This window comes from Desulfoprunum sp., assembly GCF_053613775.1.
Genome location: NZ_JBSHXH010000009.1, coordinates 57,672 through 114,933, shown reverse-complemented (window position 1 = coordinate 114,933; position 57,262 = coordinate 57,672). Strand labels below are relative to the sequence as shown.

Genomic DNA, 57,262 nt, shown 5'->3' with positions numbered 1-57,262 from the left:
TTCCGGTGACAAGGATCTGCTGCAGCTTGTCGATGAGCGGGTGACCATGTGGGACCCGATGAAGGACAAGGTGATGGATTCCGCCGAGGTGGAGAAAAAATACAATGTTGCCCCGGCACAGCTCCTCGACTGCTTCGCCCTGATCGGCGACAGTGCCGACAATATACCCGGCGTCCCCGGCATCGGCCCGAAGACTGCCGAAAAATTGATCAATCAATTTGGTACGCTGGAAAAGATCTACGACGGGATCGGTTCGCTGAACCAACCGAAGCTGGTCGATAAGCTGGTACATGGGCGGGAGTCGGCATTTCTCGCCCGCAACCTCATCCGCCTCAAATCCGATGTCGCCGTGCCTGAACAGCTCACCGCCTATACCTTCGCTGATCCCGACGCGGAACAGATCCGGGATCTGTATTCGGAACTGGAATTCACCAGCCTGCTGAAGGAGATCCAGTCATTCTCGGCGGTGCCGCGTCAAGGATTCATCTGCGTCCGCGACGGCAACGACCTGAAGCAGCTGGTTGAGGCCTTGAGGTCCGCAACCATCCTCTGTGTCGACAGCGAAACCACCTCCCTCGATGCCCGAACCGCCAGACTGGTGGGGATCTCCCTGTGCGTCGATCTCGATCGGAGCTGGTACATCCCGGTCGGACATCGGGATGCCGATGGCAGGCTGTGCAGTGGCCAGCTGGAACTGGCGACGGTCGTCCAGGCCTTGCGACCGTTTCTCGAGTCTCCCACGCTGCCCAAACTCGGGCACAACCTGAAATACGATTATACCGTCCTGCTCCAGAATGGCGGCCTGGCCTTGAATGGCCCTCTGTACGACTCCCTTATCGCCGCCTATCTGATCGAGGAAACCGGACGGTCGTTCAAACTCGACGATCTTATGCGTGAACGGGGAATCCGGATGACCTCGTTCGAGAGGGTGACCGGTGGCGATAAGCGGCCGGATTGCTTTGCCTATGTCGACATCCAGGCCGCCTGTGACTACAGCTGTGAGGATGTCTATGCCGCCCTGCTGCTGTGGCGCCAGTATGAACCGCTCCTGCAGGAGATGGGAATGGGGCGACTTTTCTACGAAGTCGAGATGCCCCTGGTGCCGATCCTTGCAAAGATGGAAATAATCGGCATCACAATCAATCCCGATGTTCTGGCGAGACTCTCGGCCGAATTCTCGGCCAAGCTGGTGGTCCTCGAGCAGGAGATCTATGCCATGGCCGGCCGGGAATTCAACATCAACTCGCCGCGGCAGCTGGGCCAGATCCTCTTTGACGAGCTGCACCTCCCGTATGGACGGAAGACCAAGACCGGTTACTCGACCGATGTCAAGGTCCTCGAAAAACTGGCGTTCCGCCACGATCTCCCGGCCCGTATCCTCGATTACCGCACCTTGGCCAAACTCCAGTCGACGTATGTCGAACGATTGGCACTGCTGCAGGACCCGGAGACCGGGCGGGTTCATACCTCCTTCAATCAGGCGGTCACCGCCACCGGGCGGCTGTCGAGCAGCAATCCCAACCTGCAGAACATTCCGATCCGGTCCGAGGAGGGCAACCGTATCCGCCAGGCCTTTGTGCCGGCGCAAGGCATGGTGTTTCTTTCGGCCGACTATTCGCAGATCGATCTCCGGGTTCTGGCCCATTATTCGCAGGACAAGGCGCTGATCGGGGCCTTCCGGGCCGGTGAGGACATTCACGCCCGCACCGCCGCCGAGATTTTCGGGGTGTCGCCGTTGCTGATAACGGCGGAAATGCGTCGGGTGGCGAAGAGCATCAATTTCGGTATCGTCTACGGCATGAGCAGTTTCGGTCTGTCGGAACAACTCAACATCGGTCGCAAGGAGGCCCAGACCTTTATCGATAGATATTTTCGTCTTTATGAGGGGGTCAGGCGATTCATGGGCGATGTGGTGGCCCAGGCCCGCAAGGACGGGTATGTCACCACCCTGTTGGGGCGGCGCCGCAACCTGCCGGATATTGGCAGCAGCAATCGGGTGAAGCGGGAATTTGCGGAAAGGACCGCTATCAACACCCCGATCCAGGGAACGGCGGCGGATATCATCAAACTGGCAATGGTGGCCGTCGACCAGGTCCTCAGCAAGAATGGACTCCCGGCGCGATTGCTGCTGCAGGTCCACGACGAGTTGGTGTTCGAACTGCCGCCGGCAGATCTGGATGCATGCACCGGACCGATCAAGGCGGCGATGGAAGAGGCACTGGAGATGGATGTGCCGCTGGTGGTGAACTGCGCGGTTGGACAGGATCTGGCCAAGTGACGCTGACTGGGGTGAGCCTGGTTGGTGGTGAAATTAACAAAAAAAAAATCAGGATGCAAAGTGGTGGTATGGCAGTGGTGAAGAACAGCGGTCGAGCCCGGAAATTGACGGAGGAGATCGAGATTTACGTGCGGTATGCGGTAGCGGAGGAGAGCTACGGAGAGGCGATGAAGGTGGTTGCCAGGTACAACGATGATGTCCCGGCGCTCCTTCTCCTGCGTGAGTTCTACCGTTCATTGCCCGAGGTGCGTGAGGAACCGGTGGAGAAGATGGTCGAGGTGGCCTCCCGTCAGGGCGTGAAGCTGTTGGCCGTCATCACCCACGGGTTTGAGTATCTCTATGCGATGGATGGCGATCGGGTGGTATATATCAGCGAAAACGGGCCGGACCTTGACGAGGAGTATCTGGCCTTTTTCGGTTACCCGGCGCAGGAGGATTTTCACAAGGCCTGCAATTCCTTGAGAGAGCTGATGGAGTACAGCTCGGCCGCACCGTCGGCGAAGGAGAAATGTCCGATCTGTTTCACCCTGGAAGGGGAGTACCACCAGTTCGGCTGTCCGGTGGAGGTCTGCCCCTGGTGTATGGGGCAGCTCAATCGCTGCAACTGTCGTTTTGACCAGTTGGGGGTGGAACAGATCCTGGACGACGAGCAACTGGCGAGATTCCAGCGCCTGCTGATCGCCAAGGGGCGCATCCGTTACAGCCGGGACCAGGCTCCAGCCTACCCGGGCATGAGCGAAGGGCTTGACCGAGGGATATCCTGATTCCCCAGACAACCGTTAAGCCGAACAAGAAGGAAAGGGGAAGAGGCGATCGGTTCTCCTTTTCCCCCGGTGCAGCGATTACTGCCGTTGTCCGGTGATACTCTTCAGGTACTGATACAGATCGGTGTCCGAAGAGAGGACGAGAGAGGTGTTTTTGCCGACAATATCCCGATAGCTTTCCAGTGTTTTCTGGAAGGCATAGAATTCGGGGTCCTGGGTATAGGCCTGGCCGTAGATCCTGGTCGCTTCGGCATCAGCCTTGCCGCGGATGGTGGTTGCCTCCCGGTTGGCCTCCGATATGATCTGCTTCAATTCCTTGTCTACCCGGCCGAGAATTTCGGCTTTCTGGCCTTCCCCCATCGAGCGTTTTTCCGCGGCGATACGTTTCCGCTCCGAGATCATACGGTTGAAGACCGTGAGCTGAACCGAGTCGATATAGTTGACCCGCTTGATCATGACATCGATCAGGGTAATGCCGTACTGTGGTGTGAGCTTTGCGGCCTGGTCGCGGACGGTGATGGCAATCTTGTCGCGTCCCTGCTTCGGCTTGGTGCCGATAACGTCCGTGGTCGGCGACATCGATTCCGGAGACCAGTCGGAACTACGGATAATCTCGATGAGGTCGTTCTTGTTCACCATGTCGCGCACCGTGCCGCCGATGATATCATCGAGCAGGGACTGGGCCTTGGTTTCCGTCTTCACCGCCTGCATGAACTTCAAGGCATCGGTGATCCGCCAGCGGGCGGTGACGTCGAGGAAGACGTAGGTTTTATCGTTGGTCGGGATCTGGTTGGGTTCACCATCCCAGATCAGTATTTTCTTCTCAAAGAAATTGGCGATCTGGATGAAAGGGATCTTGAAGTGGAGTCCGGCCTTGGTCACCGGCTTGCCCACCGGGGCGCCGAACTGGGTGACCACGACCTGCTTTCCTTCTTCGAGGACGTACACGCCGTCGTAGACGAGGATGATCGCGAACAGAACGATACCGGCAAGGGCTAAACGTAGTATATGTTTCATTCTGGGTTCCTTCTAATTGAGCGGCTTTTTCGCTTCCGGGGCGGCTGACCCTTTCGCGCCGGAGAGATTCAGGAGGGGGAGTGGCGATTGCTGATCCTTGTCGATGATATAGACGGAGTCGACATTGGGCAGGATCTCCTGCATGGCCTCGAGATATAACCGCTGCCTGGTGACATCGGGGGCGTTCTTGTATTCCTTGAGGATATCGGTGAATCTCTCGGTCTCGCCTTTGGCGTTGTTGACCCTGGCTGCGGCGTAGCCGTGTGCTTCCTGGATGATCTTCTTGGCGTCGCCGCTGGCCTTCGGGATGACCCGATTGTAAGTCTCCTGCGCCTCGTTGACCAGCCGTTTCATGTCCTGGTCGGCCTCGTTAACCTCATTGAACGCCGGTTTAACCGGGTCGGGAGGGTTGATGTCCTGGAACTGGACGGTTACTACGCCGACCCCGGCTTCCAGCTTGTCGAGCAGGGCCTGCAGTTCCTTCTTCACCTCCGCCGCGAGCAGTTCACGATAGCTGAGGACATAGTCGAAGTCCATATTGCCGACGATTCGCCGGGTCACGCTTTCCGAGGCGTCGCGGATCGCCTGCTGCACATTTCGAACCTGGAAGAGGAAGGTATAAGGATCGCTGACCTTGTACTGGACAATCCAGGCGACGTTGATGACATTTTTGTCGGCGGTGAGCATGAGCGATTCCACCTCATACCCGGTCCTTTCGAACGATGTCTGGCCTCCCGTCCGGGTGCGGAACCCGAATTCCTCCTTCCGGATGCTTTCCGTATCGACCTTGTACAGGGTATCGACATAGGGGACCTTGAAATGCAGGCCTGGGGCAGCGCTTCGCAGGTACTGGCCCAGTCGCAACACAACCCCGATCTCTCCCGGGGCGATTTTGAAGACCGAGAGATAGATGCCCTGCAGCACAATCAGCACCAGAATCACGGTGAAGATTTTACCTATGTTGGCGAACGGGTTGATGGGACCACTGGCGGGAGAGTTGCCGTTGCCGCCTTCCGGCGCCGGCTTTTTCGAGTCGGAGAAGAATTGCTGCAGTTTTTTGATGAGTTGTGCGACCAGTTCCTCGGGGGTCTGTGGTCTGTTTCTTCTCCCCCAGGGTGGTTGTTGATCTTGATTGGACATAAATGATTTCTCCCGATCTGAATTCGCGGCCGATGGTAAACTGGGACCGGCAAGGACCTCGTCATCGACGGCACCTTTGCTCCGGTTATTGTTCTTTGTTGGAATTGCTGGGGATCTTTAAAAGCGTTTAGAACATAAGTATTCCTCATCCGGATTGCAAATCAAATCGACATCAATAGCTTATGCTTGCATCGTCGAAAGAATTGGGATCGCAATGGCAATTGCCGGAAAACGGCTGTAGAATCGGAGGATTCGAAACGATGGTGGACCGGCCTGCACCCAACCCTGTCAAAGACCGAAGGATTGTCGATCATGGATATATTCGCGCTGTTGGTACTCATCCTGCTGAATGGGCTGTTTTCGATGTCGGAGATTGCCGTTATATCCTGTCGCAAGTTTCGCCTGCAGAAGCTGTCCAACACGGGAAATCGTCGGGCCCAGGCGGCGCTGAGCTTGAAGACTGAACCCGTCCCCTTTTTGTCCACGGTTCAGGTGGGGATCACGATGGTCGGCATTCTCAGTGGTACCATCGGCGAAACGGCGCTGGTCGATCCACTCTCGTCATGGCTCACCGGATTCCCCTCGGTACAGCCGTACGCCAGAGGCATGGCAATCTCGGTCGTCATCGTCACCTTGACCTTTTTTTCCGTCGTGGTTGGAGAACTCGTCCCCAAACAGCTGGGTCTCATGGCACCGGAGAAGATAGCCATGATCATTGCCCTGCCGATGAAGGTACTGGCCTATGTGGCCCAGCCTTTGATCTGGCTCCTCGCGGCATCGTCAAACCTGGTGCTGCGCCTTCTCAGGCAGGATAGAGGCCAGGAACCGCCGGTCACCAATGCCGAGATCCGGCTGTTGATGAAACAAGGTGCGGATGCAGGGGTTTTCCATGAGAGCGAGAAGATATTGGTGGCCAATGTCCTCCGCCTCGATGAGCAAAGTGTGAGGGCGGTGATGACGCCTCGCCAGGAGATATACCTGGTCGACCTCGACAACCCTGAAGCGGAAATACTGCAACAAATTGCCGACTGCCCCTTTGCTCAGGTGGTCGTCTGCCGCGGAGGCCTGGATCGGATTCTCGGTATCCTGCGGATCCGCGACCTTCTCAAGGCAGCACTGGGGCATGAGCGACTGGCGGTCGAACGCTGGCTGCAGCCGCCGTTGTATCTGTGGGAAGGGGTGACGACAACGCAGCTGATCGAAAATATGAGGAGGGCCAACTCGGAGTGTGCCCTGGTCGTTGATGAATACGGCGAGGTACAGGGCCTGGCGACGTTATCCGACGTCTTGGCCTCCATCGTCGGCGATCTGGCCTCATCCGATAATCCCGCTGAAATGGATTTTGTGGAACGGGAGGACGGATCATGGCTGGTCGATGGCAGTGTGCCGGTCGAACGTCTCAAACAGCAATTGCGGATTGATGATACTTTCCCGGGGGAGAAAAAGAATGCCTATATCACGACCGGCGGCCTGATCATCTACCTTCTCGGCAAAATCCCTTCGGAAGGCGATCTGGTGGAACATGGAGGTTGTCGTTTCGAAGTCGTCGATATGGATCACAATCGGGTGGACAAGGTCCTGGTCTCCCAAATAACCGGGTAGATCCTCCCTTCGGGTCGGCCACGGCGGCACGGATCTTTCGACAGTGGGGAGACGGGGTCTGTATCCGGAAAGACGGGGAGGTCTGGAGACCGCCCCGAATGCCGTTATCCCGCAAGTCGGCGTTCGGGGCGGGTAGTCGAAGAAGGGGGGTTATGCCAGGGCGTCGACGGGTACGACTGAACCGTATTTCTCTTTCAGTGCGCTCAACTCGTCTTTTTGCCGGGCGTATATTTCAAACAGTTTGGCCGGGATCTCCGCCTCCTTGCTGTAGGCATCGCGCTGCAGGTCGATCCTGGCGATTATCTTGTCGATATAAAGGGAGAATTGCATATTATACAGTTCTTTCGGGTATTCTTTGCCGATGTCTGCGAACAGCGGTTTCAGATCATCGTAGCGTGGCAGAAAGCCGATAGGGGTGGCAATGGCGGTGACATCCCCGTGGGCGAACTTCTCGAGCCATCCCAGCCAGACCTTGACGTCCTTTTTCTCCCCGAGCAGTCCCTTGCCCGGTCCTTGTCGATTTTCGTGGGTCAGGAAATAGTTCAGCCCCGCCATGATGGGCCTGCCGGCATCACTGAATTTCGAAGAATTGAAGAATTGGAACTGGGCGGCCATATAGTCGGCCAGGGCGCCGGGGATAAACGGGGCATTGGCCCAGGGCTGACGGCGGACGCCGGTGGCCCCGACCTCGGTCGCCGTGGCCTTGGAGACGATCGAGGCGCCGATGACGACGCCTTCGTCGGCGTTCCTGGCAACCCATACCGGCGGCATGGTGTCCGAGTCCCTGCCGGAATAGGTGATGACCTTGACGGGTGCTCCCTGCGGGTCTTCGGCAGCCTGGGTGGCGTGGTTGGCGATGGCCGAGGCCAGCAGCGTGCACCGGGAATTCTTGTGCGACAGGGGGACCACATTGCCTTCGTGATCCACTTTGCCTTCATACCACTCGCCCATGAAGTTGGAGCCACTCGCCGGAACCTCTTCCCCGTGGCCTACCCAGTGGGGGACACCGTTTTCATCGACCAGCACATTCGACCAGATGACCTCGGTCCCTTCTCCCCGCAGACAGTCCATCAGGTAGGGGTCGCCTTCCCGATTGACGTCCTCGACGATGCCGAAGATACCCTTTTCCGGGTTGATCGCCCGCAACGTACCGTCATCGGCGATCCAGAACTGGGCCAGGTCGTCACCGACGAAATCGGTTCCGACCATGGCGGTCGTGGTCTTGCCGCAGCCCGAGGGAGCGGCCCCGGCGAAGAAGGTCTTGCGGCCGCCGGGACCGGTCAGGCCGGTGATGAACATATGCTCGGACAGTTGTTCTTCCACTTTGTAATAGGTGACGTAGTCGACGGTGAAGCGATGATTGCCCTTCTTCAGGAGCAGGGTATTGCCGGCATAGGTGCAGAAGGTGGCAAAGGTCGTCATCCAGCTGCGGTCCATGAAGATCCTGGCATTGGGCACGTCCTCGGATCGGTTGGTTCCTTCCGAGTGGAGGTTGGTGTAGAACAGGCCGGCCCGGATGGCCTCGGCATCAAATTCGGCATAACAGTTGCGGTACAGCAGCTCGGCCGAGTGCAGGACATAGGCGGATGAAGATATCTCAATCGCCGGCTGGGCTGCCGCGGCCCCTACCGGCCCCCGGCTGTAGAACCCGATCATCATCACCTTGCCGTTCATGATGTTCCGCATGTATTGCTGGACGTAGGCAAGGGCCTCGGCCCGGAGGATCGTTTTGGCGAGGGAACTCATCTTCTCGCCTTCGTTGATGATATAATAAGTCTGATTGACCAGGCGGGCCTGATCCTCGGGGAGATCGAAATGGATGGTGTGTCCTTTTTTGGCAAGTGGCCGCTCTTCCCCTTTATCCAAGGCATGCTTGCGAATCCACAGGACATCCGTTTCACTGCCGGTGTTGATGAAGACCTTGTCGGGACCGCAGATCGAGATCGCGTTGGCAATCTTGACAAGGGCGTCCTCATTGGTGATTCTGGCCAGTTTGTCTTTGTTCGCCTGGTCAAGTCGTGCATCGAGTAAATTCCTGGCTGCATCAATTGACTTTATGGCCCCGACAGCGGTCAGGATGTCGACACCTTTTTTAAGTTCGAGCATGCTTAACTCCTTGAGAGATTAGAAAATATCTTACGCGAGATCTATCGATGGCAGTCGAGAGAAGAGGCGGTTTGCAGACTGCAGCCATAATAGGTTTTTTTATTTTGCCAGTCAAGGCATAGATAAGGTCTGTTAACCACTGCTGTTTGGCCTTTGCCGGCCTTGAGGCAGAAGACGGGAGTGGACCTCGGATCAATTCAGACGGCAGGGGGTACAATTGTCCCTTGGGTTACGATTGGCAGGGTAGCGGTGTTTGTTGACTTGACAACGGATTAAGAGTATTTTTCATCTCTTGCCGTTGATCCTGGACCGACCAGTTTCTCCATGCCGACGGGTTGTAATATCAGACTGAATTTCCGCTGGGTATGCTGCGTCCTTGACAACCCCTCGCGGTCGGTTTCCGGGGTACCGCATTCGGGTTCGCGCTACAAATTCATTTTGTATTGCTGCAGGTAGAGACCAAAGGTGTTGACGTGAAGGGTGGCGATACCCGGTTTGCCGGGCATCCACATTTCGAGGATAATCAGAAGCGGGGAAAGGGCGGTGTTTTTTCGTCGTGGAACAGCAGAAAATGAAAAAGCCCGCAAACCTTTTTCGGCTGCGGGCTTCATGGACTTCAGGGAACGTCGATGGAACTTAAATTGGTGCCGAAGAGAAGACTCGAACTTCCACGAGGATACCCCCACTAGACCCTGAACCTAGCGCGTCTACCAATTCCGCCACTTCGGCAACGGGGTTGAATATGCTTCCTGGGCCTCCGTTTGTCAAGATTTTCTTGTGACAGGTTAAAAAAAAGAACACCCACATCGAATATTATGCACATATATAGACAGATAGAGGATATTGTCGAACCTTTTGCCGATGTTTGCGTCACCATTGGTAATTTTGACGGTGTCCACCTCGGACACCAGATGCTGTTTGCCGAGGTGGCAAATAAGGCCTACAGAAGAAAAGGTACGAGTCTTGCCATCACCTTCGAACCGCACCCGCTTCGGATCCTGCGTCCTGGCGGTATTAAACTGATCTCCAACTGTGAACAGAAAATCGAACTCATTCAGATGGCCGGCATCGATGCCCTGCTCATCATTCCATTCAACCTCGAGTTTGCTGCGACTTCGGCGGAACATTTCGTCGACGATATTCTCCTCCGGCGGATTGGCATGAAGGAATTGGTTGTGGGGTATGATTACGCCTTCGGCAAGGGTCGGGTCGGAAATATCACATTTCTCCGGGAGAAGGGAAGGCTGAAGGGTTTTCCGGTGACGGTAGTTGAAGCCTACTATCTTGACGGTGTTCTGGTAAGTTCGACGAAGATCCGGCAACTGGTTGCCGAGGGGCGGGTGGAGGAAGCCTGGATACTTCTCGGACGGCCATACCAGATCCGGGGAGAAGTTCAGGTTGGAAAGCAGCGGGGGGGGAAGGAGGTCGGTTTTCCCACGGCCAACCTGCAGGTCGACCCCGAGGATCTGGTGCCGAGGCACGGTGTCTATGTCGCTCAGGTCATCTGCGAGGGAAAGTGCTATGGAGGGGTGCTGAATATCGGCCACAATCCGACCTTCGGTGGCCAGGACCTGGTCGCGGAAACTCATATCTTCGATTTTGATCAGGACATCTACGGTAAGCCAATCAAGATCAATCTATTGAAATTCCTTCGTGGTGAGCACAAATTTTCCAGCGTGGCCGAGCTCGCGTCGCAGATTGGCAGGGATGTCATTTGTGCGAAAACGGTGCTGGCTGATCAGCAGAAGGAACTCATGATCTCCTGCTCGGAGAATAGCCATTCCTGAAGATGGCCCGGCCCTGGCGAGTCGGGTCCAACGGCTATTTTCCCCTTGCAAGTGGGATGAAGCTGTCTATAGTGTACCCGCCTGAAGATGAGGTGATCACTCCACACCTGCCGGCGACTGCTGAATATTTGTGTTACATTAAAACTGCCCTTCATTTCGGTTCGATCTCCCTGATTGCTGCTCGTTTTGTTGTGGCGGATGGTCTAATGATGAGAATATAAACCTTGAGGATAGAGCATGACGGAACAGTTGCGGGAAGATTTGCCAAAGGTTATTGCTGAGTTTGAGAAGAAGTGCCGGGAGAATCCCAATTCGGTCACGGCCTTCCACCATCTCGGTCTGGTTTACATGAAAGCCGGCAGAACGGAACAGGCAATTTCCGCCCTGGAGAAGGCGATCGAGATTGACCCCTTGAATGGGGACGCGATGATCAATCTCGGCGCTATTTACTTCGGACTGGGGAAACTCGACAAGGCACTGGCGCTCAACGAAAAGGCGATCGCAGTTCACCCCGAAGGGGCGCAGGCCTATGCCAATCTAGGGTTGATCAGGCAGCAGCGCAATGAATTGGACCAGGCGCTCGAGGCCTATGAAAAGGCTCTCCAGTATAATCCTCAACTGGCCACCGTGTGGATGAACCTTACTTCTCTTCTGACAATGAAGGGGGAAGACGAGAGGGCCCTCGCCGCCGCACGCAGGGGTTTGGAATTGGAACCCGACTCTCCCCTTGCTCACAACAACCTTGCCGTTGCCCTGTATTTCAGCGGGGAATATGCGACTGCAATGAAACATCTGGAAAAGGCAAAAGAGCTTGGCTATTCCGTTGATCCGAACTTTGCTGCCCGGCTGCGTGAAAAAATGAACTGATCCTGATTGCACAGGATTGGAAAGCGGGAACGTATGGCAAAGGAAAAGTTGAAGAAAAGGCCGTGGTGCCCCTTCTGCGGACAGACGGTCGGACGTCCAACGGAGGCCCCCACCCGCAAGTTGACGGAGTTTCCGGTGGGGACCTGCCAGTGCGGTGCGGTGTATACCTGTGACGCTACCGGACATAATGTAGGGGCGGCGATGGTCGAGGCCCTGGTCTACGCCTGCGGTGACAATTGGGATCTGGCCTGGGAATTGATGCCGGAGGATGACTATCTGACCGGCCGCATCGAAAATTACGACGAGAGCCTGCATCAGGTCGTCGAGATGAAGAATATAGACGGCCGTTATGTACGCGGAGTGTTGTATTTTGTCCGGCTGCACACCGAGATGTCGGAATTGGCCCAACGGCTGAAGGAAAAAAAAGATCACCAGGTTGTCGAGTCTGCACCCATCGGCAAGGGGCGGGTCCCGATAATGGAGGCCGCGCCTGCAAGGGATCGGGTCCGCCGAAAGGCAACGAAACAGGCGGTCAAGGAAATGGTTGATCGGGCTGATATTGATGGCCTGGTAGCGTCATGTTTTGACGACAAGAAAACCCTGCGCCTGATGCAGCGGCTGCTCTATGACCCTGACGAGGAGGAACGATGGCATACCGCCTGGGTGATTGGTCAGGTCAGCGCTCGGGTAGCGAGCCGCGAACCCGGTCAGGTCTCCGAGCTCCTGCACCGCCTTTTCGAGGCCTGTTCCGACTCTGCCGCTACGCCGTGGGGGATGGTCGAGGCCATCGGGTACGTCATTGCCGAGCGGCCGGATATCTTCGGGGCCTTCACCCGGTACCTGCTCCGCTATATCGGCGAGCAATCAACCCAGATGCAGGTTATATGGGCGATGGGCGAGATCGCCCGCACACGGCCGGATCTCATTCGGGATACGCCTTTTTTTAATCTCTTCCATTTCCTGCAGCATCCGGAGCCCCAGGTGCGTGGGCTCATTGCCCGGCTTTTGGGGCGGGTCAAGGCCACGGAGGCCGCTTTGCAGTTGATGGTCCTGCGCGACGATAACGCCGCATTGATCGTCAGGGAAAACGGGAAGGCAAGTACAACGACGGTAGCCGCTGAGGCAGTGAAGGCAATCAGCGCGATCCATGGAGAGAAAACAGCATGACGACAACATTACAAAATATCGATTCCATCGGCCCGCTGGCAGACGGAAACAACACCGAACCTGCCGACCCGGTGCGGGCTGACTATGACGAGGGACGGCGATTTCTCCAGAACGGAGAATACCCTCAGGCGGCCGTCTCGCTGCATAATGCCTTGGTTGGTTTTGACGAAAGAGGGGACGAGGCGGGGATCGCAAATGCCTCAAACCAACTGGGGCATGTCTGCCTGGCGCGGAAGGAGTTCAAGCAGGCGCTGGAGCATTATCAGCGAGCCTGGGGAATTTGCGAGAAGTTGCAGGACCAGATGAGCATGATTGCTCTGCAGAAGAAGTTGATCGAAGTCTTTCGAGGACAAAATAATTACCCGAAGGCTATCGAGACCTGTCTCAACCTGCTCGACAGCTATCATCACAACAATGATCCGCGGGGGACGGTGGAGATACTTGAGGAGATGGCCCTGATCTATCTCGATTCCGGCAACAAGGGAAAAGCGGCCGACGCCTACCGCACCGTGGCCTCGATCCACCGGAATTTTCGACATCACGGCATAGCCGAAAGCTATGAGAAAAAGGCGGAAGATATTGAACGGGCCGCCTGATCAAGACTGGATGTAGAGCGATGTTTACCGGAATAATTGGAGGGACAGGCAGGCTTTTGGGGAAAAGGACAATTGGTGGAGGAGTCGCCTTTGACCTCGAGGCGGGGTTTGCACTCGATGATCCTCAGGAAGGTGAATCCATTGCCATCAATGGAGTGTGCCTGACCGCCTACAACATATCCGGACGTCGTTTCAGCGCCGACGTCTCCCCCGAGACCCTGTCCCGTACCCGATTGGGAGAGTTGAGCAGCGGTGATCTCGTCAATATGGAGAGGGCGCTTCGGCTTTCCGATAGATTGGGTGGACATCTGGTCTCCGGGCATGTCGACTGTGTCGCCGTGGTCAGCAGTCGAAAGCCTCTCGGTGATTATACGATCTTCACCTTTTCATTGCCCAAAGAGCAGAGCCGTTATATTGTCGAGAAGGGGTCAATCGCGATCGATGGGATCAGCCTGACGGTCAATTCCTGTTCTGCAGGACAATTTTCCGTGTCCATCATCCCGCATACCATAAAAATGACGACATTATGTTCGCTGAAGGTTGGGCAACGTGTCAACATTGAAGTGGATATTATCGGCAAGTATGTCGAGAGACTCCTCGGGCCGCAAATCCAACCGTCCGCCGTCGACGGCGGACGGCAAGGCATAGATGCCGCTTTCCTGGCGGAGCATGGGTTTTTCAGGTGAGCCGAAGGTGGGGAATTCAAACTTTTTCTGATGTGTGACTAATATGGCCGTGAGTTCGATTGAGGAAGTGATTCAAGATATAAAGGCCGGGAAGATGATCATCCTGGTTGACGATGAAGACCGTGAAAATGAGGGTGACCTCTGTATGGCGGCCGAGGCCGTAACCGACGAGGCGATCAATTTCATGGCGACGTATGGCCGGGGATTGATTTGCCTGACCCTCAGTCCGGACCTTGTCGACAAGTTGCAGCTGCCGATGATGGTGAGCGATAACAAATCGCCTTACGGTACCGGCTTCACCATCAGTATCGAGGCCAGAACGGGGGTGTCGACCGGAATATCCGCTGCCGACAGAGCCCGCACAGTCCAGGTGGCGGTGGCAAAAGACGCCAAGCCGGGCGACCTGGTGAGCCCCGGGCATATCTTTCCACTGCGGGCCAAGCAGGGTGGGGTACTGGTGCGGACCGGGCAAACGGAGGGTTCCGTCGATCTCGCCCGACTCGCCGGCATGACCACGGCTGGCGTTATCTGTGAAATAATGAACGATGACGGGACGATGTCACGGATGCCCGATCTTGAGAAATTCGCAGCCAAGCATGGTCTGAAGATCGCGACGATAGCCGATCTCGTCGCCTATCGATTGCGGCAGGATGTGCTTGTCCACCGGGCGGCGGAGGCACGGTTGCCGACCGAGCATGCCGGGGATTTCACTGCGATCGTCTATACCAACGATGTCGACCAGCACCACCACATCGCCCTGGTCAAAGGGGATATCTCGAAGGCCGACCGAGTCCTGGTGCGGGTTCATTCCGAGTGTTTGACCGGTGACGTGTTCGGGTCTTCGCGCTGTGACTGCGGGGTCCAGTTGAGTGCGGCGATGAGGATGATCGACCAGGAGGGATGCGGAGTTCTCGTCTACATGCGACAGGAAGGGAGAGGGATCGGACTCATCAATAAGCTGAAGGCCTATTATCTGCAGGACAGCCAGGGGATGGATACCGTCGAGGCCAACCTCAAACTGGGATTCAAGGCCGATTTGCGGGACTATGGCATCGGGGCCCAGATCCTCAGGGACCTCGGGGTGAAAAAGATGGCGTTATTGACCAACAACCCCAAAAAGATAATCGGCCTGGAGGGTTATGGCATCGAGGTGGTTGCTCGATATCCAATCGAAATACTGTCAAATCCCGAAAACAAGGAATATTTGCAGTGCAAGCGTGATAGAATGGGCCACCTGTTTGAGGTACTTGAATAGTTTTGAGGTACTGCTGTGGGCGATGAGCGCTGTTTGAAAATTTCTGGTGAGAATAATGGCAAATTTTATTGAAGGGAATTTGAAGGCGGATGGCAGGAAATTCGGGATCGTGGTTGCCCGTTTCAATTCCTTTATATCTGAAAAGCTTCTCGAGGGGGCTCTTGATACCCTCCAACGTTCCGGGGCCCAAGCCTCGGACATTGATGTCGTGCGGGTCCCGGGCGCATTTGAGATTCCCCTGATCGCCAAAAAACTGGCCGGATCGCAGAAGTACGACGCGATCATCTGTCTGGGGGTAGTCATTCGCGGGGCGACGCCTCATTTCGATGTGGTCGTCAACGAGGTTTCCAAGGGGTCCGCCCAGGTTGGTCTCGAGACAGGGGTGCCGGTCCTCTTCGGGGTATTGACTACCGAAACGATAGAACAGGCGATCGAACGCAGCGGCACCAAGGCTGGAAACAAGGGGGCGGATGTCGCGGTTGCAGCGATCGAGATGGCCAACCTGATTTCCAACCTTCTGTAATCACTCCGCTCTATTTGAGATCGGATCTTCTCTTCCATCGGCATCAATTGGTCTTGCTCGGCGTTGGATTTTCGATGCCATGCCAGTTTTGATGCCTCGCCTTCGTCGTTCATTATTTATGGGAATTCGCCGACAATCTCGTGAGGCCGCACTCCAGTATCTCTTTCAGGAGGACTTTTCCGAACCGGCTGAACTGGAACGGGAAGACTTGGCTGATCGATTCGCGCTTTTTTGTGGACTTTTTAATGTCAGCAAAAAGGGTCGTTCGTATGCCCTGGAATTATTGCGATTATCCTTCGCCAACCGTGAAAGGATCGATGATCTGATAAAGCAGGCTGCTGTCAATTGGAGATTGTCGAGGATTGCCGTAGCCGAGAGGAACATTCTCAGGCTGGCTGTATGCGAGATGCTCTATATCGAAGATGTGCCGGATGAAGTTGCTATCAACGAAGCCGTCGAGATAGCAAAACGTTTTGGTGGCGATGACTCCCCCTCATTTGTCAACGGTGTTCTTGATGCAGTGAGAAAAATCCTCCGCGGGTGAAGTTTCGCATGCCACCCCGACTTGCATTTTCTGCATACTCCCGTTATATCAATTAGATAATCGATCAGGAGTCAAGGAACGTTATTCGGAGTACGGCGCTGTTTATGGTATCACCTTCAGAAAAACCACAGCCTGGATTCAAACAGGAAACGCTTGCCCTGCTCGGCGTTTTTGGTTCACTTTTCCTGCTCCTCAGTATTCTCTCCCGCACTCTCAACAATGAGGAGAACTGGTGTGGAGAGATTGGTGCAACAATCTCCCGGACCCTTCTCGGACTCACTGGTTGGGGAGCCTATTACATCGTCATTCTGCTGTTCCTTTTCGCTCTCCATCTTTTCAGGCCAAAAATCACCGTAACACGCCTGCTTGAGGTCATGTTCGGGCTAGCGCTAGCCTTGACCGCCTTTTGTGGTTTGCTGTCGTCGCTTGCATTAAAAAATCTCCTGCTCATCGAATCCGGAGGTCTGCTTGGGACCTGGATATTCCTATTTTTTCAATCGATGATTGGTGGACCGGGGACAATCCTTTTTCTCGCTCTCGTCCTTCTCCTCTCGATGATGCTCGCCACCCGGTTTTCGCCATATTGTTTTCTTACGGAATTATGGCAGGTTATGGTTAATGTGCCCCGTCGACCGGTGGTGAGGGATGAAACCGACAGCGACGTCCAGCCGATGATATCACGCAACCGTCGAAGCAAGGGTGGCGCTGTCGAACACCCGCCACAGGATTCAGGTGCTGTGCCATTGGTCAAGGAAGTACCCAAGCCTCTGGAAGTTAAGATCGCAGAAGAAAAAAATACGCACCGATCACAGACCCGCGGGGAATGGCAACTTCCTCCACTGACACTGCTGGATGCTAATCCGCAGATTCAGGAAAAGGTGGGGAAAGATACCTATTATATGATATCTCAGCAGCTTGAAGAACAACTGGGCAATTTCGGGGTATCCGGCAAGGTCATTGGTATATCTCCAGGTCCGGTGGTAACGACTTACGAATATTCCCCCGCCCCAGGGGTAAAAATTAACAAAATAGTTGGCTTAGCAGATGATCTCGCCTTGGGTCTGCGGGCAAAATCGGTTCGGGTGGTTGGGTCGGTACCGGGAAAAGCCGCATTAGGTATTGAAATTCCGAATGAAAAGAGACAGATTGTCTATATTCGAGACCTGATAGGGGCGGAGGCGTATCGACACAACTCCGGCAAACTGAGTATTGCTCTCGGGCTCGACGTCGTTGGAAATCTAGTCATGGACAACCTGGCAAAGATGCCACATCTGCTGATTGCCGGGGCAACCGGTGCCGGTAAGAGTGTCGGCATCAATACGATCATCGCCTCCATTCTCTTTAATGCAACTCCGGCGGAGGTGCGCTTCCTGATGATAGATCCAAAGAGGATTGAGTTGTCAGGATATGAAGGCATTCCTCATCTGTTGCATCCGGTGGTGGTTGATCCGCGGTTGGCGTCAAGGGCGTTGAACTGGGCAGTGAGGGAGATGGAACGGCGGTATCGTCTGCTTGAAGAAGCCAAAGTCAAGAATTTTGATTCGTATAACAAGCAGGCTACTGAAAAGATACCTTATATCGTCGTTATCGTTGATGAGCTCGCTGATTTGATGATGGTCGCGTCAAAAGACGTCGAAACGGCGATTGCCCGCCTCGCTCAAATGGCGCGAGCGGCAGGCATACATTTGATCCTTGCCACTCAGCGACCCTCAGTTGACGTTTTGACGGGATTGATCAAGGCCAATTTTCCAACCAGGATCTCGTTCAAGGTGTCGTCGAAGATCGATTCGCGCACTATCCTCGACGCATCGGGGGCTGAACACCTTCTCGGTGCGGGAGATATGCTTTTTCTCGCCCCGGGAACCTCCAGCGCCAAAAGAATTCACGGCGCGTACATATCGGAAGCTGAAACGACAAAAGTGGTCGAATTTTTGAAGAATCAGGGTGGATTTGTCTATGACGAGTCGATACTCGATGAAATTGAAGCAGAAGATGGGGGCAGGGGTGACGATGATCCTCCGGAACATGATGAGCGTTACGACGAAGCCGTTGCGATTGTAACTGAATCCGGTCAAGCGTCAATTTCAATGCTGCAGAGAAGGCTACGGGTTGGATACAATCGAGCTGCACGGATGATTGAGGCCATGGAACAGGAGGGAGTCATCGGGCCGGCGGATGGTTCCAAGGCGCGGGAAGTATTGGTGCGAAACGATTACACATAGTGTGTTAGCTGCGGTGTTTGTTGAAATTATCTTGACAATTACAGGGCAACAATATATAAAAAAGTTCTTGGAAAATGAGTAATCATTCATTTATACCACATGACTTTTCTGGTTGAAATTACTTCACGGTGTCAATTGGTGGTTGGGCAGATTATCTGGCTGATTACCAGGTTGTAGTTTTGCAGTGACTCGGATTGAGTACAGGTAAAGTGGGTCCTGCATGTGCAGGATCACAACAGTGAAAACAAACTGAGGAGGTAGTTTAATGCCAAGTTATGTAGATCCTTCCAAATGTGATGGCTGCAAAGGTGGAGACAAGACCGCATGCATGTACATCTGTCCCAATGACCTCATGGTCCTTGAGAAAGCAGAGATGAGGGCTTACAACCAAGAGCCTGATGCATGTTGGGAGTGTTACTCCTGTGTCAAGATCTGTCCGCAGGGTGCAATTTTTGTTCGTGGTTATGACGACTTTGTCCCGATGGGTGGCCAGGTGCATCCGATGCGTAGTGCCGATTCCATCATGTGGACAGTCAAATTCCGTAATGGGAACATCAAACGTTTCAAATTCCCTGTTCGTACCACCGCTGAGGGTGCCGCCAATGCTTATGTAGGACAGATGGGCGGCAGTCTGGATGATGAATGTCTGCTTCTCGAGGGTAACCTTCCTACCCCTAAATAATATCGGTTAGGATAGAGTTCGAAATTCCAACATAATCTTTAGTATATAGGAGATGTAGATATGGCATTGCCAAATAAACCCAAAGGTGAAATTCCTGCCGTAGTGGATCCGCAGATCGTTGAGCATGATGTGGATATTCTGATCGTCGGTGGCGGTATGGCTGCTTGTGGTGCTGCTTTCGAGGTTAAGAAGTGGGCGCCGGCCGACATGAAGATCGTTCTGGTAGACAAGGCTGCTCTCGAGCGTTCTGGTGCTGTTGCCCAGGGCCTCTCTGCAATCAATACCTATATTGGCAGCAACCCGATTGAAAGTTATGTCAAGATGGTCCGGAACGACTTGATGGGCGTTATTCGTGAAGACCTCGTATATGACTGCGGCCGCCACGTAGACGAGTCTGTTAAGTTGTTCGAAGAGTGGGGTCTTCCAATCTGGAAGAAGGACGCCAATGGTGAGACTCTTGACGGCGCCAAGCCGGCACCGACCCTGCGTGAGGGTGGCGAGCCGGTTCGAACCGGTAAATGGCAGATCATGATCAACGGTGAGTCCTATAAATGCATCGTTGCAGAGCCCGCCAAGACCGCTCTGGGCGCTGACAATATTCTCGAGCGTATCTTTATCGTCAAGCTGCTTCTTGACAAAAACAAACCAAACCAGATTGCCGGTGCGGTTGGTTTCTCTACCCGTGAAAACGCCGTACACATCTTCCGTTGCAAGGCTTGCTGCATAGCTTGCGGCGGTGCAGTAAACATCTTCCGTCCCCGGTCTACCGGTGAAGGCAAGGGCCGTGCATGGTACCCGGTATGGAACGCAGGTTCCACCTATACCCTGGCCGCTCAGGTCGGCGCTACACTGACCATGATGGAAAACCGTTTCACCCCGTCTCGTTTCAAAGATGGCTATGGCCCGGTTGGCGCATGGTTCCTGCTGTTCAAGGCCAAGGTACAGAATGGCCTGGGCGAGTTCTATGCCAATAGCGACTCCGTCAAGGACGAACTGGCCAAGTTCATGCCGTACGGTCAGTCTCCCGTTACCCCGACCTGTCTGCGTAACCACCTGATGCTCAACGAGCTGAAGGCTGGACGTGGCCCGATCTACATGGCTACCGATGTCGCCCTCAATGCCTTCCTTGAGGATCGTCGTGCCAAGGGTATGGACGAGAAAGCAGTTCAGAAGTACTGGAAGCACCTCGAGTCTGAGGCATGGGAAGACTTCCTTGACATGTCTTGTGGCCAGGCCGGTCTGTGGGCCGGTATGAACATCGAGCCTGAGAAGATCGGATCTGAGATCATGCCGACCGAGCCCTACATGCTTGGATCTCACTCCGGTTGCTGCGGTATCTGGACCTCCGGACCGGAAGAATCATGGGTACCGGACATTCAGAATCCGTCCCGTGCACACAAGTTTAAATGGGGTTACAACCGCATGACCACTGTTGACGGTCTCTTCACCGCTGGTGATGGCGTCGGCGCATCCGGTCATAAGTTCAGCTCCGGTTCTCATGCAGAGGGCCGTATCGCTGCCAAGCAGATGGTAAAATTCGTTCGTGACAACGCCAGCTTCAAACCTGAACTGAAACAGACCGCCAAAGAACTGGCTGATGAGATCTATGCACCGGTACGGCGCTATGTGGAATTCGTCGGTGCCTCTACTGCTGCCGATGTTAATCCCAATTACTGCAAGCCTTCTGGCTTGATGATGCGTCTGATGAAGGCCACCGATGAGTATGGTGGTGGTGTCGCTACCTACTATATGACCTCAGGGAAGCTGCTTAACATCTGCCTTGATCTGCTCAAGCTGCTCCGCGAGGATTCTGAGAAGATGGCTGCCGGTGATCTCCATGAGTTGCTCCGCTGCTGGGAGAATTACCACCGCATCTGGTGTGTTGAGTCCCATATCCGTCATATCGAGTTCCGTAAGGAATCACGTTACCCAGGATTCTATTACAGGTCGGATTTCCCCACCTGTGATGACGAGAACTGGAAGTGTTTCGTCAACTCCACCTTCAATCCGGATACCCAGGAATGGAAGGTCGAGAAGGTTCAAAATGTGAACATTATCGCAACCGATCCGTGGCTGTAATTAACAGCTCATTGATGTAGTCGTTTGAAGTAAAAATCTCCAGGAGTCATTGATTCCTGGAGATTTTTATTATGTAGCCTTTTATTTTATATCGGTTGGAGAAATATCTAGGTTCTCAATCCGATATAGGATAAAAGGTTGTTTGTGTGATGAAATTCCAGGCCAACAGTTGATATGTTTTTCTCACTGCTCGATGGTTGGGTGATGTTAGAGGCATGTCGATAGTACATATTTTAAGTGAAATCAATGGAGGACAGTATGACTGACGAGCAAGGCACCTCCGGTGCAATTTTGGTCGTAGGCGGAGGTATCAGTGGGCTGACTGCAGCCCTGGAAGCCGCTGAGGTCGGGAATGACGTGGTATTGATAGAAAAGGGAGCAAGTTTTGGCGGACGTGTTGCCCAGTTGAACAAATATTTTCCGAAACTTTGTCCTCCAAGTTGTGGGCTGGAGATTAATTTCAAGAGGATAAAGGCCAACAGGCGAATTAGAACCTACACCATGACTACGGTGAAGTCGGTTGCCGGTGGTCCTGGAAATTACGAAGTTACTCTAGAAATTGCGCCACGCTATGTGAACAGCAACTGTACTGCCTGTGGCGATTGCGCTGCTGCCTGCCCGGATGAAATCCCAAATGCGTTCAACTTTGGAATGGATATGTGCAAAGCTGCGTATCTACCGCACGAGATGGCCTTTCCAAGACGTTATGTTATCGAGAAAGCATCATTATCCACGGTTGGCGCAGATGCGGTGAAGAGCGCATGCAAATATGATGCTGTCGATCTCGATATGAAGACTGAATCGATCAAAATCCAGGTATCTTCAATTATCTGGGCTACTGGTTGGGCGCCTTACGATGCCAAAAAGATAGATAATCTGAAATTCGGAACATCTGACGCTATTATCACCAATATGATGATGGAACGGATGGCCTCTGCCAATGGACCCACCAAAGGTGTTATCAATCGTCCCGGTGATGGGAAGGCGATAGATTCCATCGCCTTTGTCCAGTGCGCTGGGTCGCGTGATGAGAATCATCTGGAATACTGTTCACATATCTGTTGTATGGCGACCTTCAAACAGATGTCCTATGTCAGAGAGCAATATCCTGATGCAAAGATCTATGTATTCTATATCGACCTTCGTACCCCGGGGAAATACGAAAAGTTCCGTGAAGAAAGAATGAGCGACGCGAATGCCCTTTTCATCAAGGGGAAAGTGGCCCAGATCAATTCCGAGTCAGACGGCGGCGTCACTGTGGTCGCCGAGAACGCAGTTACCGGAGCAAAAATATCGCAAAAGGTGGACATGGTCGTTCTGGCAACAGGCATGCAGCCAGAACTCGCGGTTCAGGGTGCTCCGATTGCAATGAATCTCGATAGCAGTGGTTTTGTCATTTCTGATCTGGATAAGGCCATTATTGCAGCTGGTTGTGCCAAAAAAGCTGCTGATGTCGTGACAACTACTCAATCATCCACCGCAGCCGCTCTCAAGGCCATTCAGGTTTCCAGGAGGTAAAATAAATGTCAAAAAAATATTGTGCATATTTGTGTTCAGGTTGCGGGATAGGAGATGCTCTTGATCTCGATGAACTCAATGGAGTTGTTACGAAAGAGATGTCGATGGAATGCAAGGTCCATTCTTGCATGTGCAGCGCCGATGGGCGTGGCCTTATCCAGAAAGATATCGAAGAAGGTTTGAATACTATCGTCATCGGGGCTTGCTCTCCGCGGGTAATGACCAAAGAGTTTGATTTTGGAGAAGACAAGATCGTTGTCAGAGCAAATCTTCGAGAACAAGTCATATGGTCGGAAGTCAAACCGGTAGAAGGGCAGGAACCTCACAAGGAAGCTGCAGCCTTTCTACAGGAAACTGCTGCTGATTACATGCGCATGGCCTGTACCCGGGCAAAGAAGACTGAACTTCCAGTGCCGTACCAGCTTGAGGCCGTAAACAAAACGATCATGGTTATGGGCGGAGGTATCGCCGGATTGACGGCCGCTTCCGAGGCCTCGGCCGCAGGATATCAAGTCTTACTCGTTGAAAAAGAAGATAAACTTGGCGGGAAGGCAGCTGGTTGGAGAAAATCATTCCCAACGAAGGCCCCGTGGACTGACCTTGAGGATAATCCTGTAGATGCGCTTATTAAAAAGGTGACCTCAGACGGCAATATTTCCATTAAAACAGGGGTTGAGGTCGCTCGGATTGGAGGAGCGCCAGGAAACTTTGCAGTTTCATTCAAACCAACGGGGACAAAAAGTGAGTGGGATGCGCCAGCAAAAGTTGGGGTCGATGAGCAGGACCTCATTGATAAGGGCCAGAAAGAGGATCCCAACGCAGGTTTGCAGAAATATACCGAAGTAAACCCTGAAGCTACGATTGTGGGATCGGTTGTGCTCGCAACTGGCTGGAAACCAGCTGATGTTTCCAAGTATGAGCATCTTGGCTATGGCGCCGTGAAAAATGTGGTAACCAATGTCGAATTCGAAGAGTTGGCCAAAGCTGGTAAGGTTCCAGCCAATGTTGCATTCATCCAGAGTCCGGGGGGAGCAGAGGATGACAAAGATTTTCCGTACTGTAATTCCGTGACTTCGATGGTTGCTCTCAAGCAGGCACAGTATGTCTGCTCCGACAATCAGGATGGGAAAGCGTATATTCTTTATCAGCATATGCGGACGCCCGGACATATGGAGCTTTTCTACAAGAGTGCACAACAGAACAATGGCATTTTCATGACCAAAGCCAGTGTCACCAAGGTCGAGGAAAAAGCAGGAAAATTGTCGGTTGTAGCAGAAAATACCCTTCTTGGCGAAAATCTCGTTCTGGATGTTGATATGGTTGTCCTTGCAGCCGGCATGGAACCGTCAACACTTTATGAAAGTACTATCAATTTAGCTTACCGCCAGGGCCCGGCATTCTCTGACCTTGAGTTGTTTGATGGATATGCGGATTCGCATTTCATCTGTTTTCCTTATGAAACACGTCGTACAGGTATATACACCTGTGGTGGTGTGCGGAAGGCAGAAACTATAGAAGAAACCATTGATGACGCGACCGGAGCTGCATTGAAAGCAATACAGTGCCTTGAGTCAACTGATCGAGGTGTTTCTGTTCACCCACGTTCGGGTGATGCAACGTATCCTGAATTTTTCATGCAACGTTGTACACAGTGTAAACGGTGCACTGAAGAGTGCCCGTTCGGTGCACTGGATGATGACGCGAAAGGCACACCGCTACCGAATCCAACCCGGTGCAGGCGTTGCGGTACCTGTATGGGTGCATGTCCTGAAAGGATCATCGGGTTTAAGGATTACAATATCGATCTGATCGGTTCCATGGTAAAGGCAATAGAGGTTCCGGAGGATGACGAGGATCGACTGAGAATTATCGTTTTTGCTTGTGAAAATGATGCATATCCTGCGCTTGACATGTCTGGTATGAAGCGTAACGGAATAAATCACATGGTCCGGATAATCCCTGTTCGCTGCCTCGGCTCTGTCAATATGGCTTGGATCCGTGATGCCCTGTCAGCCGGTATGGATGGTGCCATGCTCCTTGGTTGTACATATGGCGACAACTATCAGTGTCATTTCGTCAAAGGTTCTGAAATTGCAAACAAACGTATGGAAAATATCGGGGACACATTATCGAGTTTGGGTCTTGAATCCGAAAGGTGTGCAGCAGAACAGGTTGCCATCACCGATTATGACAAGATCCCAATGATACTCAATGATTTTGTCGATCAAATTGTTGAGATGGGTCCGAACCCATTCAAGGGTTTCTAATAACGTCCACGTTGCATGCCAGTTTGCCATTAAGGAAAATTCGCATGCAGCTTGGTTTTGTTTTCGTGATTATTAATTCTGGGTTTGATGAATCTCAGGAGGAAAAGAATGAATGTTCAACCCGATCTTGAATTTATAAAATATTTACAGAGCGCGGGAGGAGACACTGTCAAAAAGTGCTATCAATGCGCAACATGTTCAGTTGTCTGTCCACTTTCAAAAGATGACAAACCTTTTCCGCGGAAGGAGATGATCTGGTCGCAATGGGGGCTCAAGGATAATCTCGTAGCTGATCCAGATATTTTCCTTTGCCATCAATGTGGGGATTGTTCCGCGTATTGTCCTCGAGGGGCAAAACCAGGCGATGTTCTCGGTGCTATCCGTGCCTATGCGTATACCTTTTATGGATGGCCGAGCGGGTTGGCAAAACTTGCGACCAGTGCCAAGAATTTGCCATTGCTGATTGGTATTCCTGCGGCCATTATTTTTGTAATGTGGATGCTTTCCGGAGCCATGCATATCCCGACCAAAGAACATTTTGCCAGCCATGGCTATCAACAGTTTTTTGGTACCTGGGATTTCAAATGGTATGCAAAGAATATCTTTTTTATCGTCTTGTTTATGGTTCCAGCTGCTGGCTTAGCAGTCTTCTCGGCATTCATGGGTGTAACCAAGCTGTGGAGGACAATGGCTGCCAATGCTGGGGTTAATCCAAATTTTCGCCCGTCAGTCGGTCAATTTTTGTCCAATTTTCTTTGGCCATCAATTGTTGAAATAATTAAGCATAGTCGCTTTCGTGAATGTAAGGTCAATATCGATAGAGTGAGGGGACATCTTCCCATCATGTTGGCTTTTATCGGTCTCTTCATCACCACGTGCTGGTCGTTATTGAAAAATGATGTGCTAGGGTTGTTCTGGCCATCGCTGCACGGTCCATTGCCGATTTATGATCCGATTAAAATTATGGCCAATGTGTCAGCAATAGCCCTCATCTTCGGTGCGTACGTGCTCTGGACCAATCGCTCCAGGTCTGAAAGTGAAGGGACCAGCACTGGAACCTTTTATGATTGGTTTCTCATCTGGGAGATCATGGCAGTTGGAGTAACAGGATTCAGTGCAGAGATCCTTCGTTGGTTGGGCTTGCCAACTATTGGATATGTTGTATATTTTTTGCATTTAGTATCTGTCATGATGCTTTTTCTCTATATGCCCTATACCAAATTTGCCCATATAGTGTACAGGACAACAGCACTTGCATTTGAGAGATATCGAGAGAGTTCGTTTGCAATGCAAAAATAGTTACTTAAACGTTCTCTAAGGTCCAGTGGAAAAGCCGAAGCAATAAATTGTTTCGGCTTTTCTTTGTCTTTATGATATCAATGATTATCATTCGTCGACAATGATTCTCGTCGCTATGGAAATCAAAATCGTTGGAAATGGTTTTAAAACGTCTTGAAAAATACGAACGGTCTGGGTATAATGCTCTGTTTCATGAGCTGGCGTAGCTCAATTGGCAGAGCAGCTGATTTGTAATCAGCAGGTTGCGGGTTCAATTCCCATCGCCAGCTCCAAAAATAAGACTTTACAAAAGAGATCTGAAGAGATAATGAGAAGCTGCCTTTTTCGGGCAGATCTTTTGGAGGGGTTCCCGAGTGGTTAAAGGGAACAGACTGTAAATCTGTCGGCAGCGCCTTCGGAGGTTCGAATCCTCCCCCCTCCACCATTACTCTCTCATGATGTGCAAATACTGGGCGGGAATAGCTCAATGGTAGAGCATCAGCCTTCCAAGCTGAGGGTTGCGGGTTCGAGTCTCGTTTCCCGCTCCATTTTTTGCTCTCTTTGTTCAGGCGCCCACGTAGCTCAGATGGTAGAGCGCATCCTTGGTAAGGATGAGGTCACCGGTTCGATTCCGGTCGTGGGCTCCATTTAGAGAAAGTAGAAAAATAATAAAATATTTTAAGGGCCTGAGGAGACAAGGAACATGTCAAAGGAAAAATTTCAAAGGACAAAACCGCATGTCAATGTTGGAACGGTAGGTCATATTGATCATGGCAAGACTACTTTGACTGCAGCTATCACCCGGGTGTTGTCGACAAAAGGAATGGCGAAGTTCACGGACTTCAGCGAGATAGATAAGGCGCCGGAGGAGAAGGAGCGTGGTATCACGATCGCCACCGCCCATGTCGAGTACGAGACAACCAAGAGGCACTATGCCCATGTGGACTGTCCCGGCCACGCCGACTATATCAAGAACATGATCACCGGTGCGGCGCAGATGGACGGCGCGATTCTGGTGGTTGCGGCCACCGACGGGGCCATGCCCCAGACCCGTGAGCACATCCTCCTTGCTCGGCAGGTTGGTGTTCCGGCGATCGTGGTGTTCCTGAACAAGTGCGATATGGTCGATGACGAGGAACTGATCGAGCTGGTCGAGATGGAGCTACGAGAACTGCTCGATAAGTATGAATTTCCCGGCGACGAAGTCCCGTTTGTCAAGGGTTCGGCGTTGAAGGCGCTGGAGAATCCGGAAGACGAGGCATCGGCGAAGTGCATCTGGGAGTTGATGGAGGCGATTGACACCTATATTCCTGAGCCAGAGCGTGACATCGCCAAGCCGTTCCTGATGCCGATCGAAGACGTGTTTTCGATCTCCGGCCGGGGGACGGTTGCCACCGGAAGGATTGAGCGTGGTGTGATCAAGGTCGGCGAAGAGGTTGAGATCGTCGGTATCAAGCCGACGGTGAAGACGACGGTAACCGGAGTCGAGATGTTCCGCAAACTGCTCGATGAGGGTCAGGCCGGAGATAACATCGGGGCGTTGCTGCGAGGGGTGAAGCGGGATGAGATCGAGCGGGGTCAGGTACTGGCCGCGCCGAAGTCAATCACCCCGCACACGAAGTTCAAGGCTGAGTGCTATATTCTCGGCAAGGATGAGGGTGGGCGTCATACGCCGTTTTTCAATGGCTACCGGCCGCAGTTCTATTTTCGGACGACGGATGTTACCGGTGTCGTGACCTTGCCTGAGGGAGTGGAGATGGTCATGCCCGGCGACAATATATCGGTTGAGGCCGAGTTGATCACCCCGATTGCGATGGATGCCGGTTTGCGATTTGCAATCCGCGAGGGTGGCCGTACGGTCGGTGCTGGCGTTATCAGTGAAATAGTAGCCTAGTTTCTCAAGTTCAAGCTAACCACCCTGCTCTTTTGATAGAGCAGGGTGATTTTTATTTAGGAAAAAATATGCGAGACATAATCACGCTAGCATGTGGAACCTGCAAACGCAGGAATTACACCACGACCAAAAACAAGAAGAATACCCCGAATAAACTTGAATTTAAGAAGTATTGCCCATTTTGCCGGGCTCATTTACCGCACAAAGAGACAAAATAATGTGATAGGCCAGTAGCTCGAATGGTAGAGCACCGGACTCCAAATCCGGGGGTTGGGGGTTCGAGTCCCTCCTGGCCTGCCAGTTGTAAAAATCATATTATTCCCAAAGCTTGGTGAATATGATCATATCATTAAGCGAGTTCGAGTTCTCGAAATAACAGAGCGTAGGATGTATGACAAATAAGGCCAAAGATAAAAAGCCAGTTTCCGATAGTGCCGAGTCGGTTTCTCCATATTCACCAACACAGATAAAAAAATTTATTCTGGAAGTGAAAGTTGAATTTGGAAAGATTGTTTGGCCTGACAAAAAAATGACATTAGGGTTGACTGGAATTGTTGTCGTTATGGCTATGGTCTTATCGTTTTATCTAGGGTCTATAGATCTCGTTATCGGTAAAATTGTCAGTAGTTTACTCAGATAATACCAGTAAATTAAGTTAATAGAGATAACTCCAGGGAACGTAACCGATCTAACGCCAGCCTATAAAGCTTTTCTGAAATCATAATGGAAAAAAAATGGTACATACTTCAGGTTCATTCTGGATTTGAAGAAAAGGTTAAGGCAACCCTTGAGGAGAGAATTCGAAAGGAAGGTCTCGAGGAGTTTTTCGGTGGTTTCCTTATACCTACTGAACAAGTTGTTGAAATGATAAAAGGATCCAGGAAAACCTCATCGAGGAGGTTCTTCCCCGGATACATGCTTGTGAGTATGGTGCTCAATGACAGGACCTGGCATACCGTTCATGAAAACATGCCAAGGGTCGTTGGTTTTGTGGGTGATGATGTCAATCCGGTGCCGTTGTCAGATGAAGATGCTGCAAAAATAATCGGACGGATACAGGATGGATCTGAAAGACCGAGACCGAAAGTCATATTTGATATAGGTGAAGTTGTGCGGGTCATCGATGGTCCGTTTGCGAATTTTCAAGGAGTTGTTGACGAGGTTTTTCCGGAAAAAGGCCGTGTACGTGTCATGGTATCGATTTTTGGGCGTGAGACCCCGGTCGAATTGGAATTCGTTCAAGTATCAAATACATGAAATAGGGTAGTAGGGAGGCCGAATGATAGAATATAATTCTTTTTGTTCAAACCTTCCGAATTTCACTACGATGTCGAAATGTGAGAGGTTGAAATAAAATGGCTAAAAAAATTACTGCATACGTCAAATTACAGATTCCAGCGGGGAAGGCAAACCCCTCTCCTCCTGTTGGGCCTGCCTTGGGACAGCAAGGTGTGAATATTATGGAATTCTGTAAAGCATTCAATGCTAAAACACAGTCCATGGGGGATACCATTGTCCCTGTTGTGATTACGGTGTATCAGGATCGTTCGTTCACTTTTATTACCAAAACACCGCCGGCTTCAGTACTGTTGAAGAAAGCTGCTGGTCTGCAGAAGGGATCAAGCAATCCGAAAGTTGATCGTGTCGCTGAATTAAGCAGAGACAAAATACGGGAAATCGCCGAAACGAAAATGCCTGATCTGAACGCCTATGATGTTGCGAGTGCTATGAAAATTATTGAAGGTACCGCACGAAGTGTAGGTATTACAATTGTTGATTAATAAATTCAATTAACACTGCTGAACGGAGCTTTTCCTCTGCTTCGTCAAAAGTAGGAGGCGATAGATATGCCGAAACATGGAAAAAACCATAGAAACAAACTTGCTACTATAGATCGTACCATCCTCCACACCCTGGAGGAAGGAATTAAAATGGCATTGGCATCAAGCTATGCCAAATTCGACGAAACATTTGACATTGCAATGAAACTGGGAGTTGATCCCAGGCACGCTGACCAGATGATTCGTTCATCGGTAGTTCTGCCACATGGTACCGGTAAAGTTACCAGGGTTCTTGTATTTGCGAAAGGACCTAAAGAGACGGAAGCGATTGAAGCTGGTGCTGATTTTGTTGGGGCAGATGATCTTGTTGCAAAAATCCAAGGGGGCTGGCTTGATTTTGACAAAACAGTAGCCACTCCGGATATGATGGGTACTGTAGGAAAGATAGGTCGTATTCTCGGACCACGGAACCTGATGCCAAATGCCAAGCTTGGTACTGTTACCTTTGATGTCGCTAATGTCGTGAAAGATATCAAGAGTGGAAAAGTAGACTTCAAGGTTGATAAAGCTGGAATCATTCATGCCGGTCTTGGGAAGGTGTCATTCGGGGATAAGAAATTATACGATAATATATTGACACTTATAGAAAAGATCGTTCAGCTCAAGCCGTCGACAAGCAAAGGGATTTATCTTCGTTCCGTCACTCTATCGACGACAATGGGTCCTGGGGTCAAGATTGATCCCCTGAATGTCAGAAGTTTAGTTAAATAAGGTATTAGAGGAATATTTTCCTCAACTTATATTTTGGATAACGTCGAAGACAGCGGGAACAATCGTTTAATCGCATGAAATTCATGCGTCCTGCCGAGACTAAGGTGAAATGAATCATCAATCCCATTGTGAATAATTCGTTCCAATGGGTATTAAGCCTCTCTTGAACGTTGTAACTGCTTCTTTGAACCCTTTTAAAATTTAACCAATCAGGGAGGAGTACATTGAATCGTGATGAAAAAACAGCAATAGTCGCGGAATTGAACGATTCCTTCAGCCGTGCCAAATTTGCGGTTGTTGCAGACTATTGTGGTTTGAAAGTTTCGGAATTGCAACAGATTCGTATCGATCTGAGAAACTGCGACTCTGAAATCCGCGTGGCCAAGAATACTCTTTTAAAGAAAGCAGTTCAAAACACCGATAGTGTTTCGCTCAGTGACGATTTTTCAGGAACAACTGCTGTCGTGATTGCCTACGGTGATCCAATATTGCCTGCCAAAGTAGTGGCAAAATTTGCAGATGAACATGAAAAATTTAAAATCAGATCTGCTTCTTTTGATGGCAGTAAAATTGGTGTTGAGGAGTTGATCGCTTTATCGAAATTGCCATCGAAAGATGTGTTGCTAGGACAACTGCTTTCAGTGATGAATGCTGTACCTACGGGTCTTGTTCGTGTGCTTTCGGGCGTACCACGGACATTTCTCTACGGGCTGCAGGCGATAAAGGATCAGAAAGAGCAGGCTGCCAACTAATCGATCATGCTCGTGACTGCATGAGAATGATAGAGAATCTTTACAATTCAAGCGAGGTATAATCAAATGGCTGTTACAAAAGAAGATGTGATTGATTTTATAGCAAACATGACCGTTCTCGAGCTCTCTGTTCTGATCAAGGAGCTGGAAGAAAAATTCGGCGTTTCTGCCGCTGCTCCGGTTGCGGTTGCTGCTGCCGGTCCTGTTGTGGCCGAGGCTGCAGCAGAAGAAAAGACAGAATTTGATGTTATTTTAACATCTGTCGGTGACCAGAAGATCAAAGTAATTAAAGAAGTACGGGCTATTACCGGCCTCGGATTGAAAGAGGCGAAAGACCTGGTTGAAGGTGCTCCGCAGACAGTGAAAGAAGGTGTTTCCAAGGATGAAGCTGCGGCAATCAAGAAACAGATCGAAGAGGCTGGTGGAGCTATCGAGATCAAGTAATATATTCATTCATTGTCATCCTTTGTGGATGACAATTATTGGTAACTGACACGCTACGGGTTAATTCCCGTAGCGTGTCGCGTTTAGGAAAGCAATAAAGGTAGTTCGTAAATAGTATTATTAAATCAAATAATTGAACTGTGACTCTCTCGTGTTGGTCACTTCAATCTACCATTGAGAAAGGAACTACTATGCTTAACATAAACTGTACTCTTTCAGTGCGGGAACAGCCATTGGTTTTTCCTTTCAAGGTCGTATTTCTTCTGCATTGCACTTTCTGCCCCCTCTGATCTCCACGCTTAAGCTAGTTTAAGATCCGACTGAAAACATTTAGTTTTAAGATCTTACGGCAACCTCGAGGAAAACTATGGAACGAGTTAGAAAAAATTTTGCGACAGCGGATTGCATTATTGAACCACCACATTTGATTTCAATGCAGCGGATTTCTTATGAGAAATTCCTGCAAATGGATCGTGAGCCAGATGAACGTGAAGATTATGGTTTGCAGGCAATTCTCAAGTCTATATTTCCTATAAGAGATTTTAATGGGCAATGCTCGCTCGAGTTTGTGCGATATAAATTTGGAGAACCGAAGTATACCGTAGAAGAATGTCAGCAGCGAGGAATGAGTTATGAAATTCCGCTGAAAATAGTAGTTCGCCTGATTACCTACGATGTAGACGAGGAAACTGGTGTTCAATCCATACGTGATATCAAAGAGCAAGAGGTTTTCCTCGGCTCCTTGCCGTTGATGACAGGGGATGGAGTTTTCGTCATCAATGGAACAGAACGAGTTATTGTATCGCAACTCCAGCGGTCGCCAGGCCTGTTTTATACCCACGATAACGGCAAGAGTCACGCGAGCGGCAAGCTTCTATATTCCGCAAGGATCATTCCCGTCAGAGGTTCTTGGATCGATTTGGAGTTCGATATCAAGGATATATTGCATGTACGAATTGACAGGCGACGGAAATTCCCCGCAACTACGCTGCTCAAGGCGATAGGATATACTTCGGAAGAGTTATTGCAGGAATTCTATCCAATCAACACCATCAAACGGGATGGGGAAAATTTTTTCTGCAGTTTCGATGAGGAAACCGCAATCAACCAGAGGCTTGAATTTGATCTTGTAAATCCCCTGGATGGTGAAATTTTATCAAAAAAAGGTCGGAAAATTACTTCAAATCTCTGCAAGAAAATCAAATCAGCCGGAATTGAATACCTGAAGATCTCGAAGGAGGCTGTCGTCACGAGAATCCTCGCAAAAGGGATTTTTGATCCGACAACAGGTGAAGCTATTGCGCTATGCAATACCGAAATTACCGATACCCTGCTCGATACCTTGAAGGATGCCGGGATCTCTGAATTTTTGATCTTGATGATCGATGGAGTTAAGTATTCGGACTCCTTCAGCAAGACCTTGGCTTCCGATAAGGTCGCCGGGACTGAAGAGGCTCTGTTGGAGATTTACAGGCGTCTTCGTCCGTCCAGTCCGCCAACCGTTGAAGTTGCCCAATCCTTCTTTGATAATCTGTTTTTCAATCAGGATCTCTATGACCTGTCTGAGGTCGGTCGCTACAAGATTAATGCGAAACTTGGCCTTGATATTGACATATCCAACAGGGCCTTGACACGCGAAGATATACTCTATTCAATCCGCCATCTGGTGCGGTTGAAGGATACACAGGGCGGGGTAGATGATATCGATCATCTCGGTAACCGGAGGGTGCGTACGGTTGGTGAGCTTGTGGAAAACCAGTACCGCATGGGTCTGGTCAGGATGGAACGGGCAATCAAGGAAAGGATGACTCTGCAGGATGTTGAAACCCTCATGCCGCATGATCTCGTCAATCCGAAGCCCATATCCGCTGCAATCAAGGAGTTCTTTGGCACCAGTCAATTATCCCAGTTCATGGATCAGACCAATCCATTGTCCGAGGTCACTCACAAGAGGCGTCTCAGTGCTCTTGGACCTGGAGGCTTATCCAGGGAGCGGGCAGGGTTTGAGGTTCGGGATGTTCATCCGACTCATTACGGCAGAATCTGTCCTGTTGAGACACCTGAGGGACCGAACATTGGTTTGATCGTCTCACTTGCGACCTATGCCAGGATTAATCCCTATGGTTTTATCGAAACTCCTTACAGAAAGGTGGAAGAGAGGATTGTTCTTGACGAGGTCAAGTATCTGAGTGCGTTGCAAGAACAGAAGCATGTCATCGCTCCTGCTCTGGTCGAGATGGATGACCAAAGAAGAATCACTCTGGACAATCTCATCGTTCGCGAGGACGGAGAGGTCGTTACCTCAACGGCTGACAAGATTACGTACATGGACATTGCTCCGAATCAACTTGTCAGTGTTGCAGCGTCTCTTATTCCATTTCTTGAAAACGATGATGCAAACCGTGCTCTCATGGGATCAAACATGCAGAGACAGGCTGTCCCTTTGATGGTGACGAAGGCTCCACTCGTCGGTACAGGGATGGAACGATACGTTGCCAGAGATTCAGGCGCCTGCCTGCTCAGTGCTGGTGATGGTATTGTCGAAGAGGCTGATTCGAACAGGATTGTTGTTCGCTATGATAAACCCGGCGTTGATGGGTACGATACCGGAGTTGCGGTATATCGTTTAGGGAAATACAAAAAATCAAATCAGAACACCTGTTTCAACCAGACGCCGTTGATTGTTCCTGGAACTCGGGTTACCCAAGGAACGGTACTCGCGGATGGTCCATCCTGTGACCAGGGCGAACTCGCACTCGGCAAGAATGTGACAATCGCCTTCATGCCATGGCGCGGGTTCAACTTCGAGGATTCGATTCTCGTCAACGAGCGTCTGCTGAAGGAAGATACCTTCACTTCGGTCCATATCGAGGTGTTTGAGACGATGGCTCGTGACACCAAACTCGGCAAGGAAGAGATAACCAGAGATATTCCCAATGTCAGTGAGGAAACACTTCGAAACCTCGATGACTCCGGTATTGTCAGAATTGGTGCCGAGGTGAAGGCCGGTGATACCCTTGTCGGCAAGGTTACTCCAAAAGGTGAGACCGTTCTGTCTCCCGAGGAAAAACTTTTAAGGGCGATCTTTGGTGAAAAAGCCCAGGATGTGAAGGATTCCTCCCTGCGGGTTCCGCCCGGGGTATCCGGCATTGTTATCGATGCCAAGGTATTTTCCCGCAAAGGAGTGGATAAGGACGAGCGATCACTGATGATCGAGGATCTCGAAATTGAGAAACTCAATCAGGATAAAATCGATGAAATACGGAGCCTGAAACGAGGTGTCTGCAGAGAGATAGGCAATATTATTGAAGGCCGGACCGCTAAAGCCGATATTATTGGAATTAACGGACAAGTTGTCGTCAAGCTGGGCAAAAAGATCACGGCGGACATGGCATTGGAGATAGGGTTTCATAACCTGCGAGACATCGATTTTTCGGAAAAGTCGAAGTATGAAGACCTGATTGACGCAGCCTTTGCCCGGTATGAAAAGCAGGCCCGTTTGATATCCGAACGATATGAAGGGATTATCGATCGGATGCGGAAAGGGGACGATTTGCCTCCAGGTGTTGTAAAGATGGTGAAGGTCTATGTGGCCACGAAGAGAAAGCTGTCTGTAGGCGACAAAATGGCCGGACGGCATGGCAACAAGGGTGTTGTCTCTCGTCTGTTGCCGGAAGAAGATATGCCTTTCTTTGCCGATGGTACCTCGGTCGACATCGTGCTCAACCCATTGGGCGTTCCTTCGCGTATGAACGTCGGCCAGGTGCTTGAGGTTCACCTTGGCTTTGCGGCCAAAAAACTAGGTGAACAGCTGGCTAAGTTGGCCAACGAACATGCAGCCGATGCGATCAAGAAAAAACTGGCCCTGATCTACAGCCCTGGAGAGTACGAGGCGATCGTATCCGGCAAGGATGATGAAGCGTTGATCGCCTGGACCAGAGAGCACCAGAATGGCCTGTTTGTAGCGACCCCGGTCTTTGATGGAGCGGAGGAAGGACAGATCCGCCGACTGCTGGTTGAGGCAGGGGTTGATGAAGTCGGACAGAGCCAGCTCTATGATGGCCTGACGGGGGAACCGTTTGCCAACAAGGTAACCGTTGGCGTCATGTATATGCTGAAACTCCATCATCTTGTCGACAACAAGATACACGCCCGCTCTACTGGACCATACTCATTGGTGACCCAGCAGCCATTGGGGGGTAAGGCTCAATTCGGTGGGCAACGGTTGGGTGAGATGGAGGTCTGGGCGATGGAAGCCTATGGGGCTGCCTATACCTTGAAGGAATTTCTCACAGCTAAATCAGATGATGTCGAGGGCCGGACCACCATGTACGAGCGCATAGTCAAGGGTAATAATTTCCTGACAACTGGCCTGCCAGAATCATTCCATGTTCTTGTCAAAGAATTGCAGGGATTGTGTCTCAATATGGAACTGATTGAGTAATAGAAGCCCGGTTGTGAGATCGTCGACCGAGACTTGAGCCAATTTCAATAATATTGCCCATATAGGGGACAATCTCTTCAAGATCCGACAGCAGCTTCTGCTGTCGGATGAATCCTTTGTAAAGGGAGAGGTGATAGCGTGGAAGAGCTTTTTAATTTTTTTCAGAAACCGAAAGCCCCCGCACAATTCAGGAAGGTGAAGATCTCGCTTGCTTCACCAGAAAAGATCATGGATTGGTCGCATGGTGAGGTCAAGAAACCGGAGACCATCAATTACCGCACATTCAAACCTGAGCGGGATGGGCTTTTCTGTGCCAAGATTTTCGGACCGGTCAAGGATTTCGAATGCAACTGCGGCAAATATAAGCGCATGAAGCATCGCGGTGTGGTCTGTGAAAAATGTGGTGTCGAAGTCATCCAATCGAAGGTCAGAAGGGAGAGGCTCGGCCATATCAAACTCGCCGCCCCGGTCGCCCACATCTGGTTTCTCAAGAGCCTGCCGAGCAAGATCGGTGCGGTTCTCGACATGACACTCAAGCAGCTTGAAAAGATTCTTTATTTTGAGCAGTATGCCGTGGTCGAATCCGAGGTCGAAAGCCTGCCGCAAGGGAAACTGCTCAGCGAGGATCAGTATCGGCAGATGCGTGAGGAATTTCCCGGAAAATTTCGTGTTGGTATTGGCGCCGAAGCAATCCGCGACCTGCTGGCCAGCAAGGATCTCGTGGCGCTGTCGAAGGAATTGCGGGAGGAGATGGCGACCACTAATTCTCAGACCAAGCGGCAGAAGCTCGGGAAGCGGTTGTTTGTCATCGAGTCGTTCTGCGAGTCCGGCAATAAACCGGAGTGGATGGTGCTGGAGGTTATTCCCGTCCTGCCACCTGACCTCCGTCCTCTCGTCCCTCTGGAAGGAGGCAGGTTCGCCACTTCCGATCTCAACGACCTTTATCGACGGGTGATCAATCGCAACAATCGGCTCAAGCGGCTTCTGGAACTCGATGCCCCGGATATCATCATCCGCAACGAGAAACGGATGCTGCAGGAGGCCGTCGATGTCCTGTTCGACAATGGCCGCCGCGGCAGGGTTATCACCGGAGCGAACAAGCGGCCGTTGAAATCCCTTTCCGATATGCTGAAAGGCAAGCAGGGACGGTTCAGGCAGAATCTGCTCGGCAAGCGCGTCGACTATTCGGGACGGTCAGTCATTGTCGTCGGCCCGCATCTGCGGTTGCATCAGTGCGGCATTCCCAAAAAAATGGCACTTGAGCTGTTCAAGCCCTTTATTTACAACAAACTTGAGCGCAAAGGGTTTGTCACGACCATCAAGAGTGCGCGGAAGATGGTCGAGAAGGGTGTCAAGGAGGTGTGGGATGTCCTGGATGAAGTGGTCACCGAATACCCGGTTATCCTGAACCGTGCCCCAACTCTCCACCGCCTCGGCATGCAGGCCTTTGAGGCTGTCCTGATCGAGGGCAAGGCCATCCAACTGCACCCGTTGGTCTGCATGGCCTTCAATGCCGACTTCGATGGCGACCAGATGGCCGTCCACGTGCCCCTTTCGGTTGAGGCCCAGGTCGAGGCCAGGGTCCTGATGATGTCGACCAACAACATCCTGTCGCCGGCGAATGGCGAACCGGTCATCATCCCCTCGCAGGATATCGTGCTCGGCCTCTATTACATGACTCGTGAGAGGATCAACGTCGCCGGCGAGGGCAAGGTCTTCTCCAGCCCGGTCGAGGCGATGATCGCCTACGACTACGATCAGGTGCACCTTCAGGCCAAGATCAGGGTGCGGATGAGCGGCGAGATGATCGATACCACGATGGGGAGGATCATTCTCGGGCAACTCCTGCCGACCAGCGTTCCGTTCAAGGAAGTCAATCGGGTCCTGAGCAAGAAGGCCCTGGCGCAGCTCATTGATTTCACGTATCGCAATGCCGGGACCAAAGACACCGTCATTGTCGCCGACCGTCTCAAGGATATCGGCTATGAGTATGCGACGAAGGCGGGGATATCGATCTGTATCAATGACATGAAGATTCCGCTGAGCAAGGAAGACTTCATCGAGAAGGCCGAAAAGGACGTGCTTGATGTCGAGCAGCAGTACACCGACGGTCTGATCACTTCCGGAGAAAAATATAACAAGGTCGTTGATATCTGGTCGAAGGTCACTGAAGATGTCGCCAACGAGATGATGAACGAAATCAAGGTGGAATACTTCCGCGACAAGGACAACAAACTCGTGGAGTCGCCCAGTTTCAACTCGATCTTCATCATGGCCGACTCGGGTGCCCGTGGTTCGCGCGATCAGATCCGTCAGCTTGCAGGCATGCGCGGTCTGATGGCCAAGCCTTCCGGGGCCATTATCGAGACTCCGATCAAGGCGAACTTTCGTGAAGGTCTTGGGGTTCTGGAATATTTCATCTCCACCCACGGTGCCCGCAAGGGTCTTGCCGACACGGCACTCAAGACCGCCAACTCCGGCTACCTGACCAGGCGTCTTGTCGATGTGGCCCAGGAATCGACAATTGTCGAACGTGACTGCCAGACCCTGGATGGTATCGTTGCGGAACCGCTGCTTGATGGTGGAGAGATCATTGTACCGCTCGGTGATCGTATCCTCGGGCGGGTTGCCTTGGAAGATGTCTGCGACCCCTATAGCGACGAGGTTCTGGTCGAGGCCGGAAACGAAATCACCGAAGAGAAGGTGCGTCTGATCGAGGAGGCTGGTATTGATCGGGTCATGATCAGGTCAGTGCTCTCCTGCAGGTCGCGGAGGGGTGTCTGTGCCGCCTGCTACGGTCGCGATCTCGGCCGTGGCCATATGGTCAATATCGGTGAGGCCATCGGTGTCATTGCCGCGCAGTCGATTGGTGAACCCGGCACTCAGCTGACCATGCGTACGTTCCATATTGGCGGTACGGCTCGCCGTTCAGTTGAGCAGGCCGAGTTGAAGACCCAGCGTGGTGGCAAGGTCGGCTTCAAGAATCTCCACTTCGTTGAGAACGCTGATGGTGTTAAGATCGTCATGAACCGCAACGCCGAGATTTCGATCATGGATGAACTCGGACGCGAGCGTGAGCGGTTCAAAGTCAACTACGGTGCCCAGATAACTGTGGAAGAAGGGGCGGAGGTCGCTGCCGGAACCATACTGGCCGATTGGGATGCCTATACGATTCCGATCGTTGCCGAGGTGGGTGGAACGATCAAGTATGGTGACATTTTCGAGGGCATCACCATGCAGGAAAAGGTGGATGTCGTCACCGGAAAATCGTCGATGGTCATCATCCATTCAGCCGGTAGTTCCCAGCTCAACCCCCGTATTTCAGTAAAGGGTGATAAGGGAAAGACCCTCAAACTTCCTGATTCCGAGGCCTATGCGCGTTACAGTCTTCCTGTCGGATCGATCATATCGGTCAACGAGGGTGACGTGATCATGCCGGGAACGGTCGTCGGAAAAATTCCGCGTGAGACTTCCAAGACCAAGGATATCACCGGTGGACTGCCACGTGTCGCCGAATTGTTTGAGGTCCGCAAGCCAAAAGAGCCGGCCATTATCTCGGAGATTGACGGGCGGGTCAGTTTCGGCAAGGAATTGAAAGGGAAGAGAAGGGTTCTTATTACACCTGAGTATGGTGAGCCCCAGGAATATCTCGTACCCAAAGCCAAGCATATCATTGTGCATGAGGGTGACTACGTGCAGGCCGGCGAACCGTTGATGGAAGGTACCGTTGTCCCTAACGACATCCTCAGGGTCCTCGGGGTCAAGGAGCTTGCCAAGTTTCTGGTAAATGAGATCCAGGAAGTCTACCGGTTGCAGGGTGTCAAGATCAACGACAAGCATATCGAGGTCATCGTTCGTCAGATGCTGCGAAGGGTTCAGATCACATCGGCTGGTGATTCCAGATTCATGATCGGAGAGCAGGTGGAATGGTGGAAATTCGAGGACGAACGTGATCGACTGATCGCCGCGGGGCAGGCACCACCGGTTGCTGAACCGATGCTGTTGGGTGTGACGAAGGCCTCTCTTTCTACCGAGAGTTTCATTTCTGCAGCCTCCTTCCAGGAAACGACGAAGGTACTGACCAACGCGGCGATGGCTGGAAAGATCGACGAACTCGTTGGACTGAAAGAAAATGTTATCATGGGACGACTTATCTCTGCAGGAACTGGCCTAAGGGGTAATGGGATCGAGCAATAATTCCTCTTGGGGCGTTAGTTTTTCGTCTTGACACTTAACAGGAGTTAGAGTAATTATTTCTGCTTTCGTGCTGCAATTTGTCTATTGATCTGCATCCCGATAGTCGGACTAAGAGGAAAAAGGTAGAAAAACAGGAGCTGTAATAGCAATGCCGACAATTAATCAACTTGTAAGGCTGGGGAGGGAGAAGATTGTCAAAAAGACAAACACCCCTGCCTTGAAAGGATCTCCTCAAAAAAGAGGGGTCTGTGTACGTGTGTATACCACAACCCCTAAAAAACCGAACTCGGCTCTTCGTAAGGTTGCGAGAGTGAGGCTCACCAATGGTATAGAGGTCACATCCTATATCCCCGGTATCGGGCATAACCTTCAGGAGCATTCGGTGGTCCTGATACGTGGAGGCAGGGTCAAGGACCTTCCTGGTGTGCGCTATCATATAATTCGTGGCACTCTGGATACACTCGGTGTGACTGCACGACGACAGGGTCGTTCGAAATATGGAGCAAAACGGCCTTCTTGATGGCTGGTTGCTGAAAAAGAGAGGTAGGAATGTCGCGTAGAAAGACAGCAGAGAGACGGCCAATTGACGCAGATGAGCGTTTTGGCAGTGTGTTGGTTAGCAAATTCACCAACGGCCTGATGGAACGAGGGAAGAAAAGCATTGCCCAGCGCATTTTTTATGATGCTATGGACATTGTCACCTCCAAGGTGCAGGAGGCCGATGCGCTGACGGTATTCGAAGAGGCGATGGAAAAGGTCCGTCCCAAGGTCGAGGTGAAGTCTCGACGTGTTGGCGGTGCCACATACCAGGTCCCGATGGAGGTACGACAGACTCGTCGGAATGCGCTGGCAATACGATGGATTATCAATTACTCAAAATCGCGCTCCGGGAAATCGATGTCTGAAAAACTGGCGGCTGAGATTGTTGATGCCTACAACAACCGCGGGGCGTCTGTGAAAAAACGTGATGATACGCATCGTATGGCTGAGGCGAACAAGGCCTTTGCCCATTATCGGTGGTAGGACTATAGCGTCAGTCCAAGAGGGTCGGCGTCAACGGCGCTAGATGCTATTCTGAGGAACGTCGATGGCGACCCATAGAGAACAACTGGCGAACATGCGCAATATCGGCATAATGGCCCATATTGACGCGGGAAAGACAACGACGACTGAGCGTATACTGTATTATACCGGTAAGTCGTACAAGATTGGTGAGGTCCATGAAGGTACAGCCGTCATGGACTGGATGGAGCAGGAACAGGAGAGAGGGATCACCATAACCTCGGCAGCGACCACCTGTTTTTGGAAAGATACAAAAATCAACATCATTGACACCCCCGGGCACGTCGATTTCACCGTCGAAGTGGAACGATGTCTACGAGTGCTGGACGGGGTAATAGCTGTTTTCTGTGCTGTTGGAGGGGTTGAGCCGCAGTCGGAAACGGTATGGAGGCAGGCGGACAGGTATAGGATCCCGCGGATAGCCTTCATCAACAAGATGGATCGGGTCGGTGCCGACTTCCATCGGTGTGTGACAATGATAGCGGACAGGCTCGGGGCTTGTCCCCTTCCCCTGCAGCTACCAGTGGGGAAGGAAGCCGAATTCGAGGGGGTCGTCGACCTCATTGAGGAGAAGATGCTGCTTTTTACCGAGCAGTCTCTCGGGCAGGAAATCTTAGAGAACGAAATTCCTGCGACATACATAGAAGAATTCACGGCCGCACGTATGGCACTCATCGAGAAGTTGGCCGACTTCGATGAGAGTGTCATGGAAAAATTTGTTGAAGATACACCGGTATCGAAATCAGAAATGTACGCTGCCTTGAGAAAGGCGACGCTGGCACTGCAGGTGGTGCCCGTCCTGTGCGGAAGCGCCTTTAAAAACAAAGGCGTCCAACCGTTGCTTGACGGGATCATACATTATTTGCCGTCGCCATTGGACGCTCCTCCGGTAGTTGGACTCGATCAGAATGGTAACCCTGTTAGCAGAGAAACGGATGCGGCCGGCAAATTTTGCGGCCTCGTATTCAAGCTGATGAGCGATGCTTTTGTAGAGAATCTGGCTTTTATACGGCTGTATTCGGGGTGCATCGCTGTTGGTGATAAAGTCTTCAATTCTCGTAAAGGGAAACAGGAAAAAATTGCCAAGATCTTGAAACTTCATGCCAACAAGCGAGAGGAAGTAGCACAGTTGGAGGCTGGTGATATCGGTGCCATCGTCGGACTGAAGTTTACGACCACCGGCGATACCTTGTGCGAAAAAGGTGATTTTGTCGTGCTGGAAAGCATGGATTTTCCTGAGCCTGTTATCGGTGTTGCAATCGAGCCGAAGAGCAAGGCCGAAGAAAAGAAACTTGAAGAGACGCTGAAAAAAATCGCCCTGGAAGACCCGTCATTCACCATAACCGTGAATGGTGATACCGGTCAGACGATCATCTCCGGTATGGGTGAGCTGCATCTGGAAATAATTGTTGATCGATTGGTAAACGACTTCAAAGTCTCAGCAAATATTGGCAAGCCGCAGGTAGCTTACAAGGAAAGTCTGACCTCCAAGGGAAGGGCCGAAGGGAAATTCGATCAGCTGACTGGTGCGAAAGGGCAGTACGGGCACGTTGAAATCGAGATCGAGCCATTGGGGCGAGGACAAGGATTCGAGTTTGTAATCGTGGTTGATGATCATCAGATACCATCCGTTTTCCTTGCCGCGATACGGAAGAGCGTGATTGACAGCCTTGATGCCGGTCCATTGTTGGGATATCCGCTGACCGACGTGAAAGTCAGTCTGATAGGTGGGTCGTACCACGAAGACGAGTCTACTGACATGGCGTTCGGCATTTCTACTTCGATGGCGATGCGGCGGGCTGCGATTGAAGCGAAACCGGTATTGCTTGAACCGGTTATGGATTTAGAAGTTGTAACTCCTGAAGAGTATTTGGGAGATGTAATTTCTGATCTGAACAGTAAACGAGCTAAGATCATCGGGGTAGAAACTGCAAGCCATTACCACACATTGAAGGCACATGTGCCGTTGTCGGAGATGTTTGGGTACTCGACGGCCTTGCGCTCAGCAACGCAGGGACGTGCCAATTTCACGATGCAATTTCTGGAATATGACGTTGTGCCTGCCGCAAGAGCAGAAGCGATAATTAAGAAAATCAGAGGGATATAGAATAAAAATATCGAGGGAAAATATGTCAAAGGAAAAATTTCAAAGGACAAAACCGCATGTCAATGTTGGAACGGTAGGTCATATTGATCATGGCAAGACTACTTTGACTGCAGCTATCACCCGGGTGTTGTCGACAAAAGGAATGGCGAAGTTCACGGACTTCAGCGAGATAGATAAGGCGCCGGAGGAGAAGGAGCGTGGCATAACGATCGCCACCGCCCATGTCGAGTACGAGACAACCAAGAGGCACTATGCCCATGTGGACTGTCCCGGCCACGCCGACTATATCAAGAACATGATCACCGGTGCGGCGCAGATGGACGGCGCGATTCTGGTGGTTGCGGCCACCGACGGGGCCATGCCCCAGACCCGTGAGCACATCCTCCTTGCTCGGCAGGTTGGTGTTCCGGCGATCGTGGTGTTCCTGAACAAGTGCGATATGGTCGATGACGAGGAACTGATCGAGCTGGTCGAGATGGAGCTACGAGAACTGCTCGATAAGTATGAATTTCCCGGCGACGAAGTCCCGTTTGTCAAGGGTTCGGCGTTGAAGGCGCTGGAGAATCCGGAAGACGAGGCATCGGCGAAGTGCATCTGGGAGTTGATGGAGGCGATTGACACCTATATTCCTGAGCCAGAGCGTGACATCGCCAAGCCGTTCCTGATGCCGATCGAAGACGTGTTTTCGATCTCCGGCCGGGGGACGGTTGCCACCGGAAGGATTGAGCGTGGTGTGATCAAGGTCGGCGAAGAGGTTGAGATCGTCGGTATCAAGCCGACGGTGAAGACGACGGTAACCGGAGTCGAGATGTTCCGCAAACTGCTCGATGAGGGTCAGGCCGGAGATAACATCGGGGCGTTGCTGCGAGGGGTGAAGCGGGATGAGATCGAGCGGGGTCAGGTACTGGCCGCGCCGAAGTCAATCACCCCGCACACGAAGTTCAAGGCTGAGTGCTATATTCTCGGCAAGGATGAGGGTGGGCGTCATACGCCGTTTTTCAATGGCTACCGGCCGCAGTTCTATTTTCGGACGACGGATGTTACCGGTGTCGTGACCTTGCCTGAGGGAGTGGAGATGGTCATGCCCGGCGACAATATATCGGTTGAGGCCGAGTTGATCACCCCGATTGCGATGGATGCCGGTTTGCGATTTGCAATCCGCGAGGGTGGCCGTACGGTCGGTGCTGGCGTTATCAGTGAAATATTAGCGTAAATAGGGTGGATGATGATACCTACAGAAAAAATTCGGATACGCTTGAAGGCGTATGACCATAAACTTCTTGATCAGTCTACCTCAGAGATAGTTGAAACCGCGCGACGGACTGGATCAGCGGTTGCAGGGCCGATTCCCTTGCCGACTTCTATAAATAAATTCTGTGTGTTACGTTCTCCTCATGTTGATAAGAAATCACGGGAACAGTTTGAGATGAGAACTCACCGGCGGTTGCTGGATATTCTTGAACCAACACAGCAAACCATTGACCTGCTGATGAAATTAGAGTTATCCGCTGGAGTCGATGTCGAGATTAAACTGCCCTAGTTGGCCGAAAAATAAGCAAAAGAAGCGTCAGGATAGATTATGCCAAAGACAATGGGTATTTTAGGGAAAAAAATCGGAATGACCCGGATTTTTGACGAACTGGGTAATGTCGTTCCTGTGACTGTTATCGAGGCCGGTCCATGCAAAGTGCTGCAGGTAAAGAGTGAAGGGACTGACGGCTATAATGCAATTCAAGTCGGATTTGAAGAGAAAAAAGCTTCTCGTGTCAACAAGCCGATAGCAGGGCATGTTGCCAAGGCCGGTGCAACAGGTTTCTACCACATTCGTGAATTCAGGGTAGTTGACCCTGCTCAATATAAACTGGGTCAGGATATCTCTCTCGATAGCATTCTTCAGATAGGGATGAATGTTGATGTTCAAGGAACCAGTAAAGGTCATGGATTTCAAGGAGTCATGAAACGTCATGGGTTCAAGGGCGGTGGAGCCGGGCACGGTTCCACGTTTCATAGAGCTCCTGGATCGATTGGCTGTAGCGCTTGGCCGAGTCGGGTAGTCAAAGGCAAGAAACTTCCTGGCCGGATGGGCAACAATACAGTCTTGAAGAAAAATGTTGTTGTTGTTGATGTTCGTTCCGAAGAAAACATCGTGTTATTGAAAGGACCGGTTCCGGGGGCTAAAAACGGCCTGTTGAAAATATTTTCAAAGTAATTGATTACGGAACTTGAAGGTTCGAGGAGATAATAATGTCAACTGTAAATATAGTGAACACCAGAAACGAAAGGGTCGGCGAGATTGAATTAAATGAACGTATTTTTAATCTCGAAGTGAAAGAATACCTTTTGCATGATGTTGTACGTATGCAACTTGCGGGGCGCAGGGCCGGCACCGCGTGTACCAAAACTCGGGTAGAGGTCAGTGGTGGTGGGGCTAAGCCATGGAGACAGAAAGGTACTGGGCGGGCCAGAGCGGGAAGTCGACGGTCACCTCTGTGGAGAGGTGGTGGAGTCATCTTTGGACCGAAACCGCGTGATTATAGCTTCAAGCTTAATAAAAAGGTCAAAAAACAGGCTCTAGCTATGGCCATGAGTTCGCGTTTCCAGGAAGGAAATCTCGTAATTCTTGATGATTTTACAATGGAAGCTATTAAAACCAAGGATTTTGTCTCCGTGATGAAGGTCCTGAATATTGAGAACGGGTTAATCATTGCAGAAGGAGCTACCGACAATCTCAATAAATCAGCACGTAATGTTAATGGCTTCAAGGTATTGCCGGCTGAAGGGCTGAATGTATATGATATCTTGTTGCACAAGAAGCTCGTTCTGGTGCAACCAGTAATAGAGAACCTTGAAAAGAGGTTGATCGCATGAAAAATATTTACGATGTACTTATGGGCCCAAGGTTGACTGAAAAAGCAAACCAATTGCAGGAGCTGAATGAAAAAATTGTTTTCAGAGTTCGGCCTGAAGCTAATAAAATCGAGATCAAGAACGCAGTTGAAGAAATGTTCAAAGTCAAAGTAAAGAGCATTACGACTGCCAATATGCACGGGAAGAAAAAGCGTGTCGGTAAATTCATAGGTAAAACAAAAGATTGGAAAAAGGCCTATGTTACCTTGTCGGAAGGAAAGATCAATTTTGCCGATGAACTGTAATTTTAGAAATACAGTTAACGTGCACAGAAGTTCTTTAGAGATTCTATCAAATTATTGATGATGGAGCGATTGGGAAATCATGGCTATCAAGACATATAAACCTACATCGGCCGGAAAAAGGCATCACGTTTCGACAACGAGTCAAGAAATTTCGCAGTGTCGTCCTGAGAAGACTCTTGTTGTAAGCCTGTCGAAATCCGGTGGAAGAAATAATTATGGTCGGGTTACTGCACGACATATAGGCGGCGGCCATAAACGCAAGTATCGAATCATTGACTTCAAGAGAAATAAAATCGACATTGCCGCGAAAGTGATTTCCATCGAATATGATCCGAACAGGTCTGCGAATATTGCCTTATTGAGTTACCTCGACGGAGAGAAAACATACATCCTCTCCCCTGATGGAATCGCCGTAGGCGATCAGGTCGTTGCCGGGGAAAATGTCGACATTCAGCCGGGTAATTGTTTACCGATGGCAAACATTCCGCTCGGTACGATAATCCATAATCTTGAAATGAAGATCGGGAAAGGGGCTCAACTCGTGCGCAGCGCTGGATCTGCAGCCCAGCTTATGGCCAAGGAAGGTCAATACGTTCTTGTCCGTTTACCGTCAGGTGAGGTAAGGAAATTCAACCGACTCTGCCGGGCATGCATCGGTCAGGTTGGCAATCGTGAGCACGAAAGCAAAAAACTCGGGAAGGCCGGCCGCGCCAGGTGGGCTGGAAAGAGACCGCATGTGCGGGGGGTCGCCATGAACCCGGTAGATCATCCGATGGGAGGAGGCGAGGGCAAGAGCTCCGGTGGGCGCCATCCATGTACTCCATGGGGGTACCCGACCAAGGGATATAAGACCAGGAAGAATACGTCTTCTGATAAATTCATAGTCAAGAAGAGATCTTAATACGAAAGGAGTGAATGATGTCACGCTCAGTTAGAAAAGGACCTTTTATTGACGAGCACGTAATGAAAAAGGTCGAGCAGGCAGTAGACAGCGGCTCTCGGAAGGTTATAAAAACCTGGTCGAGGCGATCAGATATAATTCCTGAAATGGTTGGTCTGACATTTGCCGTCCATAACGGGAAGAAATTCATCCCTGTATTTATATCTGAAAACATGGTAGGCCACAAATTGGGAGAGTTTTCTCCGACCCGAACCTATTATGGGCATTCTGCCGATAAGAAAGGGAAAAAATAAACGTTTATTTCGGTTCTCAGGCAGAACTCTTTAGGGGTAGATACTATGGAAGCAAAAGCCGTAGGAAAATATATTAGGATATCACCACAGAAAGCACGATTGGTAGCGGATGTGGTACGGGGAATGGCGGTCGATAAAGCAATTACGACGCTCAGGTTCATGCCGAAAAAAGGCGCCGGGATTTTGCGAAAGGTTATCGAATCGGCTGTAGCTAATGCCACTCAGAATGATCAAGTTGACGTGGACGATCTGTTTGTTAAGAAAATCCTGATTGACGGAGGACCATCCCTCAAGCGTATTACACCAAGGGCAATGGGAAGGGCTACCGGTATTATCAAGAGGTCAAGTCACATTACCGTCGTGCTGGGAGAAAATTGATCTTCTCGTTATCGAGAAGACGAGATAATTTCAGCTAATCAATTTGAATAATGAATAATCTGGAGGATTGTTTTGGGGCAGAAGGTTAATCCATTAGGACTGAGACTGAATATTACCCGGACATGGGATTCAATTTGGTATGCATCGAAAGATTACTCTACTTACCTTATTGAAGATCAGAAAATTAAGAAATTCCTCAAGGAGAAGCTTCAGCATGCCGGACTTTCGAAAGTGATAATTGAACGGACAGGAGACAAAGTCCGGACAAAATTGTTCACAGCCAGGCCAGGCATAGTAATCGGTAAGAAAGGAGCGGAAATCGAAATCCTTAAAAAAGATCTCGAAAAACTTGTACAACGGAAAGTCACCTTGGATATTCAGGAGGTGCGCCGACCTGAAGCTGATGCACAACTCGTTGCTGAAAGTATTGCTTCCCAACTTGTGCGCAGGGTTGCATTCAGACGTGCGATGAAGAAAGCGGTAAACTCAGCGTTGCGTTTCGGCGTCCAGGGGATTAAAATTTCTTGTTCCGGTCGGTTGGGCGGGGCGGAAATGTCGCGATGCGAATGGGTTAGAGAGGGTAGGGTACCTCTTCACACGCTCAGGGCCGACGTTGATTATGCACTCGCCGAAGCAAATACGACGTACGGCATTATTGGCGTCAAAGTGTGGATATTCAAAGGTGAAGTGCTTGGTGATAAGGACTCAAGCGGCGTTCAGCAGTGACGAGGCAAACAGTCTTCTGGATAAGCAGTATTGACAGCGGAGTAGAGAATGTTAAGTCCTAAAAAGGTAAAGCATAGAAAGGTCTTCAAGGGAAGAATGACAGGGGTAGCCATGCGTGGTTCGTCAATATCGTTTGGTGAATATGCCCTGAAAGCCTTGGATTGTGGCAAGATGACGGCTCAACAGATAGAGGCTGCCCGAATTGCGATCAACAGAAAGATAAAGCGCGGTGGTAAAGTCTGGATCAGGGTTTTTCCGGCTAAACCGATTACCAAGAAACCTGCCGAAACCCGGATGGGTAAGGGTAAAGGTAGCCCGGAATACTGGGTCGCTCCAATTCAGCCTGGAAAAATACTCTATGAACTGGCCGGAGTAGATGAGGAACTTGCTGTACGGGCCTTGACCCTTGCTGGGAACAAATTACCGTTTGCCACCAAGGTCGTTTCAAAGAGGAACATATTATGAAAGCAGAAGACTTGAGAAAAATGTCCGGTGAGGAATTGGGGAAAAAATTGGTTGAATTGCAGAAAGAGCTGGGAAATCTCTCCTTTCATCATCGTATACGACCATTGGAAGATACTTCACGATTAAGAAAAATTAGAAAAGATATTGCAAGGATTAATACCGTCGTCAATCAGAAGGGCAATATAGCCTAACCACAAGTGAAAAATACCTGTGATTGCGGGTTGTCCATGCACTAAAACATCTTGAATCGAATATATTATGAGTGAAAATACAAAATCAAAAAAGACTCGAACTGGTTCTGTTGTCAGCAACAGGATGGAAAAAAGCGTTGTCGTTCTGGTTGAACGCAAGGTACGTCATAAACTGTACGGAAAGTATGTGAAGACCAGTGTGAAGTACCTTGCGGATGACCCGGAGAACCGCTGCAACATCGGCGATACAGTACTCATCGAGGAATGTCGTCCACTGAGCAAGAAGAAACGATGGCGTGTAAGAACCATACTTGAGCAGGCTGCGTGATATACTCTCTATTGATTTGAACGAGGGGATATTCAATTGCAGCTGATGAAATACCGGGTGAAATTATGATACAAACAGAAACAGTCCTCAATGTGGCCGATAATTCTGGTGCTAAAAAAGTACTGTGTATTCGAGTTCTTGGTGGAACCAGGAAACGATATGCTCGTATTGGAGATGTTATCGTTGTCACTGTGAAAGAGGCTATACCACATGCCAAGGTAAAGAAGGGCGATGTCATGAAGGCTGTGATAGTTCGCACAGTCAAGGAGATTAAACGTCCTGACGATACCTGGGTAAAATTTGACGAAAATGCAGCAGTTATTCTGGCATCATCTGGTGAACCGGTGGGTACTCGAATTTTCGGACCGGTGGCGAGAGAATTGAGAAATCAGGGATTCATGAAAATCATCTCTCTCGCTCCGGAAGTACTGTAACCGTCCATGCCCCACATGGGTGAGATCCATTGATTGGAGAATATACGCAATGAGACAGGGTAGAACATACCTGAAAAAAAATGATCAGGTTGAAGTAATTGCTGGCAAGGATAAGGGAAGAGTCGGCAAGGTGCTGAAGGTGTTGCCTGATGAGAACAAGGCCGTGGTGGAAAGAGTGAATATGGTCAAAAGGCACACCAAGGCCAGAGAGATGAATCAGCAGGGGCAGATTGTAGAGAAAGAAACACCGATTCATGTATCAAATCTACAACTAATCTGTCCTGAATGCACCAAGACCGGCCGTATTGGAAAAAAGATCCTCGATGATGGCGCAAAGATCCGCTTTTGCAAGAGTTGCGGTGAATCCATCGAAAAGAAAGCATAAAACTGTAAAGACACTATCACCAGGAGTTATTCATGGGTGCGTTGAAGGATTATTACGATAATGAATGTGTACCTGCATTGAAACAGGAGTTTGGGTATACCAATCCGATGCAGATTCCAAAAATTGAGAAAGTAGTTCTCAATATGGGTTTGGGAGAAGCGGTGCAGAATCCGAAGATTGTCGAGGGGGCGGTCGAAGAACTGACCAAGATCGCAGGTCAGCGTGCAGTGGTCACCAAGGCTAAGAAGTCTATCGCAACATTTAAACTCCGGGCAGGAATGCCGATCGGTTGCTGTGTTACACTACGTGGTGAAAAGATGTATGGCTTTATCAGTAAACTGATCAACATCGCTCTACCCCGAGTTCGTGACTTCAGAGGGCTATCTCCAAAATGGTTTGATGGTCGCGGAAATTATTCGATGGGTGTGAAGGAGCAGATCATATTTCCAGAGATTGATTACGATAGGATTGACAAGCTCAAAGGTTTGAATATCACATTTGTAACTACGGCAAAAACGGATGAGGAAGGGCGTTTTCTGCTGAAAATGATAGGGATGCCATTCCGTAAGTAATCGATAAATTAATTAAAGATCATATAGAAAGATTCTGGAGGTCAGTTTGGCTAAAAAATCCATAATTGCAAAATCTCAGCGCAAACAGAAATTTGAGGTGCGGCAATATAACAGGTGTCCATTGTGTGGTCGACCCCGTTCATTTATCCGGAAGTTCGGGATATGCAGAATCTGCTTTCGGAAGTTGGCGTCAAGCGGAGAAATCACTGGTGTGACGAAGTCCAGTTGGTAGGGTTTGGTCTCCGGTTTTCAGACGATAATTCAGAAAAAATGAAGGAGTGATCGCCATGTCAATGAGCGACCCCCTGGCAGATATGCTGACCAGGATACGCAATGCAACGATGGTCAAATTTGACCATGTGGAAATGCCCAAATCAAATGTCAAAGTTGATATAGCCCGGGTATTGAAAGAGGAAGGCTTCATTCGCGATTACCGTATTTCAGCGTCAGGTCCCCAGGGCACTTTGACTTTGGATTTGAAATATGGTCCGAATCGGGAGTCGGTTATCACGGGCATAAAACGTATCAGCAAGCCCGGTCTGAGGCAATATGCCAAGGCGAAAGAAGTGCCTACCGTTTTGAACGGTCTTGGCATTTCCATCGTCAGTACATCGAAAGGCATAGTAACCGATAAAGCCGCAAGGACTATGAATACTGGCGGAGAGATACTCTGTGAAGTGTGGTAATGATCTTCGCAGAAAATGGAGGAATTGACGAATGTCTCGGATAGGGAAGCAACCAATTACAGTACCTGCCGGTGTTAAGATCGATATCAGCGGACAGATGATTACGGTGACCGGGAAGAAGGGCAAACTTGTGAGAACTATTCAGCCTGAGGTTGAAGTTGTCTGTGATGGCAATATCATAAACATCAACAACAAAACTGAAGGAAAAACTGTCAACGCGTTCCGTGGATTGACCAGGAGTCTTGTCAATAACATGGTGGTAGGTGTTGAGGAAGGGTTTAAAAAAGTTCTGCTTATTGAGGGTGTTGGTTATAAGGCCAATGTTGCAGGCAATAATCTCACCCTGAATGTCGGTTATTCAAGTCCGGTCGAGTTTGCCGTTCCGAGCGATGTCACGGCATCGATAGAAGGGAATAACCGGATCGTATTGGAATCGATCGACAAGGAATTGCTCGGACTTATCGCAGCAAAAATCAGACAAGTGAGAAAGCCGGAACCTTACAAAGGAAAGGGCATTCGCTATGAAGGCGAGCACATTGTAAGAAAAGTTGGCAAATCGGGTTCTAAGAAATAAGGTTGGAATTCTACAACCATTTACTTTTTGGCGGAATATTATTATGGCGAAGACGAGTTTAAAAATCACGGCCAGGGCAAAGAGGATCAGTCGTATTCGTAAAAAGATTGCTGGTACGATTGAAAGACCACGCCTGAGAGTCTTCAAAAGCAATAAGCACATATATGCGCAGATTATCAATGATGCGACCGGAAAGACACTGATCGCCATGTCGACCATTGATAAAGGATACTCGCCTGGCGATGACGTGAAAGGGAAATCCGCGGCAGCCAAGATGGTAGGATATATACTTGCAGAACGAGCAAAGGCTGCAGGCATAGAGAAGGTTGTCTTCGATCGGGGGGGGTATATATATCACGGTCGTGTCAAATCTCTTTCCGATGGAGCTCGGGAAGGCGGATTAATTTTTTAATGTTATATCTACATATGGGGGTGTCCCTTGTCTGAGTTTAAGCGTTCCAAGAGTGAAAATACCGAGGAACTGATAGAAAAAATAGTTTTCATCAATCGGGTAGCCAAGGTGGTTAAAGGCGGCCGACGTTTCAGCTTCAGCGCGATTGTCGTTGTCGGTGATGGAAAGGGAAAGGTAGGATACGGTCTTGGCAAGGCTAATCAGGTTCCTGAAGCTATTCGTAAGGGAGTTGAGAAAGCGAGAAAAGACATGAGCGCGGTATCATTGACAACCTCTTCAATTCCTCATGAGATTGTTGGAACGTACGGTGCAGGAAAAGTAATGCTCAAACCTGCTTCCGATGGCACCGGGCTCATTGCCGGCGGTCCAGTGCGGGCAGTGCTCGAGGCGGCAGGAGTATCAAATATCCTGACCAAGTGTCTCGGTTCTCACAATCCTCATAACATGGTAAAAGCTACTCTCGATGGTCTGCGTTCATTACGCTCCGTGAAGGCTATTGCTGCACTGCGCGGTAAAAGTGTCGAAGAGATTCAGGCATAGGCCAGCCAACAAGAACAGGTTACCCTGTTGAGCTGTAAAGGATTTAGATTTTCGTGAATTATTATATATAAGGTAACAAAATGGCAGAGACAATTACTTTTACCATGGTCAAAAGCTGTATCGGGAGTACTGAGAAAATTCGGGCCACTTTGATTGGCTTAGGGTTGACCAAACTCAATAAAAGAGTGACGAGAAAAAATACACCGGAGTTGAGGGGAATGCTCGCTAAGGTCAATCATCTCGTTCGGATAGAAGAGGTTTAAGATGATTACACTTTCTAATTTATCGCCGCAGGAAGGGTCAACCAAACAAAAGAAGCGAGTAGGGCGTGGACCGGGATCGGGACACGGCAAAACCGCTGGTCGAGGCCACAAAGGATTCAAGGCACGTTCTGGGTCAGGGATAAAACCTGGTTTCGAAGGTGGACAGATGCCATTGTATCGGCGACTTCCGAAGCGAGGGTTCACCAATGTACATGCAAAATTATGTGAAATTGTTTCATTAAGCCAATTGGATAAGTTTGAGGCCAATACCGAAATTGACAACTCCAAGTTGATCGAAGCCGGAATAGTATCCAAAGGCAGTATGGTTAAGATCCTGGCAAATGGTGAGATCACTAAGGCTTTCACTGTAAAGGTTGACAAAGTCAGTGCTCAGGCAAAGGCTCAGATAGAAAATGCTGGAGGTAAAGTTGTATTCGTAGAGGAATGAGAGGTGCAGGGAAAAAAAGAGTGTGTCCCTCCCGTACTTGTTTTTCCGCGAAGGTAATGCATAAAATATCTGAGTTTTTTTATAGGTAAGACGAATGAGTGGATTGCAAAGGGCTGCCAATATACCTGAGTTACGTAAGCGGATTTTGTTCACCCTGATCATGCTTGCCGTGTACCGGGTTGGGGTTGAGATACCAACGCCTGGGATTAACGGAGATGCGCTTGCAGCCTTTTTCGAAAAGAATGGTGGGACGCTTTTCGGGATGTTCAACATGTTTTCAGGTGGGGCTTTGGAAAATTTTTCCATATTCGCACTGGGAATCATGCCCTATATCAGTGCATCGATCATTATTCAGTTATTGACTGTTGTTGTTCCGCAACTTGAAGCTTTAAAAAAGGAAGGTGAGTCAGGGCGTCGAAAAATTACCCAGTACACCCGTTACGGGACGGTACTGTTAAGCATAGTACAGGGTATGTTTATTGCTGTAGGCTTAGAAGGTATGGCCGGTCCCGGCGGAGAGGCGATCGTTCTGCAACCGGGTATAGAGTTTAAACTCATGACGATGCTCACTCTGACATCAGGAACCGCCTTCATCATGTGGCTTGGTGAGCAGATGACTGAGAGGGGAATTGGTAATGGTATTTCACTAATCATCTTCGCCGGTATCGTAGCCCGTGGACCTTCTGCGATAGTTAATTCCATTCAACTTGTCAAAGCTGGTGAAATTACATTATTTTTTGTGCCATTTCTGCTTGCTTTCATGTTTATCATCATGGCGCTGGTAGTATTTTTCGAAACGTCGCAGCGAAGAATTCCGATACAGTATGCCAAAAGAGTTGTCGGGAAAAAGGTATATGGAGGGCAAAGCACCCATTTGCCGTTGAAAATCAATGTATCCGGTGTCATTCCTCCGATATTTGCATCTTCTATCATGATGTTTCCCGGAACGATAGGACAGTTTGTCCAAGTTGAGTGGGTACAGCGAGCCTCGGCTATGATGAGCCCAGGTCACCCGCTATACTATCTGCTTTATATTGTAATGATCGTATTTTTTTGTTTTTTCTATACCGCTGTGACCTTCAAGCCCGATGATGTTGCGGAAAATCTAAAGAAAAACGGGGGATTTATTCCTGGTATACGACCAGGGAAGAAGACTGCAGAATTCATAGACAGAATTTTGACGCGAATCACTGTGGTGGGTGCAATCTATCTGAGTACAATCTGCGTTCTTCCTACCGTTTTGATATCGAAGTTCAACATCCCGTTCTATTTCGGAGGAACGGCCTTACTCATCGTAGTCGGTGTTGCGATTGATACCATCGCTCAGATTGAATCCCATCTTGTCATGAGAAATTATGAAGGATTCATGAAACAAGGTCGAATTCGTGGTAGGAAGTAAGTGTATTTATGAACGGCCATAATAGTAGCAAGGCCATTGTGGTGAAGAGTCATGATGAAATCATGATCATGCTGGATGCGAACCAGATTGTTGCAGAGACATTGATACTCCTGCAAAGGATGATTGCACCAGGAGTGACAACATTGGATCTTGACCGGGCTGCAGAAGATTTTTGTAAAAGTAAAAATGCTGTACCTGCATTTAAGGGGTATCATGGTTTTCCAGGCAGTTTGTGTACGTCTATAAACGAAGAGGTAGTGCATGGCATTCCTTCTCGAAGACGTAAGCTGAAAAAAGGTGATATTATCTCTCTGGATTTCGGAGTCAGATACAAAGGATATTACGGTGACTCGGCTATAACAGTGCCTGTTGGCAAGATAACCCGGAATGAAGAGGATCTCCTCAAGGCTACCGAAGAATCGCTTGAGTTAGCCATCGAGAAGGCGGTTGTCGGTAACAGGGTTGCCGATATCTCAATTGCCGTGCAGGGATATGTGGAGAAGCTTGGATTTTCCGTTGTCCGTCAGTTTGTTGGACATGGTATCGGCACTGCTCTTCATGAAGGGCCTGAAATACCGAATTTTCATCAGGGTGACCAATCACCGAGACTGGTACCTGGAATGGTTATAGCGATAGAACCGATGGTTAACATAGGTACATCAAAAGTGAAAGTTCTGCGTGATGGATGGACGGTTGTAACTGCTGATGGTAAACCGTCCGCTCATTTTGAGCATTCTGTAGCCGTGACTGAGAATGGACCAATAGTGTTGAGTCGCAGGCATGCCTAGAATAAAAATTGCTTCTCTTTTGCACAAAAATAGATTAGTATTTCGAGTTTTCGAGAAAAAACCTATTTCCAGGAGAGTCCATGGCTAAGGAAGAAGCTATTGAGGTCGAAGGTACTATTATTGAGCCGTTGCCGAATGCGATGTTTCGTGTCGAATTAGACAATGGTCATAAAGTTCTTGCTCACATTTCTGGAAAGATGCGAATGCATTTTATTAAGATCCTGCCGGGTGACAGGGTGACTATCGAGCTTTCCCCTTATGATCTTACGAGAGGCAGGGTTACGTTCAGGGCAAAAAATGCCAAAAAGAAAAAATAGAGAGTCTGAATGTTATGAAAGTACGTTCATCTGTTAAAAAAATTTGTAGCGACTGTAAAATATTTAAACGAAACGGTATAGTTCGTGTTTCCTGTAAGGTTAAGAAACATAAACAGAAACAGGGATAATCGATATTCGCTATATAGTTTTCTTATATCTTTTAAGGAGATAGACATTGGC

The 57,262-nt window shown here is 50.2% G+C and carries 61 protein-coding genes and 6 tRNA genes (2 of these 67 only partly in view); 62 read left to right on the top strand and 5 right to left on the bottom strand.

Annotated elements, in window-relative coordinates; genetic code table 11:
- Together polA and ACWGKN_RS18525 are read left to right on the top strand one after the other, a co-directional pair.
- A protein-coding gene (polA, locus tag ACWGKN_RS18530; protein ID WP_035234230.1) for a DNA polymerase I crosses the window boundary here: on the top strand, positions 1–2,278 show its 3' portion. The gene continues 392 nt to the left of window position 1, outside the view; 2,278 of the gene's 2,670 nt are visible here — the last part of the coding sequence; the start codon falls outside the window, past its left edge; its stop codon occupies positions 2,276–2,278.
- 68 nt (positions 2,279–2,346) lie between these two features.
- Positions 2,347–3,042: an RING finger protein gene (locus tag ACWGKN_RS18525; protein WP_035234234.1), complete on the top strand. Its 696-nt coding sequence runs from the start codon at positions 2,347–2,349 to the stop codon at positions 3,040–3,042.
- A gap of 78 nt (positions 3,043–3,120) precedes the next feature.
- On the opposite strand, the gene hflC is transcribed toward ACWGKN_RS18525, so the two are convergent.
- Entirely contained in the window at positions 3,121–4,059 is a 939-nt protein-coding gene (gene hflC, locus ACWGKN_RS18520; RefSeq protein ID WP_035234238.1) for a protease modulator HflC, read from the bottom strand.
- A 12-nt stretch (positions 4,060–4,071) separates the two neighbouring features.
- Entirely contained in the window at positions 4,072–5,199 is a 1,128-nt protein-coding gene (gene hflK, locus ACWGKN_RS18515; protein ID WP_035234242.1) for an FtsH protease activity modulator HflK, read from the bottom strand.
- A gap of 312 nt (positions 5,200–5,511) precedes the next feature.
- Here hflK and ACWGKN_RS18510 point away from each other — a divergent pair, with 312 nt between their 5' ends.
- Positions 5,512–6,801, top strand: coding sequence for a hemolysin family protein (locus tag ACWGKN_RS18510; protein ID WP_424255464.1), 1,290 nt, complete (start codon positions 5,512–5,514; stop codon positions 6,799–6,801).
- Between the two features lie 150 nt (positions 6,802–6,951).
- On the opposite strand, the gene ACWGKN_RS18505 is transcribed toward ACWGKN_RS18510, so the two are convergent.
- The 3 genes from ACWGKN_RS18505 to ACWGKN_RS18495 all read right to left on the bottom strand — a co-directional run bounded on the left by ACWGKN_RS18505 (position 6,952) and on the right by ACWGKN_RS18495 (position 9,636).
- Entirely contained in the window at positions 6,952–8,907 is a 1,956-nt protein-coding gene (locus ACWGKN_RS18505) for a phosphoenolpyruvate carboxykinase (GTP) (RefSeq protein ID WP_035234248.1), read from the bottom strand.
- A gap of 425 nt (positions 8,908–9,332) precedes the next feature.
- Positions 9,333–9,518, bottom strand: a complete 186-nt coding sequence (locus ACWGKN_RS18500; RefSeq protein WP_452095764.1) for a hypothetical protein — start codon at positions 9,516–9,518, stop codon at positions 9,333–9,335.
- Between the two features lie 31 nt (positions 9,519–9,549).
- Positions 9,550–9,636: transfer RNA gene (locus ACWGKN_RS18495), tRNA-Leu, on the bottom strand.
- A gap of 86 nt (positions 9,637–9,722) precedes the next feature.
- Here ACWGKN_RS18495 and ACWGKN_RS18490 point away from each other — a divergent pair.
- From ACWGKN_RS18490 to rpsM, 59 genes are all read left to right on the top strand, one after another.
- Positions 9,723–10,694: a bifunctional riboflavin kinase/FAD synthetase gene (locus tag ACWGKN_RS18490; RefSeq protein WP_035234252.1), complete on the top strand. Its 972-nt coding sequence runs from the start codon at positions 9,723–9,725 to the stop codon at positions 10,692–10,694.
- A gap of 237 nt (positions 10,695–10,931) precedes the next feature.
- Complete coding sequence (locus ACWGKN_RS18485; RefSeq protein WP_424255460.1) at positions 10,932–11,561, top strand: tetratricopeptide repeat protein; 630 nt, start codon at positions 10,932–10,934, stop codon at positions 11,559–11,561.
- A 33-nt stretch (positions 11,562–11,594) separates the two neighbouring features.
- Positions 11,595–12,728, top strand: coding sequence for a DVU0298 family protein (locus tag ACWGKN_RS18480; protein WP_035234258.1), 1,134 nt, complete (start codon positions 11,595–11,597; stop codon positions 12,726–12,728).
- Complete coding sequence (locus ACWGKN_RS18475) at positions 12,725–13,324, top strand: tetratricopeptide repeat protein (protein WP_424255456.1); 600 nt, start codon at positions 12,725–12,727, stop codon at positions 13,322–13,324. The genes ACWGKN_RS18480 and ACWGKN_RS18475 overlap by 4 nt, the downstream gene beginning before the upstream one ends.
- 20 nt (positions 13,325–13,344) lie before the next feature.
- Positions 13,345–14,010, top strand: coding sequence for a riboflavin synthase (locus ACWGKN_RS18470; RefSeq protein ID WP_424255454.1), 666 nt, complete (start codon positions 13,345–13,347; stop codon positions 14,008–14,010).
- A gap of 43 nt (positions 14,011–14,053) precedes the next feature.
- Entirely contained in the window at positions 14,054–15,265 is a 1,212-nt protein-coding gene (locus ACWGKN_RS18465; protein WP_035234263.1) for a bifunctional 3,4-dihydroxy-2-butanone-4-phosphate synthase/GTP cyclohydrolase II, read from the top strand.
- 55 nt (positions 15,266–15,320) lie between these two features.
- Positions 15,321–15,788, top strand: coding sequence for a 6,7-dimethyl-8-ribityllumazine synthase (ribH, locus tag ACWGKN_RS18460; protein ID WP_035234265.1), 468 nt, complete (start codon positions 15,321–15,323; stop codon positions 15,786–15,788).
- A 79-nt stretch (positions 15,789–15,867) separates the two neighbouring features.
- Entirely contained in the window at positions 15,868–16,332 is a 465-nt protein-coding gene (gene nusB / locus ACWGKN_RS18455; protein ID WP_424255451.1) for a transcription antitermination factor NusB, read from the top strand.
- Between the two features lie 104 nt (positions 16,333–16,436).
- Positions 16,437–18,554, top strand: a complete 2,118-nt coding sequence (locus tag ACWGKN_RS18450) for an FtsK/SpoIIIE family DNA translocase (RefSeq protein WP_035234268.1) — start codon at positions 16,437–16,439, stop codon at positions 18,552–18,554.
- A 265-nt stretch (positions 18,555–18,819) separates the two neighbouring features.
- Positions 18,820–19,236, top strand: coding sequence for an adenylyl-sulfate reductase subunit beta (aprB, locus tag ACWGKN_RS18445; RefSeq protein ID WP_035234270.1), 417 nt, complete (start codon positions 18,820–18,822; stop codon positions 19,234–19,236).
- Positions 19,237–19,296: 60 nt separating this feature from the next.
- Positions 19,297–21,315, top strand: a complete 2,019-nt coding sequence (gene aprA, locus ACWGKN_RS18440; RefSeq protein WP_035234272.1) for an adenylyl-sulfate reductase subunit alpha — start codon at positions 19,297–19,299, stop codon at positions 21,313–21,315.
- Between the two features lie 258 nt (positions 21,316–21,573).
- Positions 21,574–22,833, top strand: coding sequence for an NAD(P)-binding protein (locus ACWGKN_RS18435; protein WP_424255448.1), 1,260 nt, complete (start codon positions 21,574–21,576; stop codon positions 22,831–22,833).
- 5 nt (positions 22,834–22,838) lie between these two features.
- A complete protein-coding gene (locus ACWGKN_RS18430; RefSeq protein ID WP_035234277.1) occupies positions 22,839–25,100 on the top strand; it encodes a hydrogenase iron-sulfur subunit in 2,262 nt (753 codons plus the stop codon).
- A 108-nt stretch (positions 25,101–25,208) separates the two neighbouring features.
- Positions 25,209–26,399 carry a quinone-interacting membrane-bound oxidoreductase complex subunit QmoC gene (gene qmoC / locus ACWGKN_RS18425; protein WP_035234279.1) on the top strand — a complete coding sequence of 397 codons (1,191 nt, stop codon included), beginning with the start codon at positions 25,209–25,211 and terminating at the stop codon, positions 26,397–26,399.
- 196 nt (positions 26,400–26,595) lie between these two features.
- A tRNA-Thr gene (locus ACWGKN_RS18420) sits at positions 26,596–26,671 on the top strand.
- Positions 26,672–26,738: 67 nt separating this feature from the next.
- Positions 26,739–26,823 (top strand) — tRNA-Tyr (locus tag ACWGKN_RS18415).
- Positions 26,824–26,851: 28 nt separating this feature from the next.
- Positions 26,852–26,926 (top strand) — tRNA-Gly (locus tag ACWGKN_RS18410).
- Between the two features lie 23 nt (positions 26,927–26,949).
- Positions 26,950–27,025: transfer RNA gene (locus tag ACWGKN_RS18405), tRNA-Thr, on the top strand.
- Between the two features lie 56 nt (positions 27,026–27,081).
- Positions 27,082–28,272 (top strand): elongation factor Tu, encoded by a 1,191-nt coding sequence (tuf, locus tag ACWGKN_RS18400; protein ID WP_424255610.1) that lies wholly within the window; start codon positions 27,082–27,084, stop codon positions 28,270–28,272.
- Between the two features lie 68 nt (positions 28,273–28,340).
- Positions 28,341–28,490 carry a 50S ribosomal protein L33 gene (gene rpmG, locus ACWGKN_RS18395; protein ID WP_424255612.1) on the top strand — a complete coding sequence of 50 codons (150 nt, stop codon included), beginning with the start codon at positions 28,341–28,343 and terminating at the stop codon, positions 28,488–28,490.
- Between the two features lie 6 nt (positions 28,491–28,496).
- A tRNA-Trp gene (locus tag ACWGKN_RS18390) sits at positions 28,497–28,572 on the top strand.
- Positions 28,573–28,663: 91 nt separating this feature from the next.
- Positions 28,664–28,912: a preprotein translocase subunit SecE gene (gene secE, locus ACWGKN_RS18385; RefSeq protein ID WP_424255614.1), complete on the top strand. Its 249-nt coding sequence runs from the start codon at positions 28,664–28,666 to the stop codon at positions 28,910–28,912.
- An 83-nt stretch (positions 28,913–28,995) separates the two neighbouring features.
- The gene (gene nusG, locus ACWGKN_RS18380; RefSeq protein ID WP_424255616.1) at positions 28,996–29,529 is read left to right on the top strand and encodes a transcription termination/antitermination protein NusG; all 534 of its coding nucleotides are present in this window, start codon (positions 28,996–28,998) and stop codon (positions 29,527–29,529) included.
- A 98-nt stretch (positions 29,530–29,627) separates the two neighbouring features.
- Complete coding sequence (gene rplK / locus ACWGKN_RS18375) at positions 29,628–30,053, top strand: 50S ribosomal protein L11 (RefSeq protein WP_424255618.1); 426 nt, start codon at positions 29,628–29,630, stop codon at positions 30,051–30,053.
- Positions 30,054–30,119: 66 nt separating this feature from the next.
- The gene (rplA, locus tag ACWGKN_RS18370) at positions 30,120–30,824 is read left to right on the top strand and encodes a 50S ribosomal protein L1 (protein WP_424255620.1); all 705 of its coding nucleotides are present in this window, start codon (positions 30,120–30,122) and stop codon (positions 30,822–30,824) included.
- A 224-nt stretch (positions 30,825–31,048) separates the two neighbouring features.
- Positions 31,049–31,576 carry a 50S ribosomal protein L10 gene (gene rplJ, locus ACWGKN_RS18365; protein ID WP_035234634.1) on the top strand — a complete coding sequence of 176 codons (528 nt, stop codon included), beginning with the start codon at positions 31,049–31,051 and terminating at the stop codon, positions 31,574–31,576.
- Positions 31,577–31,642: 66 nt separating this feature from the next.
- Positions 31,643–32,020 (top strand): 50S ribosomal protein L7/L12, encoded by a 378-nt coding sequence (gene rplL / locus ACWGKN_RS18360; RefSeq protein ID WP_035234635.1) that lies wholly within the window; start codon positions 31,643–31,645, stop codon positions 32,018–32,020.
- A 367-nt stretch (positions 32,021–32,387) separates the two neighbouring features.
- Positions 32,388–36,464, top strand: coding sequence for a DNA-directed RNA polymerase subunit beta (rpoB, locus tag ACWGKN_RS18355; protein WP_035234636.1), 4,077 nt, complete (start codon positions 32,388–32,390; stop codon positions 36,462–36,464).
- A gap of 138 nt (positions 36,465–36,602) precedes the next feature.
- Positions 36,603–40,661 carry a DNA-directed RNA polymerase subunit beta' gene (gene rpoC, locus ACWGKN_RS18350; RefSeq protein WP_035234637.1) on the top strand — a complete coding sequence of 1,353 codons (4,059 nt, stop codon included), beginning with the start codon at positions 36,603–36,605 and terminating at the stop codon, positions 40,659–40,661.
- A gap of 148 nt (positions 40,662–40,809) precedes the next feature.
- A complete protein-coding gene (rpsL, locus tag ACWGKN_RS18345; protein ID WP_035234638.1) occupies positions 40,810–41,181 on the top strand; it encodes a 30S ribosomal protein S12 in 372 nt (123 codons plus the stop codon).
- A 29-nt stretch (positions 41,182–41,210) separates the two neighbouring features.
- A complete protein-coding gene (rpsG, locus tag ACWGKN_RS18340; protein WP_035234639.1) occupies positions 41,211–41,684 on the top strand; it encodes a 30S ribosomal protein S7 in 474 nt (157 codons plus the stop codon).
- Between the two features lie 64 nt (positions 41,685–41,748).
- On the top strand, positions 41,749–43,830 hold the full coding sequence (gene fusA, locus ACWGKN_RS18335) for an elongation factor G (RefSeq protein ID WP_452095763.1): 2,082 nt from the start codon (positions 41,749–41,751) through the stop codon (positions 43,828–43,830).
- Between the two features lie 22 nt (positions 43,831–43,852).
- Positions 43,853–45,043 (top strand): elongation factor Tu, encoded by a 1,191-nt coding sequence (gene tuf / locus ACWGKN_RS18330; protein WP_035234804.1) that lies wholly within the window; start codon positions 43,853–43,855, stop codon positions 45,041–45,043.
- 15 nt (positions 45,044–45,058) lie between these two features.
- On the top strand, positions 45,059–45,370 hold the full coding sequence (rpsJ, locus tag ACWGKN_RS18325; RefSeq protein ID WP_183351164.1) for a 30S ribosomal protein S10: 312 nt from the start codon (positions 45,059–45,061) through the stop codon (positions 45,368–45,370).
- A 39-nt stretch (positions 45,371–45,409) separates the two neighbouring features.
- Entirely contained in the window at positions 45,410–46,039 is a 630-nt protein-coding gene (gene rplC, locus ACWGKN_RS18320) for a 50S ribosomal protein L3 (RefSeq protein ID WP_452095762.1), read from the top strand.
- Between the two features lie 35 nt (positions 46,040–46,074).
- Complete coding sequence (rplD, locus tag ACWGKN_RS18315) at positions 46,075–46,698, top strand: 50S ribosomal protein L4 (RefSeq protein WP_035234800.1); 624 nt, start codon at positions 46,075–46,077, stop codon at positions 46,696–46,698.
- Positions 46,695–46,982 (top strand): 50S ribosomal protein L23, encoded by a 288-nt coding sequence (rplW, locus tag ACWGKN_RS18310; protein WP_035234798.1) that lies wholly within the window; start codon positions 46,695–46,697, stop codon positions 46,980–46,982. Before rplD ends, rplW begins: the two co-directional genes overlap by 4 nt.
- A 79-nt stretch (positions 46,983–47,061) precedes the next feature.
- Positions 47,062–47,883: a 50S ribosomal protein L2 gene (rplB, locus tag ACWGKN_RS18305; protein ID WP_035234796.1), complete on the top strand. Its 822-nt coding sequence runs from the start codon at positions 47,062–47,064 to the stop codon at positions 47,881–47,883.
- A gap of 17 nt (positions 47,884–47,900) precedes the next feature.
- Positions 47,901–48,176 carry a 30S ribosomal protein S19 gene (gene rpsS, locus ACWGKN_RS18300; RefSeq protein ID WP_035234794.1) on the top strand — a complete coding sequence of 92 codons (276 nt, stop codon included), beginning with the start codon at positions 47,901–47,903 and terminating at the stop codon, positions 48,174–48,176.
- Between the two features lie 45 nt (positions 48,177–48,221).
- Positions 48,222–48,554, top strand: coding sequence for a 50S ribosomal protein L22 (gene rplV / locus ACWGKN_RS18295; RefSeq protein ID WP_035234791.1), 333 nt, complete (start codon positions 48,222–48,224; stop codon positions 48,552–48,554).
- A gap of 72 nt (positions 48,555–48,626) precedes the next feature.
- Entirely contained in the window at positions 48,627–49,280 is a 654-nt protein-coding gene (rpsC, locus tag ACWGKN_RS18290; RefSeq protein WP_035234789.1) for a 30S ribosomal protein S3, read from the top strand.
- 48 nt (positions 49,281–49,328) lie between these two features.
- A complete protein-coding gene (rplP, locus tag ACWGKN_RS18285) occupies positions 49,329–49,745 on the top strand; it encodes a 50S ribosomal protein L16 (RefSeq protein WP_035234787.1) in 417 nt (138 codons plus the stop codon).
- Positions 49,742–49,936 (top strand): 50S ribosomal protein L29, encoded by a 195-nt coding sequence (rpmC, locus tag ACWGKN_RS18280; protein WP_035234785.1) that lies wholly within the window; start codon positions 49,742–49,744, stop codon positions 49,934–49,936. The genes rplP and rpmC overlap by 4 nt, the downstream gene beginning before the upstream one ends.
- A gap of 67 nt (positions 49,937–50,003) precedes the next feature.
- Positions 50,004–50,264, top strand: coding sequence for a 30S ribosomal protein S17 (gene rpsQ / locus ACWGKN_RS18275; protein ID WP_035234783.1), 261 nt, complete (start codon positions 50,004–50,006; stop codon positions 50,262–50,264).
- Between the two features lie 65 nt (positions 50,265–50,329).
- Positions 50,330–50,698, top strand: coding sequence for a 50S ribosomal protein L14 (gene rplN, locus ACWGKN_RS18270; RefSeq protein ID WP_035234781.1), 369 nt, complete (start codon positions 50,330–50,332; stop codon positions 50,696–50,698).
- Positions 50,699–50,747: 49 nt separating this feature from the next.
- Entirely contained in the window at positions 50,748–51,083 is a 336-nt protein-coding gene (rplX, locus tag ACWGKN_RS18265) for a 50S ribosomal protein L24 (RefSeq protein WP_035234808.1), read from the top strand.
- A 32-nt stretch (positions 51,084–51,115) separates the two neighbouring features.
- Positions 51,116–51,655 carry a 50S ribosomal protein L5 gene (gene rplE, locus ACWGKN_RS18260; protein WP_035234779.1) on the top strand — a complete coding sequence of 180 codons (540 nt, stop codon included), beginning with the start codon at positions 51,116–51,118 and terminating at the stop codon, positions 51,653–51,655.
- A gap of 46 nt (positions 51,656–51,701) precedes the next feature.
- On the top strand, positions 51,702–51,887 hold the full coding sequence (locus ACWGKN_RS18255) for a type Z 30S ribosomal protein S14 (protein ID WP_424256314.1): 186 nt from the start codon (positions 51,702–51,704) through the stop codon (positions 51,885–51,887).
- Between the two features lie 55 nt (positions 51,888–51,942).
- Positions 51,943–52,341, top strand: coding sequence for a 30S ribosomal protein S8 (rpsH, locus tag ACWGKN_RS18250; protein ID WP_035234776.1), 399 nt, complete (start codon positions 51,943–51,945; stop codon positions 52,339–52,341).
- Positions 52,342–52,372: 31 nt separating this feature from the next.
- Entirely contained in the window at positions 52,373–52,915 is a 543-nt protein-coding gene (gene rplF / locus ACWGKN_RS18245; protein WP_035234774.1) for a 50S ribosomal protein L6, read from the top strand.
- 43 nt (positions 52,916–52,958) lie between these two features.
- Positions 52,959–53,327 carry a 50S ribosomal protein L18 gene (gene rplR / locus ACWGKN_RS18240; RefSeq protein ID WP_452095761.1) on the top strand — a complete coding sequence of 123 codons (369 nt, stop codon included), beginning with the start codon at positions 52,959–52,961 and terminating at the stop codon, positions 53,325–53,327.
- A 27-nt stretch (positions 53,328–53,354) separates the two neighbouring features.
- Positions 53,355–53,867 (top strand): 30S ribosomal protein S5, encoded by a 513-nt coding sequence (gene rpsE / locus ACWGKN_RS18235; protein WP_035234770.1) that lies wholly within the window; start codon positions 53,355–53,357, stop codon positions 53,865–53,867.
- A gap of 80 nt (positions 53,868–53,947) precedes the next feature.
- A complete protein-coding gene (gene rpmD, locus ACWGKN_RS18230; RefSeq protein ID WP_035234768.1) occupies positions 53,948–54,130 on the top strand; it encodes a 50S ribosomal protein L30 in 183 nt (60 codons plus the stop codon).
- A 4-nt stretch (positions 54,131–54,134) separates the two neighbouring features.
- On the top strand, positions 54,135–54,578 hold the full coding sequence (gene rplO, locus ACWGKN_RS18225; protein WP_035234806.1) for a 50S ribosomal protein L15: 444 nt from the start codon (positions 54,135–54,137) through the stop codon (positions 54,576–54,578).
- A 94-nt stretch (positions 54,579–54,672) separates the two neighbouring features.
- Entirely contained in the window at positions 54,673–55,977 is a 1,305-nt protein-coding gene (secY, locus tag ACWGKN_RS18220) for a preprotein translocase subunit SecY (protein ID WP_035234766.1), read from the top strand.
- 8 nt (positions 55,978–55,985) lie between these two features.
- Positions 55,986–56,765: a type I methionyl aminopeptidase gene (map, locus tag ACWGKN_RS18215; protein WP_035234764.1), complete on the top strand. Its 780-nt coding sequence runs from the start codon at positions 55,986–55,988 to the stop codon at positions 56,763–56,765.
- Between the two features lie 80 nt (positions 56,766–56,845).
- The gene (infA, locus tag ACWGKN_RS18210) at positions 56,846–57,082 is read left to right on the top strand and encodes a translation initiation factor IF-1 (RefSeq protein WP_035234762.1); all 237 of its coding nucleotides are present in this window, start codon (positions 56,846–56,848) and stop codon (positions 57,080–57,082) included.
- Positions 57,083–57,096: 14 nt separating this feature from the next.
- Positions 57,097–57,210, top strand: coding sequence for a 50S ribosomal protein L36 (gene rpmJ, locus ACWGKN_RS18205; protein WP_183350979.1), 114 nt, complete (start codon positions 57,097–57,099; stop codon positions 57,208–57,210).
- A 47-nt stretch (positions 57,211–57,257) separates the two neighbouring features.
- Positions 57,258–57,262, top strand: the 5' end (the start) of a protein-coding gene (gene rpsM, locus ACWGKN_RS18200; protein WP_424256311.1) for a 30S ribosomal protein S13. 364 nt of this gene lie beyond the right edge of the window; the window shows 5 of its 369 coding nt (coding positions 1–5); it begins with the start codon at positions 57,258–57,260; the stop codon falls past the right edge of the window.

Coding starts and splice junctions, on each gene's coding strand:
- ACWGKN_RS18525 (WP_035234234.1), top strand. CDS start 2,347: ATGGCAGTGGTGAAGAACAGCGGTCGAGCCCGGAAATTGACGGAGGAG.
- hflC (WP_035234238.1), bottom strand. CDS start 4,059: ATGAAACATATACTACGTTTAGCCCTTGCCGGTATCGTTCTGTTCGCG.
- hflK (WP_035234242.1), bottom strand. CDS start 5,199: ATGTCCAATCAAGATCAACAACCACCCTGGGGGAGAAGAAACAGACCA.
- ACWGKN_RS18510 (WP_424255464.1), top strand. CDS start 5,512: ATGGATATATTCGCGCTGTTGGTACTCATCCTGCTGAATGGGCTGTTT.
- ACWGKN_RS18505 (WP_035234248.1), bottom strand. CDS start 8,907: ATGCTCGAACTTAAAAAAGGTGTCGACATCCTGACCGCTGTCGGGGCC.
- ACWGKN_RS18500 (WP_452095764.1), bottom strand. CDS start 9,518: ATGAAGCCCGCAGCCGAAAAAGGTTTGCGGGCTTTTTCATTTTCTGCT.
- ACWGKN_RS18490 (WP_035234252.1), top strand. CDS start 9,723: ATGCACATATATAGACAGATAGAGGATATTGTCGAACCTTTTGCCGAT.
- ACWGKN_RS18485 (WP_424255460.1), top strand. CDS start 10,932: ATGACGGAACAGTTGCGGGAAGATTTGCCAAAGGTTATTGCTGAGTTT.
- ACWGKN_RS18480 (WP_035234258.1), top strand. CDS start 11,595: ATGGCAAAGGAAAAGTTGAAGAAAAGGCCGTGGTGCCCCTTCTGCGGA.
- ACWGKN_RS18475 (WP_424255456.1), top strand. CDS start 12,725: ATGACGACAACATTACAAAATATCGATTCCATCGGCCCGCTGGCAGAC.
- ACWGKN_RS18470 (WP_424255454.1), top strand. CDS start 13,345: ATGTTTACCGGAATAATTGGAGGGACAGGCAGGCTTTTGGGGAAAAGG.
- ACWGKN_RS18465 (WP_035234263.1), top strand. CDS start 14,054: ATGGCCGTGAGTTCGATTGAGGAAGTGATTCAAGATATAAAGGCCGGG.
- ribH (WP_035234265.1), top strand. CDS start 15,321: ATGGCAAATTTTATTGAAGGGAATTTGAAGGCGGATGGCAGGAAATTC.
- nusB (WP_424255451.1), top strand. CDS start 15,868: ATGCCAGTTTTGATGCCTCGCCTTCGTCGTTCATTATTTATGGGAATT.
- ACWGKN_RS18450 (WP_035234268.1), top strand. CDS start 16,437: ATGGTATCACCTTCAGAAAAACCACAGCCTGGATTCAAACAGGAAACG.
- aprB (WP_035234270.1), top strand. CDS start 18,820: ATGCCAAGTTATGTAGATCCTTCCAAATGTGATGGCTGCAAAGGTGGA.
- aprA (WP_035234272.1), top strand. CDS start 19,297: ATGGCATTGCCAAATAAACCCAAAGGTGAAATTCCTGCCGTAGTGGAT.
- ACWGKN_RS18435 (WP_424255448.1), top strand. CDS start 21,574: ATGACTGACGAGCAAGGCACCTCCGGTGCAATTTTGGTCGTAGGCGGA.
- ACWGKN_RS18430 (WP_035234277.1), top strand. CDS start 22,839: ATGTCAAAAAAATATTGTGCATATTTGTGTTCAGGTTGCGGGATAGGA.
- qmoC (WP_035234279.1), top strand. CDS start 25,209: ATGAATGTTCAACCCGATCTTGAATTTATAAAATATTTACAGAGCGCG.
- tuf (WP_424255610.1), top strand. CDS start 27,082: ATGTCAAAGGAAAAATTTCAAAGGACAAAACCGCATGTCAATGTTGGA.
- rpmG (WP_424255612.1), top strand. CDS start 28,341: ATGCGAGACATAATCACGCTAGCATGTGGAACCTGCAAACGCAGGAAT.
- secE (WP_424255614.1), top strand. CDS start 28,664: ATGACAAATAAGGCCAAAGATAAAAAGCCAGTTTCCGATAGTGCCGAG.
- nusG (WP_424255616.1), top strand. CDS start 28,996: ATGGAAAAAAAATGGTACATACTTCAGGTTCATTCTGGATTTGAAGAA.
- rplK (WP_424255618.1), top strand. CDS start 29,628: ATGGCTAAAAAAATTACTGCATACGTCAAATTACAGATTCCAGCGGGG.
- rplA (WP_424255620.1), top strand. CDS start 30,120: ATGCCGAAACATGGAAAAAACCATAGAAACAAACTTGCTACTATAGAT.
- rplL (WP_035234635.1), top strand. CDS start 31,643: ATGGCTGTTACAAAAGAAGATGTGATTGATTTTATAGCAAACATGACC.
- rpoB (WP_035234636.1), top strand. CDS start 32,388: ATGGAACGAGTTAGAAAAAATTTTGCGACAGCGGATTGCATTATTGAA.
- rpsL (WP_035234638.1), top strand. CDS start 40,810: ATGCCGACAATTAATCAACTTGTAAGGCTGGGGAGGGAGAAGATTGTC.
- rpsG (WP_035234639.1), top strand. CDS start 41,211: ATGTCGCGTAGAAAGACAGCAGAGAGACGGCCAATTGACGCAGATGAG.
- fusA (WP_452095763.1), top strand. CDS start 41,749: ATGGCGACCCATAGAGAACAACTGGCGAACATGCGCAATATCGGCATA.
- tuf (WP_035234804.1), top strand. CDS start 43,853: ATGTCAAAGGAAAAATTTCAAAGGACAAAACCGCATGTCAATGTTGGA.
- rplC (WP_452095762.1), top strand. CDS start 45,410: ATGCCAAAGACAATGGGTATTTTAGGGAAAAAAATCGGAATGACCCGG.
- rplD (WP_035234800.1), top strand. CDS start 46,075: ATGTCAACTGTAAATATAGTGAACACCAGAAACGAAAGGGTCGGCGAG.
- rplW (WP_035234798.1), top strand. CDS start 46,695: ATGAAAAATATTTACGATGTACTTATGGGCCCAAGGTTGACTGAAAAA.
- rplB (WP_035234796.1), top strand. CDS start 47,062: ATGGCTATCAAGACATATAAACCTACATCGGCCGGAAAAAGGCATCAC.
- rpsS (WP_035234794.1), top strand. CDS start 47,901: ATGTCACGCTCAGTTAGAAAAGGACCTTTTATTGACGAGCACGTAATG.
- rplV (WP_035234791.1), top strand. CDS start 48,222: ATGGAAGCAAAAGCCGTAGGAAAATATATTAGGATATCACCACAGAAA.
- rplP (WP_035234787.1), top strand. CDS start 49,329: ATGTTAAGTCCTAAAAAGGTAAAGCATAGAAAGGTCTTCAAGGGAAGA.
- rpmC (WP_035234785.1), top strand. CDS start 49,742: ATGAAAGCAGAAGACTTGAGAAAAATGTCCGGTGAGGAATTGGGGAAA.
- rpsQ (WP_035234783.1), top strand. CDS start 50,004: ATGAGTGAAAATACAAAATCAAAAAAGACTCGAACTGGTTCTGTTGTC.
- rplN (WP_035234781.1), top strand. CDS start 50,330: ATGATACAAACAGAAACAGTCCTCAATGTGGCCGATAATTCTGGTGCT.
- rplX (WP_035234808.1), top strand. CDS start 50,748: ATGAGACAGGGTAGAACATACCTGAAAAAAAATGATCAGGTTGAAGTA.
- rplE (WP_035234779.1), top strand. CDS start 51,116: ATGGGTGCGTTGAAGGATTATTACGATAATGAATGTGTACCTGCATTG.
- rpsH (WP_035234776.1), top strand. CDS start 51,943: ATGTCAATGAGCGACCCCCTGGCAGATATGCTGACCAGGATACGCAAT.
- rplF (WP_035234774.1), top strand. CDS start 52,373: ATGTCTCGGATAGGGAAGCAACCAATTACAGTACCTGCCGGTGTTAAG.
- rplR (WP_452095761.1), top strand. CDS start 52,959: ATGGCGAAGACGAGTTTAAAAATCACGGCCAGGGCAAAGAGGATCAGT.
- rpmD (WP_035234768.1), top strand. CDS start 53,948: ATGGCAGAGACAATTACTTTTACCATGGTCAAAAGCTGTATCGGGAGT.
- secY (WP_035234766.1), top strand. CDS start 54,673: ATGAGTGGATTGCAAAGGGCTGCCAATATACCTGAGTTACGTAAGCGG.
- map (WP_035234764.1), top strand. CDS start 55,986: ATGAACGGCCATAATAGTAGCAAGGCCATTGTGGTGAAGAGTCATGAT.
- infA (WP_035234762.1), top strand. CDS start 56,846: ATGGCTAAGGAAGAAGCTATTGAGGTCGAAGGTACTATTATTGAGCCG.
- rpmJ (WP_183350979.1), top strand. CDS start 57,097: ATGAAAGTACGTTCATCTGTTAAAAAAATTTGTAGCGACTGTAAAATA.